The organism is Paraburkholderia sp. IW21 (assembly GCF_041321145.1).
Taxonomy (GTDB): domain Bacteria; phylum Pseudomonadota; class Gammaproteobacteria; order Burkholderiales; family Burkholderiaceae; genus Paraburkholderia.
The window spans coordinates 511,948-555,255 of the sequence record NZ_JBGGWA010000005.1 but is presented as its reverse complement, the minus strand read 5'-3'; the positions used below and the strand labels follow the sequence as shown (position 1 = coordinate 555,255).

The window sequence follows — 43,308 nt, the reverse complement described above, 5'->3', positions numbered from 1 at the left end:
GCTCTGCAGACCGATTTGGACGGCTGGCTTGACCAGTACAACAATGAGCGCGAACATCAGGGGCGATGGTGCTACGGCAAGACGCCTATGCGTACCTTCCTCGATTCACTCGAACTCGCCAGGGAGAAACTGATCCCTCACTGAACCGACTTTGTTACTTCGCTTTCCGACTACCTGTCAGATCAAGTCCAGGCTAATACAGCTGACGACTCCTTTGTCACTTGCAGTTGACGGTACGGGGGCCCGGATTCCACGGGGCCACTGGCCCCTCCAAGCCAGGAGAGCCGCTTAGTATTAGCGGTTTGAGCCGCTTTCTTGGCCTACTTTCTTTGCGGCGGCAAAGAAAGTAGGTGCCGCCCCGCACAGGGGCAACGCTAATAGACCACTAACAAATCAAGAAAAGGCTCAGTAAGTGCCGCCCCGCACAGGGGCAACGCCAATAGACTACTAACAAATCAAGAAAAGGCTCAGTAAGTGCCGCCCCGCACAGTGGCAACGCCAATAGACCACAAACAAATCAAGAAAAGCCGCAAAAGCCAGAACCACAGACAGACAAGCGCCCCGCAGGCAAAAACCCGCTACTCCTCCGCGTCATGCTCAATAACAAACCGCTTCAAATAAGCCAGCACAGCGGCTTCCACAGCTCGATGATCCGCAGTGCTCTTAGACCCGGCATTCTCCTCATCGCCAAACAACGTGGACGGCGCGTTATGCACATCCACTTCCTGGCCTTCGCGAAACACGCGAATCTCGTGAACGTCTTCGGCGTATTCGGCGATCCAGTGCACGCCTTCAATATGCGCGCCTGCGCGAACGGTCGGTATCTTCATGAACGTCTCCCGTCGGGTCAGACCACGGCGCCAACCCTTGCTATTACCATACGCCGTCCCGGTGGCCGGCGCGAGCCTTGTCCGGCAATTTCCTGAAATTTCACCGCACCGAAACCAGCTTCGCTGAAGTCTCTCCGCGCCGCGGCCGGCGTCCTCGCAATCGCTCCCGCGCCGGGCCAAAAACATAAACATCCCCGTCAGACGGCTTCTCCAGGCACACCCGCACTCGCCGCGAACCGCCCCGGCACACGCGTTGCTGCATGACATAAGCCAAGAGCCAACCGGAGGACTGTCATGCCCGAACAGAAAACCATCAAACGCGCCCAAGCCGACAAACGTGCCGGTAAGGCATCGAGCACCCAAGCCGGAGAATTCGTCAAGGACGAGGTCGATAAGGTGCGCGCCGGCAAGCACGGCGTCAGATCGGCGAAGCAGGCGATTGCAATCGGCTTGTCGGAAGCGCGCCGCGCGGGCGTTGCCGTGAAGTCGCCGAAGAAGGGCGCGACGAGCGAGGCGACGCGAAAGAATGCGGAGAAGGACACCGCTGCCGGCCAGCACAAGAGCACGGCAAAGAAGAGTGCGAGCAGCGAGTCGACAGCCAAGCGCTCACGTGCGGCAACCAATGCGTTGAAACGTGAAGGTAGCGCTGGTGCATCGAAAAAGGCCTTGTCGAAGCAGACCAGGTCGGCGGCAGCCAAACGTCCGGCGGCCAGCCGTTCCGCAGCAGCGAAGAAGGCCGCCGCGACGAAGGGTGCCGCAGGCCGTTCGGCCGCAGCGAAGAAGGCTGCGCATACGAGGGCTTCGCGCACACATCACTGACGCTAGCGCCTGAGAAGGCGACGTACATGATCGAAGCGCGACGCACGCTTCGATCGCGCCACGCGCGAAAGGGGCGGCGGCGCTGCCGTCCCTTTCGCTCCAGTGCCAATGCGGCGCGCCCCCCTTGCACGCCGCACCTCTGCAGCCCTTTTACTGCACCGTCGCGAGCACGTCGCCCACAGTCTTGAAGATGTGCGCGATCTGCTCTTCATTGATGATGAGCGGCGGCGAGAACGCGAGGATGTCGCCGGTAAAGCGCACCAGCACGCCGGCCTCGAAGCACTTCACGAACGCTTCATAAGCACGCGCGCCCGGCGCGCCGTCGCGCGGCTCGAGCTCGACGCCCGCGATCATGCCGAGGTTGCGAACGTCCTTCACATGCTTCGTACCGCGCAGCGAATGAGCGGCGGCTTCAAACGTCGGCGCGAGCGAGGCAGCGCGCTCGAACAGGCCTTCGCGGTGATACAGGTCGAGCGTCGCAACCGTAGCTGCGGCCGCTACCGGGTGGGCCGAATACGTGTAGCCGTGGAACAGCTCGATTGCACCCTGTGCGCCGTTGTTGACGATCGTGTCGTGGATCGTGCGGCTCGCGGCCACCGCGCCCATCGGGACCGCGGCGTTGTTGATCGCCTTGGCCATCGTGATCAGGTCCGGCGTCACGCCGAAGTATTCGCTCGCCGTCGCCTTGCCGACGCGGCCGAAACCAGTAATCACTTCGTCGAAAATCAGCAGGATGCCGTGCTTCGTGCAGATCTCGCGCAGCTTCTGCAGATAGCCTTGCGGCGGAATCAGCACGCCCGTCGAGCCGGCCACCGGTTCGACGATCACGGCGGCAATCGTGGATGCATCGTGCAGCGTGACGATGCGCTCGAGTTCGTCGGCGAGATGCGCGCCCCATGCGGGCTGGCCTTTCGAAAACGCGTTGTGCTCGAGGTTATGCGTGTGCGGCAGATGGTCGACCGCCGGCAGCAGCGCGCCCGAGAACGTCTTGCGATTCGGTGCGATACCGCCGACCGAAATGCCGCCGAAGCCCACGCCGTGATAGCCACGCTCGCGGCCGATCAGACGCGTGCGCTGGCCTTCGCCGCGCGAGCGGTGGTACGCCAGTGCGATTTTCAGGGCGGTGTCGACCGATTCCGAGCCGGAGTTCGTGAAGAAGATCCGGTCCAGGCCGTTCGGCATCAGTTCAGCGACTTTCGTAGCCGCTTCGAATGCCAACGGGTGGCCCATCTGGAAGGTCGGTGCGAAATCGAGCGTCGACAGTTGCTGGCTGATCGCGGCGACGATTTCGTCGCGGCCGTGACCGGCGTTCACGCACCAGAGACCCGCGCAGCCGTCGAGCACTTCACGCCCGTCCGTGGTGCGGTAGTACATACCCTTGGCCGATTCCAGCAGGCGCGGCGCGGCCTTGAACTGGCGGTTGGCGGTGAAGGGCATCCAGAAAGACGACAGGTCGTCGATGACGGGGCGCGAAGTCATGGTTTTCTCCTCGAAGTGGTCCCCCAAGGGGACTTCCTTCGGGGCGTAGCCAAAACTGTAGCGTCCGCGGTTTAATGGCGGCATAAACAGTTGCTGTAGTGTGTCGCTAACTGTATTGGTGAAATTGCGATAACTGTGTCGCCTCTCCGTCCTGACCATGATCGAATTACAACTTGAGCGTGACCGACGCGCCGCTCCCACGCTCGTCGAACAGGTCGTGCAAGGCTTTGCGCACGCCATCGAGGCGCAGTCGCTGCGCGCCGGCGCGCTGCTGCCGTCGGTGCGGGCGCTGGCGCAAAGCCACGAACTGAGTACCTTCACCGTCACGGAGGCGTACAACCGTCTTGTTTCGATGGGCCTCGTGGTGGCGCGGCGCGGTTCCGGTTATCGCGTGGCGCCGCGCTCGCAGTCCGTGCGGGTTGCCCCGACCGACTGGCAGCCGCCGAGCCTGACCGCGACGTGGCTGCTGTCCGACGTGTTCGCGGACCATTCGGTGCCGATCAAGGCGGGCGGCGGCTGGCTGCCGAACGAATGGATCAACGAAACCGGCTTGCAGCATGCGCTGCGCGCGATGAGCCGGGTGCCGGCGGCGCGGCTCGGCGACTACGGGCATCCGTACGGTTTCGCGCCGCTGCGCGAGCGGATCGCCGAGCAACTCGACCGGCGCGGCCTGGCGGTCGACGTCTCCAACGTGCTGCTTACGCAGGGCGCGACGCAAGGGCTGGATCTGATCGTCCGCACGCTGCTGCGCGCGGGCGACGCCGTGATCGTCGAAGATCCCGGTTATTGCAATCTGCTGCAGATTCTCAAGCTGGCGGGGCTGGTGGTGCATGGTGTGCCGCGCACGCCGGCCGGCCTCGATACCGACGTGCTCGAAGCGCTGGTTGCGCAACACAAGCCGAAGGCGATTTTCGTCAACACCACGCTGCAGAATCCGACCGGGGCGACCTTTGGCATGTCGGCGGCGTTCCGTCTGTTGCAGATCGCGGAGCGTCAGCGTATGTGGGTGATCGAAGACGATGTCAGCCGCGAGCTGGCGCCGCCCGGCGCGCCTTTGTTTGCCGCCATGGAAGGCTTGCAGCGCGTGCTCTACGTGGGCGGTTTTTCGAAGACGGTGACGCCGGGGCTGCGCTGCGGCTATGTGGTCGCCGAGCGCGCGGTGCTGCGCGAACTGGCGCGCACGAAGATGGCGGTGGGGTTGACCTCGTCGGAAGCGATCGAGCGGATCGTCGACAAGGTGTTGCTTGAAGGGCGCTATGCGCGCCATGTCGAAGCCGTGAACGAGCGGCTCAAGCTCGCGCATGCGACCGTCGAAGAGCGGCTCGACTCGCTCGGTCTCGAACTGTTTCACCGGCCACGTGCCGGCCTGTTCTTGTGGGCGCGCCTGCCGATCGAAGCGGAACGCGCAGTTGAAGTGGCGACCGCGGCGCTCACGCACGGCATCTGGCTCGCGCCCGGCTCCTACTTCCGTCCCGACGACGCCCCCAGCGCGTGGTTTCGTTTCAACGCGCCGTACTCGACCGACGACGCGCTGTGGCGCTTCATCGAGCGAGTCGGGCAGGGGGCGATATAGCCGTGCTCAAGCGGCGTGGCGGAGCAGCTCCAGCGCGATCGGATACAGCGAGAGCACCAGCAGCAGCGCCATCGCCACATTGAAGAGGCGCAATCGCTTCGGGTCCGACAGCACGCGCCGCATCGCGGTGCCGAAGCCGGCCCACAGGCAGATGCACGGAAAACCGATCACGTAGAAGATCAGCGCCATGGCGATGGCATTCGCGCTGGTGCTCGCGCTGAGGTGGATCGTCGTGGCGGCGGTCAGCACCATCATCCACGCTTTCGGATTGACCCACTGGAAGGCGATGGCTTCATGGAACTTCATGGGCCGGCGATCGCCTTTCTTGACCTTCAATTCACCCGACGTGCCGATTTTCCACGCCAGATACAGCAGGTACGCGACGCTTGCGACTTCGAGCACCGTGTACAGCACGGGGAAATGCACGAAGGCTTCGCCGAGGCCAATCCCGACCGACAGCATCAACAGCACGACCCCGGCGCTAATGCCGGAAAGATGCGGCAGCGTGCGGCGAAAGCCGAAGTTGACCCCCGAGGCCAGCAGCATGGTGTTGTTCGGACCGGGCGTGATGGAGGTGACGAGCGCGAACAGAATGCCGGCGGGCAGCGCGCTGAGGCTGAGGTAAGACATGGGGGCTCCAGTGTCGGTCGATGGGACGTTGAAGCATTCTAGCGACACCTGCCGGTACAGTACCTATACGGTTTGTGGGATGGTGTCCGGTACGGGTGGGCTTGGGAGACTCGCCCACGCCTCTAGTCGCGTTGCAGCATCGTTCCGGGCAACCTCGCCAGCGTCGGCTCAGACAACATTTTTTTCGCCTGCATCCGGAAGCGATGAAATCGGTGTGACACTGTCACGGGCGAGGCGCTATTGAAGCTTCTCGAATCGAATCACCGACTCCGCGGAAAGCGGAGCCCTCATCGTTGCACGTTCATCGGATCTCCCCCATACCTGCTTGTCCGGGTCTTCAACCGGGTGCAAGGCAGGCATGGGCTGCACTTTCTCTAACTAACTCCAAAGCCCAATTCATGATCGAAGTCCACCACCTCAACGAATCCCGTTCGCGCCGCATTACCTGGTTGCTGGAAGAACTCAACCTCGACTACAAGCTTGTTCAATATCAGCGGAATCCGGATACCCGTCTTGCGCCGCCGGAACTGACGGCGGTCCATCCGCTTGGCAAGGCTCCCGTGATTCGCGACGGTGACCGGGTAATTTTCGAGTCGGGCGCGATCGTCGATTATCTGATTCGCCGCCATGGCAACGGGCGCTTGTGCCCGGCCTATGGAACCGATGAGTACGACCGTTACGCCCAGTTTCTGCACTATGCGGAAGGCTCCGCCATGCTGCCGCTTATGCTGAAGGTGTACACGGCCCGTCTTGGCGACGGTGCTGCCGCATTGCAACCGAGAATCCAAAGTGAGTTACAGAATCACCTGGGTTTTCTGAATCAGGAATTGACCGGTCGCGAATACTTCGTCGGCGATGAATTGACGGGGGCCGATATTCAGCTCTCGTTCGTCGCCCAGTTGTGCCTGAAGTTTTGCGGACGCGACGCCTTCCCGAATATCACTTCGTTCGTCGATCGCATCGAGGCGCGCCCTGCTTACCAGCGCGCGATGGAAAAGGGCGGCGCGTAAGAGGCTTGACTGTGCTGCATGAGGCACAGGTTCTGACGTTCATGCTGTGGCGCACGGGGCCCTTGCGGTCCGGCGCGGCTGAGATGGCATTCGCTCGCCGGGAAACTCATCACGAGCGTGTGCCCTTTCGGCCCGTTCTCCTTGCGTTCAGGTCCCGGCGGTCCGGCCGCCGGGATCCACGCGTTTACGCCTCCAACCCGGCTTCCCCATCAACCAGTTCGGCGATGTCGTGGACATCCACCGTGCAGCCGAATTTGTTTCTCACACCCGGCCCCCATGCCTGCACATGCACGCCTGGCGTCAGATACTCGACGAGTTCGGCGGCGGCATGCGGCGGCATGCGCAGCGACGTGCCGTCCTCAAGCAACGCACCGCGCAATTCGCCTTTCGGCCCATAAAGCGGCAGCACGACTTCGCCTTGCACGTCCATCGGCTCGCCGTCGTGTTCATGTCCATGCCCGTGTTCGTGCTTCGGACCCTGCTCGTGATGCTGCGGGCCTTCGTCGACGATCTCGACGCCCTGTCTGGTCATGAGCGAGACGGCCGCGACCATGTCCACGCCACGCGGTTTCACACCGCGTACGCGCACCGTGTCGCCTGCCGCGAGGTGCCGTGCGACCTGTTTGCCCAGATGCGGCGGGAAATGAATCTGCTGCTGCGTGCCGTCGGCGTGCTGGAGAATGAAGCCGTCGGCGTCGCCGTGCGGATTGAGCAGGAACAACACGACTTTGCCGCGCGTTTCAGGCAGACAGGCGGGATCGATCCAATGCATGGTAGAGCTCCTTGTTCGTGGGTTACTTTGGCAGGTTGTCGTAAAGAACGGTGAGATTGCCGGGTGTGCCGAATGCGGTTGCCTGCAGCGACTCGCCGTAGCGATTGCGCGTGCCGTAGCCTTGTGCCGCGATCGTTGTGCCCGGCTGCAACAGGCTCGCGAATTGCGCGGCGGCCGGGGGCGTCAGCTTGATGACGGTGCCGTCGGTGAGTAGCACGCCGTCGGGTTCGCCGCGCGGTGCGCTCGTCACGCGAAGCACGCGGCCCGCAGCGGTGAGTTTGACGAGCCCGACACCGGCGAGCGATTTCGGCAGACGCTGGACGTCGGCAGGCGGCGGTTGATCGACGATGCGGCGGCCGTTCTTCACGTCGGCGATCTGGCTCGCCCGCAGGCTTCCGCCTGGCTGCGCGAAGCCGTTCACATTGACGGTATCGCCCGGCGCAAGCGTGGCGGCGACCTGGGCGCCGATATGCGGCGGGAACCGCACGAGTGTGTTGTCGGCCAGCAGCAGTCCGTCGACGTCGCCTTCGGGGTTGATCAGAAAGCGTCGGACCACGCCGCTGACGGTAGTGGGGACACCGCCGCCGCGCGGGCCGCGGGCCATCGGCCGTGGAGGCCGCGTCGGCGCGCCGCCTTGCGGCGACTGTGCCATCGGACCACCGGCGCTCGGCGGAGGCGGCGGCATGGCACCGCCGGCTTGCGGCGGCGGCGGGGGCATCAAGCCGCCCTCCGGCGGAGACGCGGGCTGCGCCGCGCAGGCAGCGGTTGCTGCGATCATGGCGAGCGCAGACGCTGCGCGCACGATCGGGTTGAAACGATTCATCGCTGAACTCCCTTCGACTGCAATGTCGTGCAGGAGTCTTTGCAAGCGTTATGCCATGCCGCAAAGCCCGGTCGCATAAGGCTCTGCGTAGCGCCAGCGGGTTGCCGATGTCTCCTTGCTGGACGATGAGTGTCCGTTGCATGGACATCGGGCGGCCCTCAACCTGGCTTGCATGCGTCGGTCGCCCGGTGGGATCGTCAGCCGAGCTTGTACGCGGCCATCTTCGTATAGAGCGACTGGCGACTGATGCCGAGGCGGCGCGCCGCTTCGGCGCGATTGCCCACGGTCTGCTGCAACGCGCGTTCGATCGCCTGGGGCAGCGGCAGATCGAGCAGCGCAGTGGGAATCTCGCCGGTCGAAGCGCGCGGCGCAGTCAGAAAAACCAGGTCGTCTGCGGTCACGAGCGGGCCGCGCGCGAGTGCCGCGACACGCTCCATCGCGTTCTTCAACTCGCGCACGTTGCCGGGCCACGCATAGGCGAGGAGCCGCCGCCCGGCGTCGCTGCTCAGGTTCCGGGCAGGTCCCCCGATATGAGCGGCGGCAGCAAGAAAATGCATGGCGAGCGTAAGGATGTCGTCGGGACGATCGCGCAATGGCGGCAAGTGGATCGGGATCACGTTGAGCCGGTAGAACAGGTCTTCGCGGAAGGTGCGCGCCACCACTTCCGCCGCGAGGTCGCGGTGTGTCGCGGCCACGAGGCGCACGTCGATCGGCACGTCCGCGTTGCTGCCGACCGGTGTAAGCGCGCGCTCCTGAATGACGCGTAGCAGCTTGGCCTGCATCGGCAACGGCAGATCGCCGATTTCGTCGAGGAACAGCGTACCGCCGTTTGCATCGACGATGCGTCCAGGACGTTGCGCTACCGCGCCGGTGAACGCTCCCTTCGCATGGCCGAATAGTTCGCTCTCCAGAAGTTCGGCGGGAATCGCCGCGCAATTGATTGCCACGAACGGCGCATGCCGCCGCCGCGACGCATCGTGCAGCACGCGAGCGGCCACTTCCTTGCCAGTGCCGGTTTCGCCCGTGATCAGCACGGTCGAATCGGTGGCGGCGGCGCGGCCGATCTGCTTTTGCGCGTCGCGCAGCGCCTCGCTGTTGCCCAACAGGCGAGGGGTGTCGGCGTCGACGGATGCTTCGTTCGACGCAGGCAGCGGCGGACGCGATGCGCCGCGATTCGAAGCTTCGATCCTGGCGAGCAAGGACGCGATCGCGTCGCGCCCGACCGGCTTGGTCAGGTGCTCGAAAGCGCCGAGGCGCATCGCGTGGATGGTGTTGTCGCTGGTGGCGAAAGCGGTCAGCACGACGACCGGCAGCGCCTTGCGCGCCGGCATCGCGCGCAATCGTTCAAGCACCTCGATGCCGCTCAAGTCCGGCATCCTGAAGTCGAGGAACATGCAATCGATGCGCGTGCCGCCGGCCAGCAAAGCGAGCGCGTCGTGGCCGTTGCTCGCTTGCGCGATCGCATGGCCGAGGTCGCCTAACGTCTCGGCAAGGCTTTCGCGGAAGGCATCGTCGTCGTCGACAATCAGGATGTGTGCCATGGGATCTCGATCACAAACCATGCACCGCGCTCGCGCGCTTCATAAAAGGCACGCCCGCCATGGGCAGCGGCGATTTCCCGCACCACGGCGAGACCGAGCCCCGAACCGGACGCGTGGCCGGTCACGAACGGCTCGAAAATATGCTCGCGTTCGGCGCTTGCCACGCCCGGGCCGTCATCGGCGACGTCGATGCGCAGCGTCGCCGCCGGGTGCGCCGCGCGCAGCGTCACGTGACCGCCCGATGGTGTGTGCCGCAGGGCGTTGAGGAGCAGATTGTCGATCGCGCGCGCCAGTTGGTCGGCGTCGAAAGAGGCTTGCTCGGGAAGCCCGTCGGCGACATCGAGTTCCAATGCGATAAGGGCTCGCACCGCTGCATCGCTATGCCATTCAATGCGTTCGGCAAGCCATTCGCGCAACGCGACCGGACGAGCATCGATGCGCACGGGCTGGGTCAACGCGAGTAGTCCTGAGAGTTGTGTTTCCACACGCTGAATCTGCTCGAGGATCGCGCCGAGCGCGCGCCGCTTGCGTTCCTCGTCGCCGTTCAACGCATTCTCCGCCTTGAGCCGCATCGCGCCGATCGGGTTGCGGATTTCATGCGCCATTTGCGCGGAAAAGCGGCCGATCGCCGCGAAGCGTTCCGCCGCTGCGAGTTGCGTATGCAGTTCGCCGGCTTGCTGCTGCAGCGACGTGGCGCGCGCGCCGTACGCGTTGACCGCGCCCACGATCTTGTCGAGGTCCGGCTCGCCGGTCGGGACGATTGGCGTGAATGCCTCGGCGGGTTGGCTGAGGCCGGCTTCGATGCGTGCCAGGTTCGCCCGCCAGCGACGCAGCAGGATGCCGAGCGCGATCGCAATGCCGACGATCGCCGCGAGCAGCACCGCCAGCGCCGTGACGAGCGCTTTGCCGGAAGGACCGAGCGGCGGACGCACGCGCGAGAGCGTCCACGCGAACAGGCCCGCGCGGTGCGGCACTGGACACGCCGTGACGATCACGGCGTCCTGCTGATTTTCGACGAATTCGGACGCCGCCGCGTGCGTCGTAGACGCAGCACGCAGCGTGCGCAGGATAAGTGGCGTTTCGGCTTCGGGGATATCGCGTTTGATGCCGCTGCCCTGGTAGGTCGGAAACGCGTAGGCGTCGAACGAGCCGGGCGGCGTGCCCACGGGCCGCCAGAATCCGCCTTCGACGCCGTCCATCTGCGCCAGCACGATGTCGAGGATGGCGTGCATCAGATCGGTGTTCGGCGCGGCGAGTGCGGTAGGAGAGGGCGTCACCGGCGGTGCCGCTTGCGGGTGGGGTTGCGCATCAGGCTGCGGATTCGGTGTTGAATTCAGCGTTGGATTCGGCTGCGGATTCGGCTGTGACTCCGGCGCGCGGTCGATCGACAAGTCGTAGCGCGAGCCGATCGTCTCGCAACCGGCGAGTCCCTGCTGGCGCGCGAGCCCGATCTGCCGCCCGAGATTGGCTTGCGCCATGAACCAGACGAGGCCGATCAGCAGCGCGCACATGACCGCGACCAGCAGCCAGAAGACCACGAGCTGACTGGCGAACGATAAGCGTCGGGGAGCTGCGGACATGGAGGCGGCGGGAAGGATCGGAGCTAAAGGGTAGCAAAATCCCGGCCCGCCGAAGCATGGCTCGCATAAACGGCCCAGCGGCATCGAGCCGGCACGATGTCGGCCAGGCGGACAACCGCTGTCCACGAACTCGACACCTGCTCCCGCCGCGGCGGGCGGCGCGGCCCCGCCCGGTGCGGCAAGCGCTAATGGCATAGCCATTGCGTAAAGCTGGCCGTCGCCCCGGTACTTTTCGCTTGCGAGGTCATGATGGTTGAGCCGATTTGCCCAAGCTGTTTGCGATGCATCACGCGTGATGACGCCGCATGCCTCCGGTTCCATGACGCACTTCTGACGATCGTGGTACAAGGCTTGCTGAACGCTAACGTTTTAATTGCAAGCTACCACTCATGTCCCGACCATCCTCTACTTACAAAAGGTGGAGCGCCCGGGAGGTCCGGGTTTTGCACGAAGTGCCGCGCGTCCTCGTCGTCGACGACAACGCCGGCGCGGCGGAGGCGCTCGCCATCTATCTCTCGTACGAAGGCGTGGAAGCTCGCACTGCCAACGGCTGCAGCGAGGCGCTGCGCTGCGTGAAGGATTGGGTGCCGGACGTCGTGGTGCTCGACATCATGATGCCGGAGCGCGACGGCTACGAAACCGCCAGCGCGTTGCGCAGCTATCTGCCCACGCAAAGCCTGGGCATCGTCGCGTTCACGTCGCTCGATGAGGATCACGTGAAAGACACCGGCAAAGCGCGTCACAATTTCGACGGCTATTGTCAAAAGGGCACGGCCCCGACCGCGCTGCTCGCGCTCATGCGCAAACTCTGGCATGAATAGAACCCGAGCCGGCCTTTACTTTGTCGTCTGCCAGGCCGGCTGGTTCGTCTGCGTGCTGAGCGCCGCGCGTGGGGCGGGGTGGCTCGGCATGCTGTTCGCGGCCTGCGCCGTTGCGTGGCATCTGGCGCGAGTCGCCGAACCGCTGCGCGAAGCGCGGCTGCTCGTGGTGACGGTGTGGGTCGGCATGATGTGGGAGAGCTTGCTGGTTTATTCAGGATTGCTTTCCTATCCGAGCGGTACCTTCGTCGAAGGTCTCGCGCCGTACTGGTTGAGTGCGCTGTGGGCGCTCTTCGCGATCCAGTTCAACACGGTATTCGCGTGGCTGCGCGCGCGAACCTTGCTGGCCGCGTTGCTCGGCGCGATTGCCGGGCCGATGTCGTTTCGCGCCGGTGCGGCGCTCGGCGCGGTACGTTTTAACAAGCCTGTCGCAGCGTGGATCGTTCTGGCGCTCGGCTGGGCCGTGCTGCTGCCTGCGCTATTACGGCTGGCGCAACGCTGGGACGGCGTGCGCTATTCGAAGACGTAAACAGCGCGCGGCAGTGGGCTTGGTTGGAGCACCCCTGCCGCACGCTATTTCCAGTTCAAACCTGTGAGTGGTTATCCCCTGGTGTGTTCGGTCGAGAGCCAGCCTCCGCTTACGCCGATCTGCGCCACCTGTTTTGCCACCGCATCGGCCAGTCGCTTCGCGTCCGCCGAAACGCCGGCTTGCTTCGTCTCGGAGACGGCGTGCAAGCCGCCGCCCACTGCTGCTGAGGTGGCGATGCTTCCGGCTGCCGCGCCCACACCCGCGGTTTCCACCATGCCGGGTGCGTTGCCGCTGTCGCCGGTGGCATTGAAACTTTGCACCAGCCGCGCTGTGCCGCCCGCCGGCTTGTAAAGAATCTGTACGGCGCTGCTCACCTCGCTCTTGCCTGCGCCGAGGCCAATCAGCACACGGCGGCGACGATTACCCGAATCGATCGCGTCGAAGCTGCCTTGCACGAGCAAGACGTTCTGGTCGGCGGGTGCGGGGATGTCCGAGCGAATCGCACGCAGACCCATCGATTGCAATTGATGCACGATTTCGTTGGCCACCGCCTCGCGCACTTCGATCGCGTCGGCGGATTGCTGTTTCGCAGCGGACGAGCCGTCGATGTGCGATTTCAATTTCTTCAGCATGCCGCCGTTGTCCAGCTTTACTTGGTCCGGATTGCTGTCGAAGGTGTAGACATAAATATTGTCCGGGCGCACATGGGGCTGGGCGCCAGTTTGGCTCGCGTCGTTAATGCTGCCGCTGGCGCAGCCGGTCAGGAGCGCACTGCAGCAAACGATTGCGATGCATACAAAACGAGCGACATTCTTTTTGAGGAAACTAACTGAAGTCAACATGTTCATCCTGTGGTCGGCACGCGGGTGCCGTCATGTTCGAGCGTATCTTCCGATGATTGGGCAACCGTAGGATCGTTAATCATCGGGATCGCATTCGCGCTTGAAGCACCCTTGATCTCATGCGTCTTTTTCGTACGCACCGGCAGCGAAACGAAGTATGGGTAAGGTCCTTTCCAAACTCCATTCAGCAATTATTTCGCGCTATGTCATGGCGAAATCGCGGCGCTGCGTTCGCTGGCGCGAATACGGCGCATATCGAGCGCTAAGGCAGTGGGGATGCAGAGACGGCGCGCGGTGTGCGGTCGGGAGATGGCGCGCGAAGTGCCATGAAAAAAGGCATTAGTTCAAGGCGAGCTTGACGATGCAGCAAAGAACAAAGACGAGCAGCGCGGCGGCGACTGCCATATTCAGCGGATAGCGCATTGTTCACCAGGCTCTAGCGTTGCGGTGCCTTTATCCTAATCCCCTGACGGAAGAAGAAAAGTGGGCACTGACCTGGCTGTGTGCGAAAGCTAACGCAGCGCGTCGAACGGGAGCGCTGCCTGTTGGCGGGAGCGCTTCCAGGCGGGCAGGGTCGGACGAATTGTCGCGTCCCGCTCTACGGGTTGGAATTACCGGCGCGCTCAAAGTGAACGAACGGGCGTGTGGGCAGAAGAAACCAAGAATGTGTGCCGCGCCGTACCACGACGAGCGCGCTATCGGTCTCGAATACACCGCACGGGAAGGTGAAAGCCCGCTGGCGCAATGTGGCCGGATGGCGCATGATTGAACCAATGTGCCGTCCGACCCCAGAACCCGTAAGGCTCTGCGGAACGCGCGGCGCACGCGACGCCACGGGTGCACACAGCGGAGAAGCGGAGAAGCACACCGCGGCGATGCACCGTCGGCGAGTATTCAAACGTTAAGGAGGATTTCGCATGGACCGACCTGACGCCGCCAATCCGTTTGGCGATTTCACCAAAATGCTCGAACAGTTCAAGCTTCCCGGCTTCGACGTACCCGCCATCATGGAAGCGCGACGCAAGGACGTGGAAGCACTGGTTCAGGCGAATCAGACTGCCTTCCAGGGCATGCAGTCGCTCGCGCAGAAACAGACCGAGATGCTGCGTACCACGCTGAGTGAATTGCAGTCGCTCACGGGGCAGTTGTCGGCCGGCGGCGCTGCCCCCTCGGCCAAAACCGCCGAACTGATTCAGCAAAGTTTGCATAAGTCGCTCGCCGATATGCAGCAGTTGGCGCAAGCCGCCTATCAGACGCAGGCTGAGTCGTATGCGGTGATCGCAAAACGCGTAGAAGAAAATGTGCAGGAGCTCAAATCGCTCTTGCAGCAGCAGAAAAAGTAACCGGCGCTGCCGCGTCGAATCGCTCGATTCGAAGACCGCGCGGCTCGCCGAAGTGGTAAATGAAGTGGCAAATGAAGTAGCGAATGCCGCGGACGACAATCACGTTATCCGCGGCATTTTTTTGCGGTTCGAAACACGCTCGACACGTGATTCTCTCTTCACACAAGTGTAGCGCTGCCGCGCGCGCCGCTTCGGCGGCGTTGCCGTTTCGCGCGGTTACGTTCTGTCGCCAGCCGCCGCAATCACCTGATGCACGAAGCGCAGCTTGTCCACCACCGGCGAGGCCAGCGTAAACGGATAACCATCGGGCATGCCGAGACTTCGGTTCAGGCTGTTCAACGCATACGTGAGCGGAAACCACCGCTTCATCAGATTTTCGAAGCTCGCGTCTTCCACCGGCGTGCGGTCGGTCAGCGTCGGCTCGCTCGGGTCGTCCGGTAACAACGCGACGCCGTACGAGGCCGAGGTATCCAGCACGTCGACGATCAGCATGTAGTGCGCCCACGTCTCGGCCCAATCTTCCCACGGATGCATCGTGGCATACGCACTGGTAAAGGACGCCTGCCAGTCTGCCTGCGCGCCGTCGCGATAGTAGGCCGTCAACGCCTCGCCGTAGTCGGCGCGCTCGTCACCGAACAGCTTGCGGTAGGACTCGAGCCAACGCGGGTTGTTCGCCACCAGCTGACTGAAGTAGTAATGGCCCGTCTCGTGGCGGAAGTGGCCGAGCAGGGTGCGGTAGGGCTCGCCCATCGCGGCGCGCACGCTTTCGCGGTAGGCGTCGTCTGCTTCGGCGATGTTCAGCGTGATGAGGCCGTTGTCGTGGCCGGTCATGACACGCGAACCATCGCCGACGTCCTCGAGAAATTCGAATGCCAACCCGTGTTGGGGATCGGCCTGGCGCGACGGAACGTCGAGGCCGAGCGCGGCCAGCGTGTACAAAAGGCGCCGCTTCGCCATCTCCAGCCGGTACCAGTAGAGCCGGTTGTCCGGTGCGCTCAGATTCGGAATCGTGAGTGTGAGTTGACAGGCGCGGCACAGCGCGTCGGGCGACTCGGCAGGGATCATCCAGTTGCAGACATTTTCAATGGCGTAGTTGTGGCACTGCCGGAACAGCGCGCCCTCGGCACGCGGATGCAGACTGCGCCAGCGTCCTTCCCCGGCGGCTTCGAAAGCGCTGATTTCGGCCAGTTCAGGTACATACCCAAGCAATGCCTCGCACCGTTCGCAACGAACGTTTTCATAGAACACAAGATGCGAGCAGCGATTGCAGTGAAAGGTTTTCATTGATCGAGCCTTTATCGAGCCATCCGCGGAACCGTTTCCGTTCGAGTATGCACCCGGCCTCGCGTCGGAACGCGCGCCGTACCGCATCGAGCGCGCGATGACGCCGCGCTTCGCCGAGTTCGGTGACGAATTCGCTTCACCCGCCCCCGCCGTACACCGCGGCGTGCTCTTTTTTTCCCCACTTCGGGGAAAACCCTCTCCCATCATTCCCATTCACCGGGAATCATATTTTTGAAATCCGAGAACGTTCTGGCATTCTGATTCCGTTATTCATTGCGGGTAGTTTCATCGTGAACGCGGAACAGGGTGTGACAGGTGCTGAACGGGTGTTGTTGGTGCTGGCGGCACTCGCCAGTCATGGCAAGGCCATGTCGGTCAAGGACCTGCTCGTCGTTACCGGTCTCGCGCAAAGCACGCTGTACCGGCAGATCGCATTACTCAAACGCTGGGGTTTCGTCGCGGAAAACGCGGGACACTACGCGCCTGGTCCGATCAGCTTGCAGCTCGCGCTCGGCTTCGATGTGAACTCGCTGCTGGTTGAAGCGAGCCGCGCCGAAATGCAACACCTGGCGCGTGCGTCGCAGGAAAGCATCGGCCTCGTAGTCGCGGTTAAAAATCAGGTGATGTGCCTGGAAATGGTGGAAAGCCAGCACTCGTTGCGCTGCTCGTTCGAAAAAGGCCGCGCAATGCCGCTGAAAGCGGGCGCTTCGGCGAAATCGCTGTTGGCGTTCATGGCCGACAAGGCGCGCGCCGAAGTACTCGATAGCGTGTTCGACAACGACCCCGCCGGCCGTGCCGCGATCGAAACCGAACTCGAACAGATTCGAGCCCAGGGCTACGCCGTCAGCGACAGTGAAGTCGACCCAGGGGTGTGGGGCGTGAGCGCCCCGATATTTCATCGCAGTGGACGCGGCGCGGGCAGCAGCGCGTCGATCACGTTGATGGCGCCGTCCACGCGCGCCATCGGCCGCGAAAACCAATTCATCGACGGGACGCTACGTACGGCCCGCGCCATTTCCGAGCATATGCAAACCGATTGATCCGGCGAGGCACTTAAAGCCGGATTAAATACGGATACCACACGATCTAAAAGGAGTCTCGCCATGAAACTGAAACGACTGTTGTCCCTCGCATGTGTCACGTTTGCGGTCACGTTTGCCGGGTTTTCGGGCACCGCCTCGGCGCAAACGTCTGACGTGCTGAACGTTGCCACAGACGCGACTTTCCCGCCGATGGAATTCACCGAGAACGGCGCGCGTACCGGCTTCGACGTCGACATGGTCAATGCGCTCGCTAAAGCAATGGGCAAGCGTGTGCAATGGACCGACATCGACTTCAAAGGACTGATTCCGGGCCTCATCGCGCATCGCTTCGACGCGGCGATCTCCGCGATCTACATCACCGATGAGCGCGCGAAAGTAGTCGACTTCACCGATTCGTACTACGCGGGCGGCCTCGTCGCGCTGGTGAAAAGCGATTCGCCGGTCAAATCGATAGCTGATCTGAACGGCAAGAAAGTCTCGGTCCAGGTGGGCACGAAATCGGTCAACTTCCTGCGCGACAATTTCCCGCAGATCAACCGTGTCGAAGTCGAGAAGAATCAGGAAATGTTCGACCTGGTGGGGATCGGCCGCGCCGACGCCGCCGTGACCGGCAAGCCGGCCGCGTATCAATTGGTGAAGACGCGGGGCGGTTTCCGCGTGCTCGACAAGCCGCTGTCGACCGAAGCCTACGGCATCGCCGTGCGCAAGGACGAACCGCAGTTGAAGACCGCCTTCAACACGGCGCTGGCGAAGATCAAGGCTGATGGCACGTATGCGGCGATCGTCCACAAGTGGTTCGGCGCCACCGCGCAATAACCGTCTGAGCAGAAATAATGGAACTCGATTTTTCACCGGTGATTGCCGGTTTTCCGGACATCATGCATGGCGCATTGGTGACGGTCGAAGTGACCGCCGCCTCGCTCGGGCTGAGCTGCCTGCTGGGCCTGTTGATCGGCATCGGCCGGCTCACGCCGCAGCGGCGCATCGTGTACGGGTTGTGCACTGCGTATTTGACGTTCTTCCGCGGCACGCCGTTGCTCGTGCAACTATTCCTGCTGTTCTTCGGGTTGCCGCAATTCGGCATTCTATTGCCGGCTTTCGTGTGCGGAATGCTGGGGCTCGGCTTGTATTCGGCGGCGTATGTGTCGGAGGTCGTGCGCGGGGCGATTCAGTCGGTGGATCGAGGGCAGATGGAGGCGGCGCGTTCCATCGGCATGTCGTCGGGGCAGGCCATGCGCGCAATCATCCTGCCGCAGGCAATCGTGCGAATGATTCCGCCGCTTGGCAACGAGTTCATCGCATTGATCAAGAACTCGGCGCTGGTGTCGTTGCTGACGATCGACGATCTGATGCATGAAGGCCAGAAGATCATCAGCGTGTCGTACCGTTCGCTCGAAGTGTATCTGGCGATCGCGCTGGTGTATCTGGTATTGACGCAGGTGACCAATTACGCGCTGCATCGTGTGGAGCGTCGCTTGCGTGCAGGGGGGATGGTGCAATGAATACCGTAGCCAACAAAGCGGACGAATCGATCGTCAGCATTCGCGGGCTGAAAAAATCGTTCGGCTCGCATACGGTGCTTAACGGCATCGACTTTGATATTCAACCGCAGCAGGTCGTGGTGGTGATCGGGCCGAGCGGCTCGGGTAAGAGTACGTTCTTGCGTTGCTGCAACGGGCTTGAACAGGCTGAAGCCGGTACGATCGATATCTGCGGGCATCGGCTGGTCGATCAGGGGGCGATGCTCAAGGAGCATTCGCTGAATGCGCTGCGCACCGAAGTAGGCATGGTGTTTCAGTCGTTCAATCTGTTTCCGCATCTGTCGGTGCTGCATAACATCACGGTCGGTCCGCGGATGTTGCGTGGCGCCAGCAAGGCGGAAGCCGAAGCGGCGGCGCTCGCGTTGCTGGAAAAAGTCGGCCTCGGGCACAAGGCGCATGTGATGCCGGCGAGCTTGTCGGGCGGTCAGAAGCAGCGCGTTGCGATTGCACGTGCATTGGCGATGCAACCGCGTGTGATGCTGTTCGACGAGCCGACTTCCGCGCTCGATCCCGAACTGGTCGGCGAGGTGCTGCAGGTGATGAAGCTGCTCGCGAGCGAAGGCATGACGATGGTGGTCGTCACGCACGAGATGGGTTTCGCGAAGGAAGTCGCCGACGTGGTGGTGGTGATGGACGGCGGCGTGATCGTCGAGGCGGGGCCGCCCGCGGAGATTTTCTCGGCACCGTCGCAGCCGCGCACGCGCGCTTTTCTGCAGGCCGTGTTGTCGCGCGCATGAGAGTTCCATTCGATGACACGGTATGGGCCGGGCGTTCCGACGATGGTGAACCCGGCGATACGCGGCGTGTTTTCAACCAGGTGGTGGCGTTTAGCGGCACGGTGCAGCATGAGGATGTTTTTCGTGGCGCGCCGTGCAGTGAAAGCGATGCGCCGGTGCTCGTCGGCTTCGGTTCCGACGAAGGCGTGCGGCGCAATCAGGGGCGCACTGGCGCGGCTCACGCGCCGAAGGAACTGCGTCGCGCGCTGGCGGGCTTGCCGGCGAAGACGTCGATGGCGACGCTCGCCGATGCGGGCGATGTGGTATGCGACGACGGCGACCTCGAAAGCGCCCAGGCGGAACTCGCGAATGTAGTGAGCGACGTGCTTGCGAGCGGCGGCCGGCCGTTGGTGTTTGGCGGCGGCCACGAGGTTGCGTGGGGAACGTATGGCGGCTTTCGCTTGCATCAGGATCGCGTGGCTGGGGCAGCGTGCATAGGTGCCGGAGCCGCGGCCACGTCGGCCACTTCAGCGGCGACGCGCAATCTGTTGATCGTCAACTTCGACGCTCACTTCGATCTGCGTCAGAAGCGACCCGCTAATTCGGGTACGCCGTTCGATCAGATCGCGAACGACTGCGTCGAACGCGGTGTGCCGTTCAACTACGCCTGCTTCGGCATCAGCGATCTGAGCAACACCGCTTCGCTGTTCGCGCATGCAGAGCGACTCGGCGTGCGCTACGTGCTCGACATCGACATGCAGGAGCCGCAATTGCCGCAGCGTCTGGATGATCTCCAGCAGTTGCTGGATTCAGCGGATGACATCTATCTGACCATCGACCTCGACGTGCTCCCAGCCGCTACTGCGCCGGGTGTATCGGCGCCTGCCGCGTTGGGCGTGCCCTTGTCGGTAGTCGAAGCGATGGTGCAGCGCGTGCGTGCGTCGGGCAAGCTGCGCGTGGCGGATATCGCGGAGTACAACCCGTCGCTCGATCAGGACAAGCGCACGGCGCGGGCGGCGGCGCGACTGGCGTATCGGTTGCTTTAGCGCATCGCACTGCACCGCACCGCGCAGGTGGCAAAACAAAACGGCTCACCGGATTACTCTGGCGGGCCGTTCTTCATTTCCACTGCGGCAGCACTGGGTCGCCGCGAGCGCGAGCGTGAGCGCGGCCGGCCCGCAGGCGCTCGATCCGCGTACCATTGCGATTCTGTCGTTGCGTTGTGCGGCCTCGCGAACTTTGCTTCGATCAGCGGTGCTGACGGGCGGCTTTAGTGCCGTCGCGCCGGAACGCCGTGCCGCCGGAACGCCGCGCCGAAGTCGCGCGCCACGGTCTGCGTGTCGTGTTCGCCACGAGGCTCTCGAACCTGATGAGTGCCACGATTGCAGGCATATTCCTAACGCCGGATTGAATCGAGGATCGTTGCATGAACATGGAACAACTGCTGGAACGCGCGGGTGTCGCGCGAGAAAAGGCCTATGCGCCTTATTCGAAATTCAAGGTCGGCGCCGCGCTGCTGACCAGGGATGGCGTCGTATTCGACGGCTGCAACGTCGAGAATGCCTCGTACGGACTGTGCAATTGCGCTGAACGTACAGCGTTTTTCAGCGCCATCGCCGCAGGGTATCAGCGCGACCAGTTCGCCGCGCTCGCCGTGATCGGCGATACGGACGGACCGATCGCACCGTGCGGCGCGTGCCGTCAGGTGATCATCGAACTGGGCGGCCCGGCGTTGCCGATCCGCCTCGGCAATCTGCATGGTGTCACGCACGACACCACCGCACGTGAACAATTGCCGGACGCGTTTTATCGATGAGTAAGCACAAGGTGGTCTACGACCCCGATCCCGGTGTGGACGACGCGGCACCATGTGCGGCACGCTGTAGGCTGATTTGCAAGGCGTGCGCCGCTTGAGCATTCTTATAGGCAGCCCATGATGGAAGGGGCGGCTGGCGGCGCGGCGATTGATCTGACGTAAAAAACAAGGCGGAAAAGGGCGGTCGCAGTGCACTGCAGCAAATCGGCCCCGCATTTGTGGCCGATGCGCATCGTCAATCTTTGCTACATTTCTGCACACACGCACTGCGTACGCGCCGTTGAGGCCTTTGCTCATCGGCGTGGCGCGCGTGACCTAAATCTATCAAGAGGCCAAAGATGCGAATTCTAGTAGTAGGGGCGGGCGCCGTAGGCGGCTACTTCGGCGGACGTCTCGCAGCGGCGGGCCAGGACGTGACCTTCCTGGTGCGCCCCGGCCGTGCGGAAAAGCTCAAGCGTGACGGTCTCGTCATCAACAGTGCCCGCGGCGATCTCACGTTGCGCGACGTCAAAACGATTCTCGCCGGCGTCGGCGCGGAGCCGTTCGACCTGGTTCTGCTGAGCTGCAAAGCCTACAGTCTCGACGACGCGATCGACTCGTTCGCACCGCTGGTCGGCGAGTCGACGCTGATTTTGCCGATGCTCAACGGCATGCGCCATATCGACGTGCTGAAGGAGAAGTTCGGTGCGTCGCGCGTATTGGGCGGCCAATGCATGATCGCGGCGACGCTCAGCCCGGAGCAGCACATCGTGCATCTGAACGAAGTGCAGGCGATCACCTTCGGCGAACTGGAAGGCGGCACGTCGGAGCGCGTCCAGGCGATCGCGGACGCGATGGCCGATGCGAATTTCGACGCGCTGGTCAGCGACAACATCCTGCTGCGCATGTGGGAAAAGTGGGTGTTTCTGGCCGCCCTGGCGGCCGGCACATGCTTGATGCGCGGTTCGGTCGGCGATATTCTGGCCGCGCCGGACGGCAAGCGCATTATCGAAAACCTGCTCGGCGAGTGCCGCGGGGTGGCCGAGCACAACGGCTTTACGATGGGGCTGGACTTCGACGCCCGCGCCACCCAAACGCTCTTTACGCCTTCGCCGCTCACGGCTTCGATGCTGCGCGACGTCGAAAACCACTCGCATACCGAGGCGGATCACATTCTTGGCGATCTGATCTCACGCGGCGGTGATGCGCAGAAGGGCGAGCACGGGTTGTCGCTGCTGCGTATCGCCTACAGTCATCTGAAGACGTATGAAGCGAGGCAGACCCGTACGTCCTGAATGAGCAGACCCGAATGTCCGGGCATGGGGATGGCCGCAGCAGTCTAAAGATCGGAGGTGAAGCATGCCGAGTCCAATCGGATCGGTGCCCGCGCTCAGTGCCGCCTCGGCGACCATCTTCTCGATCGGCATCGTCTTTCTCGGCTACTGGGGCTTGTACGAGCCGACCAAATGGCGATTCGCCGACATCATGGTCTTCGTGTTCGCGATGATCGGCTTCGGCTGCCTCGGTCTCGTGCCGTGGATGGCGACGAGCCCGGTCGAGCCGGAAACCAGCGACGCCCGCATCCGTATCGCGCGGCACATGTTCCTTGCGGGGGTCGTGGCGATCTGGCTCGGGGTGTCGATTTCGGTGATTTTCTGACGCGCTGTGCAAATGGAAACGAAAACGCGCGCCTTGCAGGTGCAGCTGACAAGGCGCGCGCATCATTGATGCAGCGAAGTGCGGCGCTCGTGCCATGTGCCGGCGTGCCGGCACATGCGTCAGCGCTGCTTAACGCTCGATCTGCCGATTCCAGCGCGTATCCCACTGCGCGCGATGCTCATTGATCGTGTCCCAATCCACCACGGTCACCTTCTTCACCAGATCGTCGACGTTGCCGAGGCTTTGCTGCATCGGCGGCGTCATCTTCGCGAGACGGTTGGTTGGAATCTGCTTGCCGGCCTCGGCGGCTTTGGTCTGAGCCGGCGCGGAGAGCAGGAACTGCGCGAGTTTCTGCGCCATTTGCGGATCGGGGCTGTTGTTGACCACGCACAGATCGACCAGCAGCAACACCGGACCTTCCTTCGGATTCACATAGCCAACGGGAATGCCCTTGTCCTGCAGATCGCCCACGCCGGTCGGGGTCAATGGGAACAGGCCCGCTTCGCCGGTCTGGACCATTTCGGAAATCTTCGCCGAGTTCGGCACGTACTCCACCACGTTCGGGCCGACCGTGGTAGCCCATTTCGTGAAGCCCGGTTCGACGTTCTTCTCGCTGCCGCCCATCAAACGGTTGATCGCCAGAAAGCCGTGCAGACCGAAGGTGCTGCTCGACGCGGACTGGAACACCACCTTGCCCTTGTACTTCGGATCGGCAAAGTCCATCCACGAAGTCGGCGGCGCCCAGCCTTTTTCAGCGAACAGTTTCTTGTTGTACGCAATGCCGGTCATGCCGAGTTGCACGCCCGCGCCCATGTCGTCCTTCATGCGGGCGAACGGATAGAGCTCTTTGAGCACCGGCGCATCGTCGAGCTTCTTGCACACGCCCATGCTGACCGCGCGCGCCATCACGCCGTCGTCGAGAAACACCACGTGAATTTGCGGGCTGGCTTTGTTGGCGAGCAGCTTGGCGAGAATATCCGACGAAGTGCCGGGCACCACGACGACTTTCACGTTGTTGGCTTTCTCGAAGTCCGGTAGCACCTGGCTCGTATAGGCCTTTTCCATCGGACCGCCGTTCATGCCGATGTAGATCGTCTTGGTCTCCGACCATGCCGGCGCGGCCGCGCCGAATGCGCACAATGCGGCCAACGCCGCGATCGTCCTGAACAGTTTCATTGATAGGCTCCTGAGTTTTTCAAAATGATGATTAAGCGATGACTAAGCGACAGACGGGGTGGCAACAGCAGCAAAGCGATTGATCGAAAAAGCGTCGAGCGGAGTGGGCGTGGTGCCGTCGATCACGAGATCCGCGAGTACTTCGCCGACACCCGGCGCCAGCAGAAACCCGCCGCCCGAAAAACCGAACGCATGCAACAGACGCGGCACCGTGCGGCTTGCAGCGATGATCGGATTGCTGTCGGGTGTTTCGCCTTCCACGCCGCTCCATGTGCGGATCAGCAGCGCCTCGCGCAAAGCGGGTAGCAGCGCGCACGCATCGCGCATCACGGTGCGGGTGGTTTCCGTGGACGGCTGACCGTATTCGCCGTCGCCATGTCCGCGGCCGCCGCCGATCACGCAATTGCCGCGCGCCACTTGCCGCGCATAGATGCCGCCGCCGTACACGCCAAGGTTGTGCGTGATGAAGAGCGGCAGCGGCTCGGTGACCCACATGTTCGGGTAGATCGGTTTCATCGGCACCGTTTCGCCGAAGTAGCCCGCCACCGTATTCGCCCACGCACCGGCGGAATTGATCAGCCAGTCGGCGCTGATACGTGTGTCACCCGCTCGTAACTGGAAGCGCGTGCCGTCGTGATGGATCCCGGTCAGCTCGGTTTGCTCGCGCACGTCGGCGCCTGCGGCTCGCGCGGCACGCGCAAACGCTGGCGACACGAGACGCGGGTTCGCATGACCATCGCTTGCGCACAAGGAGCCGCCGATTGCCGCTGCGCCCAGCCATGGGTAGCGTTGCCGGAATGCGGCGCCGGTGATCAATTGCGCTTGCAGTCCATAACCGCGTGCCATATCGGCCCATGCTTCGAGCGCGGCGATGTCGGCTTCGCTGCGGGCTAGCCGCAAATGTCCCGATACGGTGAATTCGCCGTCAATACCGATCAGCTCCGGCAAGCGATCCCAGATGCGCCGTGCGCGCATGGCGAGCGGCATCTGTTCGACCGGCCGTCCCTGGCAGCGCACGCCGCCGTAGTTCACGCCGCTTGCCTGCGCGCCGCAATAGCGCCGCTCGAACAGGCCTACACGCAAACCGCGCCGCGCCAGCGCCAACGCCGCTGAGGAGCCGACCAATCCGCCGCCCGCAATCGCGACGTCGTAGTGCAGGGTGTCACTCATCGCGCGCCTCCTCGGGAATCTCGGCGACGTCATCGGCATACATCGAGGGCGACAGCGGAATCGGTTTGACAGGTGGCTGGCTGCGCAAGCGGCCTACCGCTTCGAGCGGCTTGCCGGTCTCTTCGGCGAGCAGGGTCAACGCCGCTTCGCCGCACATGCGTCCCTGACAGCGGCCCATGCCGACGCGTGTGAGCGCTTTCAGGCGGTTGATCTCGTTCGCCTCGCCACCGCGGATGCAGCGCCGCAAGGTGCCCGCATCGATTTCTTCGCAGCGGCATACGGTCATGTCGTCGGGCCATTGCGCGGCGCATTTTGCCGGCGGTGCAAATGCCGCTTCAATGCCCTCGCGAAACACAGCGATACGTTGCAAGCTGCGGTCGAGCGAAGCCGCATCGCGCATGCCCACGCCACGTGGATGCGCGATGCCGAGGTCGTCGAGCAGGGCCAATGCGGCGCGGCGGCCCGCGAGTTCGGCAGCGTCGGCGCCCGCGATGCCCGCACCGTCGCCCGCCAGATAGATGCCGCGTACGGAACTGCGGCCGGCGCCGTCGAGTTCGGGCAGCCAGCAGCGGTTGTGGGCGTCGAAACGGAAGCGGCAACCGGCGAGATCGGCGAGTTGCGTTTCAGGCTTCAGGCCGAAGCTGATGCCGACCGCGTCGCATGCAATGGTTTCGGCTTTGGAGCCGTCGACTGATGAACGCCATTCAATAGCCTTCACGCTGTGCTCGCCGCGGATGCCGATCAAAGCCACATTGCGTTCGATCCGCACGCCACGCAATTTCAGCCAGCCAACGTAATACAGGCCTTTGGCAAAGGTCGACGGCACCCGAGCGAGTTTCGGCGCTGCGGCGATCTGCTGCGACAGCGGGCTCGTATCGAGCACAGCCACGACCTGTGCACCGGCTTTCACGTACTGGTACGCAACGAGATACAACAGCGGACCCGTGCCCGCCAGGACAACGCGCTGACCGATCGCACAGCCTTGCGACTTCAACGCAACCTGCGCCGCGCCGAGCGTGTAGACGCCGGGCAGCGTCCAGCCCGGCACCGGCAGTACGCGATCGGTGGCGCCGCTCGCGATGATCAGATGCGAAAACGGTACGCCGATCTCGCGCCCCGCGTGCAGCGTAGCCAGTCGACCCGGTTCGCACGCCCACGCCAGCGTGTCCGGGCGATAGTCGAGGTGCGGAAGAAGCGCGGCCATCGTCGTATGCAGCGCGTCGGCCTTGTGGGCTTCAAAACCGTAGAGCGCTTTCTTCGAGCGTTTGAAGCCGCCGTCCGCAGGCGGTTGTCTGTAAATCTGTCCGCCCCAGCGCGCATTTTCATCCAGCACGATTGGCCTGACGCCGGCAGCAACGAGCGTTTCAGCGGCGCGCACGCCTGCCGGTCCCGCGCCGACGATGACCACGCGGCGGTCGTTGCTCATTGTGCGTCTCCCTGTACAACCGCCGCGACGGCAGCTTCAGCGAGCCGCGTGACCACGCGCATGCCTTGGGTGGCGAGCGTCGAGCAGGCGCGCAAACGCGTGCCGCCTTCGGTGCGCATCCAGCAGTCCTGGCATGCGCCGATCAGGCAAAAACCGGCACGCGGCGCGCCGCTGAATTCGCTTTCGCGCACGCGGCGTTGTTGCATCAACACGGCGGTCAGCAGCGTATCGCCTTGCAGCGCGGTGACTTCGCGACCGTCGAGGAAGAAGCTGATCGGTTCACGCTGTGTTTCCGCGACGCGAACGAATTGCGCATCACGCTTAGGCACGGCAGCATCGGAAGACGGCAAATTCGACGGCATGAGAGAGAGGGCAGTAGAAGACATCAGTGCTGTCCGATCAGAATCCGGTTGAGCCCGTACACACGGTCGAGCAGCAACATCGCGCCGGCAGTGATGAAGATCACCAGCGCGGAGACCGAAGCCATCATCGGATCGATCGATTCGGTCGCATACATGTACATGCGTACCGGCAGCGTGACGGTTTGCGGCGAGGTGACGAAGATCGACATCGTCAACTCGTCGAAGCTGTTGATGAAAGCGAGCAGCCAGCCGCCGGTAATGCCGGGCAGAATCATCGGGAAGGTGATGCGGCGGAACGTGGTCCATGCATCGGCGCCGAGCGAGTGCGCCGCGTGTTCGACGCTGCGGTCAAGGCCGCTGACCGAGGCCAGTACCAACCGCATCACGAACGGCGTGATGATGATCATGTGCGCGAGCACGAGCCAAGCGAACGAACCAGTCGCGCCGATCAGCGCAAAGAAGCGCAGCAGTGCGATGCCGAGCACGAGGCCGGGAATCACCAGCGGCGACAGCAGGAGTCCGTTGAGAAAGCCGCGGCCGGGAAAGCGCGCGCGTCCTATCGCCAATGCAGCGGGCAAAGCGACGATCAGCGACAACGTCGCCGAGGCAAACGCCAGCTTCAGGCTGTTGAAGAACGCGGAGACGAAGTCCGGGTAATTGAGGATCGCGCGGAACCAGCGCAGCGAAACGCCGTGGGTGGGCAGCGTGAGTGTTTCGTCGGGCGTGAAGGCGACCAGCACGACGATCACGAGCGGCGCGAGTACGAAGGCAATGACGAGCGTGTGGAAAATCAGCGCAACGGGGCCGTTTTTTCTCATGATGTTCTCACTCGGTGATGTGATGAATGAGCCAATGAATTAACCGAGACTTCTGGTGTACTTGCGCTCCAGAATCCGGTAGTAAGTGAGCATCACGATCAGATTCGCGACCAGCAACAGGAGCGCGATGGTCGCGCCGAGCGGCCAGTTCAGCGAGCCGAGGAATTCGTCGTAGACCGCGGTGGCGGCCACTTTCAGACGTCGTCCGCCGAGCAGGCCGGGAATCGCGAAGGCGCTCGCCGACAGGCCGAAGACCATCAGGCTGCCCGACAGAATGCCTGGCGTGAGTTGCGGCAACACGATACGGCGCAAGGTCGTGGCGGGCGACGCCATCAGCGAAAGCGCCGCGTTTTCCGTTTGCGGATCGATTTTCTGCAACGCGGTCCACACCGGAATCACCATGAACGGCAGCATCACGTGTACCAATGCAATGACGATCGCGAAGGTGGTGTATTCGAGCTTGTACGGCCCGAGCCCCACGAGGCGGAACGCCTGATTCACGAGCCCGTCGCTGTTGAGCAGCATGCTCCAGCCGAATGCGCGCACCACGACCGAGACCAGCAGCGGCGCAAGAATCACGAGCAGGAACATCGAACGATACGGGTCGCGCATCCGTGACAGTACGTACGCTTCGGGCGTGCCGATCACAATGCACAGCAGGGTGGTCAGAAAGGCGATGCCGAAGGTGCGCAAGAAGATCGTATGGAAATACGACGAGCCCAGCACCTCCGCGTAATTGCCGAACTGGAACGCCGCGAGCGGACCGCTTGCCGGGTCGAAGCGATAGAAGGTCAGCACCAGCGTCATCACGAGCGGCACCAGCACGAGTGCCGCGAACAACAGGAAAGCCGGCGCGCACATCAGCCATAACGGCAAAAATGCTTGCCACGGTGCACGGCGCGCATTGCCGGCCTTCGTGCCGTTGTTGTTGGTGGCGGGCAGCGTACTAGCCATGATGCGCATCCCGTTGAACGAAGCGGATCGCTTCACTGTTCCAGTCGACACCGACCGCGGCGCCTTCCGGCAGTGGTTCGGTACCCTCGTTCTGGCAGCACACCAGCACTTCGCCAAGGCGGCTATCCACGCGATACAGCCACTGGCTGCCAAGGAAGAAGCGGCTTGTGACGGTGGCCGGCAGACGTCCCGCGTCCGGTGCGCACAGGCGCAGTTTTTCCGGGCGAATGCACAAGGTCACTGCATCGCCGACGTCGATCACGCGCTCGCGCATCGGCAGTTGCGCGGTGTTGCCGGTCTCGGCAAGGTTGTGCCCGAGGTCGATGCGGATCGCGTCGCCGTTGCGTGCCACCACCGTGCCCGCCAGCATGTTGGCCTTGCCGATGAACTGCGAGACGAATCGGTTTTCAGGGCGCTCGTAGGCTTCGTAGGGCGTGTCGATTTGCGTGATGCGGCCGGCTTCCATCACCACCACGCGATCGCTGATCGACAGCGCTTCCGACTGGTCGTGCGTGACCATGATGGTGGTCGTGCCAATCTTGCGTTGAATGGCGCGCAGTTCGAACTGCATGTCTTCGCGCAGTTTGGCGTCGAGGTTCGACATGGGTTCGTCGAGCAGCAGCACGGGTGGCGCGATCACGATTGCGCGTGCAAGCGCTACACGCTGCCGCTGACCGCCGGACAATTCACGCGGGAAGCGATGCGCGAGCGTGTCGAGCCGCACCAGCGCCAGCGCTTCGCGCACGCGCTCCAGGCGCTCGGCCTTGTCGACGTTGCGCATCTCCAGCCCGAAGCCGACGTTGTCCGCGACGCTCATGTGCGGGAACAGCGCGTAGCTTTGGAACACGATGCCGAGGCCGCGCTTGTTCGGCTTCATGTGCGTGATGTCGCGGCCGTCGAGCGTGATGCGCCCGCGCGTCGTTTCGACGAAGCCCGCGATCATCTGCAACGTGGTGGTCTTGCCGCAGCCGGACGGCCCGAGCAACGAAACGAATTCGCCTTTTTCCACCGACAGGTTCACGTCGGCGACTGCCTGCAGATCGCCGAACGATTTCGCTACGTCCGTGAGTGTGAGGAACGACATGATCTTGCCTCTGGATGGTTCGACACCGGTTCAATCGGTTACTGCCTTGATGGAGCCGACTCTATCTAGCCAAATTACGTTGCGTCAATTTCAAATTCCGTTTGCCGGTATAAGATTTAAAAAAATTCCATTAAATGGAATGTTTTTGATAAAACGGGGTTCGACTGTTCCGCTGTGCGTTGTCCGGAAAATCCCTATGAATCAGAGGTAAGCGCGGAAAGGGAGGGCGGGAGCGGAATATTCCATTCAGGGATAAAACCCTCTATAGTGTTCCGGTCAATGAAATAATTTGGAGCGTTGGAGATGAATGCTGCCGCCAAACGAGGTGTCGATGCCGCACGGGCCGAAACGGATAGCGTGCCCGGTCCCGGGATGCTGGAGCGCGCTTTCGCTGTGATTCGCGCGTTGTCCGAAGCACAACCCGACGGCGGCCGCGTTACTCGCCTCGCGAAAGCGGTGGGTCTCACGCAAGGCACTGTGCACCGCATCCTGCATGCGCTGATCGCGGAGGGCATCGTCGAACAGGACGAAAGCTCCAAGCTCTATCGGCTGAGTGTCGATTTCTTCGCGCTCGCCGCGCAGGCCGGCAATCCGAGCGGCATGCGCACGCTGTGCCGCCCCGCCTTGCTACGGCTGTGCGCGAGTCTCGGCGATACGATTTTCCTGCTGGTCAAAAGTAGTTTCGACGCGGTGTGTCTCGACATCTGCGAAGGGCCGTTTCCCATTCGCTCGTTCACCGGCGATATCGGCGGGCGCGTAGCGCTGGGTGTCGGGCAGGGGAGTCTCGCGATTCTCGCGTTCCTGCCGGAAGCAGAGCGTGAGGAGATTATTCGCTTCAACGTGCCGCGCATTCGCGGCTATGGCGTGCTGGACGAAGTGTATTTGCGCACCGAGATCGAACGCGTGCGTCAACTCGGGTACGCGGGGCGCAATAGCGGCGTGCTCGACGGCATGGCGGGCGTGGCGGTGCCGATTCTGGACCGCGCCGGCGTGGCGGTGGCGGCGTTGAGCGTCGGCACCCTGGCGGCGCGTCTCGGCGACGACCGCTTGCCGATGGTGGTCGAATTGCTACGGCGTCAGGCCGAGGCGATCGGTCCGCAAACGAATCCGTTCGATGTCGCGTTGCGCCGGCCGATGCACGGCTTGTCGCGCGCGATGACGACCGAGCGGATCGCGGGATAAGCGGGATTGAAAAAAGGCGCCACGTTGCGGTGAGCAACGTGATGCCTTTCGATTGTCAACCCAGCGAGAACCCGCGCAGCCTAGAACACCTTCACCGGCACATTCACCACCAGCCTGTACTCCATATTGTTGCCGTCGGAGTAGTAGTACGAGCCGTTGTGCCACATCGCGATGAACGTGATTTTCGTATCCTTGAAGCGGCCGCTTTGCAGCGTATAGCTCGGAATGAAGCCGAACTCGTGATGGTGGCCGTGCACCGGTTCGCCGTTCTTCCAGTACAGGTTGTGCAGCGGCGCCGACGCCGACGCATTGTCCGCCGCACCCGCCGAGGCGTCCGCCCCCCAGCCATACTGGCCCCAGAACATGGCCTTGAGCCCAGGCACACCTGCATATTTACCATCGAACGTATAACGCAATTGCAGCGACTGCTCATGCGGCGCATTGTAGTCGACGTCCATCGAGTTGGTCAGGTAGATGCCGTTGGTCTCGTTGACGTAATCGAAAAACTGGTCGCCGAGCACCTGCTGGTAGCCGAGCAGCAGCGCATGCGGGCCATGTTGCGCGGAGACGGACACGCTGTACGCGTTGCTGTTGATATGCCCCTGGCGTGACGCGCCGGTATCGTGCGTCGCATAGATGTTCGCGAGGCCGCTCCACTTGATCGTGGTCGGATCGCCGAACGACTGTGCGACCGAACCGTAGTATTGACGCCAGACGTCATCGGCCTGGTTGGCATACAGCGCCATCTCGCCGTTTTTGGCATAGTGCCACGTGCCGCCCACGTAGGTCAGCCGGTCGATGCGCGTGCCGCCGTAGGAGGTGGTCAGATTGCTCAGGTTCGTGTGGCCGCGCGCGTCGACTTTGGTGAAGCTGCCGCCCTCGAGCGTCGTGTGGACCGGATCGTTGCTGACCATGGAGACGCCGAGGAAGGTCGGCGGCAGCGCACGGTTGTCATGCGGTTCGAGGAACGGGTTGGTGACGATCTGCAAACCGTACTTCACGACCGTTTCCGAAATGCGCCCCTTGATGTCGTACATACCAGGGTAGGCCCACGCCAGCTGTTGCGAGCCGCCGCCGTCTTTGCCTACGTGCACCATGTTGCTCGCGCCGTTGCCGCCGTCGAGCTTGAGCGCGCCGAACAGCGACGCATCGACGCCGAAACCCACCGGCCCTTGCGTGAAGCCGGATTCATAGTTGGCTTGCACGCCTTGAACCCACGCGTGCCGGTAGATCGCGGTGGGCGCCTGGAAATAGTCGGCGTAGTTGCGCAATTGCAGGTTCAGATGGCTATCGGCGATGAAGCCTTTGCTCGCGGCCTGGCTCGACGGGGGCGCGGGCGGCGTGACTATCTGGTTGGCTTCCGCATTGACGACGGCATTGGTGGTGTCGGGTTGATCGTTGCGCACCGAACCACCCTGGTCTGCCCTGCGCTTGCCGGCGGCGTTCGCTTTCGAAGCTTGCGACGGTTGCATGGGAGACGGCAACGTTTGCGCGAGTGTTTGAGTTTTCGCCGTATCGGACGGAGGTTCCGGCACGAGGTCATCGGCATAGGCACTCGCGCCCAAGGTCAGCGCGGGAAGGGTGAAGGCGCAGTAAAAGAAGGTGGTTGCACGGGTCTTCTTCGACCGGTTTTTTGTTTGGCTATGCTTCATGTAGAACGTCTCTGTTTATTGGGGTGAGTCCTTGGCTGGCGGTTAGCCAGTTCACGCTTATCGTTCGTCATGCTGATGACAGGCCGCTGGCACGAGCGCGGCCAGCGCCGTCGCGTAGACAAACGGGTTTCTTCGGTTGAAATCGCAGGAAAGGTCGAGAGAAGAACGCGCTGGCGCAAGGGCGCCCGGTTATCCGCGCTGTTCGGGCCAGGGCGGCCCTTGTTGCTTGTCCGGCACGTAGGATTCCTTATATTGCGTAACGCAGACAATCCCTAGCCGGATCAACCGGAAAAGAGGCCTGCTCTTTAAAACAGTCTCGGTGTTCCCACCCAGACAACCACCGTTTCAATGCGCGCGGTGTTCACCCAGCTATGTGGCACGGTCGATTCGTAATGCGCGCTGTCTCCCGCCCGCAACACGAACGACTTGCCCTCCAGCGTCAATGACACTTCGCCCTCGATCACGTACATAAACTCTTCACCGGCATGCGTGGTGACTTCGGAGCGCTTCTGCCCGGGCGGCATCCTGACGAGGATCGCCTCCAGCTGACGGCCGCCCGTCAGATTGGTCAACCGGGCAAACAGATTGGCCGAGTCCGCAAAACCGAAAAACTTCAACTGATCGCCGCGGCACATCGAGCGTTCTTCGCTTGGTGTGTCGACGAAATACTGCACCGTCACCCCGAGCGCATTGGCAATCCCGGCCAGTGAAGTGATGGACGGTGACGCGAGGCCGCGCTCGATTTGCGACAAAAACGGCTTGGAGATACCCGCCGCCGTTGCCGTGTCATCCAGCGTTCGCTTGAGCCGTTGCCGCAGCGCGCGGATCTTGCTGCCGAGTTCGAGTGACGGATTGTTCTGTTGAATTGTCGTGACCATAGCAGGAGGAAATGAGCCCGTCAAAATTTGTTTGATATAAGTAAATATGGTTTGATAGCGGTCCAGGCCGGGATGCGGGCCATTGAGCGCCCGGTCTTGCAAGGGACCGCATATTTGAGACAACGCGCTATGTTGCCAGAAGTAAAACCGGCCCCAGCCGATTTGCCCGGTTCAATTCAGGCAACGGCACGCGGGTATGGGTAAAGACGACGGTAGACACAACGGCGTCCGTCTTTATGCAAAACGAATCAGGAGAGTTGAAGAGTGACAGTAAGGATGCGTTTTTTAGCCGCAGTGCGACTGCAAAACCAAAGCGCGAGACGCATAATGCCAGGCCCGCGCGCCGCCGCAACCGCACGAACACGAGGTGCAAGATGAATTCATCCAATTTCCCCAGCACGCGCGTTTCGCAGACCCGTTCGTTTTCGACGGTGTTTCTGATCGAGATGTGGGAGCGCTTTGGTTACTACGGGATGGCCGCGCTGCTGGTCCTGTTCATGATCGACAAGCTGAGCTTCACCGACAGCCACGCCACCCTCACGTGGGGCGCATTTACGGCGCTCGTGTACGCGGCGCCGTCGATCGGCGGCTGGATCGGCGACAAGATTCTCGGCGCTCGCCGCACCATGATCTTCGGCGCCGTCGTGCTGGCGGCCGGTTATTTCATGCTGGCGCTGCCCAACGAGCAATTGAGCTACATGTACGCGTCGCTCGGCGTGATCGTGGTGGGCAACGGGCTCTTCAAGGCGAACGCCGCGAACCTCGTGCGCCGCATCTACGAAGGCGACGACGCGCGCATCGACAGCGCGTTCACGATCTACTACATGGCGGTCAACATCGGCTCGACAGTGTCGATGCTCGCGACGCCGTGGATCAAGGATCATTGGGGCTGGCACACGGCGTTCGCGGTCTGCTGCGCGGGGATGCTGCTGTCGTTGCTGAACTATTTCATCATGTTCCGCACGCTCGCGCATATCGGCTCCGCGCCGGACGCCGAACCGATCCGCTGGAAACGCGTCGGCGCGGTGGCCCTGGGCGGCATCGTGCTCGGCACGGCGACGATGTTCGTGCTGCAGCACAAGGCGATCGCAGTGGCCTGCGTGTACACGGCCGGCGTTGCGATTCTGGCGATCTTCGGCTACATGCTCGTGAAGTGCGAGCGCTCGGAGCGTTCGGGCTTGTTTGCCGCGCTGATTCTGACGGCGCAGGTGATCCTGTTCTTCGTGTTCTACGTGCAGATGTCGACGTCGCTTACCTTGTTCGCGCTGCGCAATGTCGATCCGCGCTTCACGCTGTTCGGCGAGACGCTGTTCACATGGAGCGCCGCGCAGTTCCAGGCGCTCAATCCCATCTGGATCATGGTGATGAGCCCGCTGCTCGCGCTGCTCTACACGAAGCTCGCGAAGAGCGGGAAAGACGTGTCGGTGGCCGTGAAGTACGCGTTCGGCTTCGCGGTGGTGGCCGCCGGCTTTTTCGTGTATGCGTGGAGCGGTAACTACGCGGTGAATGGGCGCGTGTCATCGTGGTTCATGGTCGGTGGTTACGGCCTGTATTCGCTCGGCGAGTTGCTGGTGAGCGGGCTGGGTCTCGCGATGATCGCGCGCTATGTGCCGGCGCGTATGAGCGGCTTCATGATGGGCGCTTATTTCGTGGCAACCGGCGTGTCGCAGTATCTGGGCAGCGTGGTCGCGAACTTCGCGCAAATGCCGGCGGGCGATTTGGACCCGCTCGAATCGTTGCCTCTGTATACCAAGCTGTTCACAGGCCTGGGATGGCTCGCGGCAGTGGGCGCGCTGGTCGCCGTGCTGCTGTTGCCGCTGATGCGCAAGCTCTCGCGCGAACATCAGCGTTGTAGCGACGAAGCGCGTGAGAACGCGCGGCAAACCGCTGCGCTGAGCGGCGTGGCGGCAGACTAATCTGCGGTAGCTTCGGAAGCGGCGCGGATGCGCCGCTTGTCCACCCGCATTTACTCCGGCATTTTCCGGAACGAAACCGCAATCCGGTTCCAGCCGTTGATCGCAATGATCAGCAACGTCAGATCGCTGATCTCCTGCTCGGTGAAATGCGGCTTCACCGCCTCCCACACTTCGTCCGGCACGTGCGTTTGCGCGACCAGCGTGACCGCTTCGGTCCATTCGAGCGCAGCCCGCTCGCGCCCGGTGAAGAACGGCGCCTCGCGCCATGCCGCCAACGTCGCCAGACGCCGCGCGGTTTCCCCGTGCTTAAGCGCGTCCGTCACATGCATATCGAGGCAGAACGCGCAGCCGTTCAGCTGCGACGCGCGGATCCGCACCAGTTCCGCGAGCGGCTTGTCGATGCTGCTTTTACCGATGGTTTCTTCGAGCGCGAGCATGGCGCGGGTGCCGCTCGGGCTGGCCTTGTAGAAGTCGAGACGTGATTGCATGCGTGGTTCCTTATCGAGAGTCTCCCGCTCCGATGGCGGCGACAGAGGTAAGCTTACGGTCGGCATTGGTCTTTCGAAATAACCATTTCTCGGATATTTAAGGTAGCCACTCGGATGGAGATCCATATCGCGGTCGAAGGGCGTCACGATCTGTCCGGACAGATCTACCGGCAATTGCGCGCCGGCATACTCGAAGGGCGCCTCGCCGGCGGCACGCGCTTGCCGTCCACGCGCGATCTCGCCACGCAACTCAGTGTTTCGCGCAAAACCACGCTCGACGCATTCGAGCGGCTACTCTCCGAAGGCTATCTGAGCGCGCGCGCCGGTTCGGGCACGTTCGTCGCCGAGGGTTTGGAGCGTCTGCCGGTGGAGCGTTCGCCGCATGCGCTGGCCGCCGAATCGGCGCGCGAGCGGGCGCAGGCCAAACCGAAAACCGCTGCGCGCGCCCAGCCACTATGGGAGCAGATGCCCGAGAGGTTGCCGATGCCGCGCCGCACGGTAGCCACGCCGCACGATTTCATCGGCGGCGCGACCGACAAATCGCTGTTTCCCTTCGACGTCTGGCGCCGCTGCGTGAACCACGCGTTACGAGCGCAGGCCCGGAGCCCAGGCACCTATCGCGACGCGGCCGGCGAACAGGAATTGCGCCTCGCGATTTCGCGCTACCTGGCGTTCAACCGGGCGGTCGCGAGCAACTGGGAAGACGTGATCGTCACGCAAGGTGCGCAGCACGCGCTCGATCTGATGGCGCGCATCACGTTGCGGCCCGGTGAGATCGCAGCGCTCGAAGATCCCGGCTATCCGCCGGCCCATGCCTGCTTCACGGCCACGGGCGCACGCGTGGTGCCGGTGCCGGTGGACAAGGAAGGCCTGGTGGTGAGCAAGCTCCCGGACAAGGCGCGGCTCGTCTACGTGACGCCCTCGCATCAATTCCCGCTCGGCATGCCGATGAGTCTGGAGCGCCGCGTCGAGTTGCTCGAATGGGCGCAGAAACGCGGCGCCGTGATCATCGAGGACGATTACGACTGCGAGTACCGCTTCGAAGGCCGGCCGATGGAGCCGCTGAAAAGTCTCGACCGCGCCGGTCTCGTCGCTTATGTGGGCACATTCTCGAAAACGATTTTTCCGGAGCTACGGGTGGGTTACGTGGTGCCCCCGGCTTCCCTCTATGGTCCGCTCTTCAAGGCCCGGCAGATTGCCGACTGGCATGGCTGCACGCTCACGCAAACCGCGCTCGCGACCTTCATGCTCAACGGCGACTTCGCCAAGCATCTTCGGCGCATGCACAAGACCTATGCGGCGCGCCGCGCGATGCTGCTGGACCATCTGCACGGCGGCCTCGCGCCGTGGTTCGAGCCGATCGTGCCGACCGCCGGTATCCATATGGCAGCGCGGCTAAAAGCGCCATTGACCGAGGCGGCGCTTGTGAGCGCTGCGCGCGAAGCGTCGATCGGTTTGTACGGACTCGCGCCGTTTCATCGGCGCGCAAAGCCGCAGCCCGGCTTGATCTTCGGCTACGGCAGCATCGCGGTCGAACATATCGACGCGGCGCTCACGAAGCTCGCCGGCATACTGCCGCGCCTTGCTCGTTAAAGATCCGAAGCGCGCCCGGATCATCGTGGCGATGTCACATGGGCGCCTCGCAATTCAACCTGCCGGGCGTCGCGCGGCGCCGAAAGTGCCTCTATTCATGCATCGAAACGACTTGTAACGCGCGTTACGTGTTCGTGTTGAAGACCTCGGCCAAACACGCCGACACACGTTTACCCGCTAAAACAAGCATCAAAATGTGTTGCGCAGTCTGCGCCGCGCAACAAACCTTCGCTGTTATACACAAAAGAGTCGCGCAAATCGTATTAGCGCTTGTAGAATCCGGCGGTGAAGCGTGCACATACCGTGTGCGCTTCGCGCAATTCACTGACCACTACAGGTAGGAGAAACATGCCGACTTCCGCAAAAAAGGTGGCCAAGAAGGCTGCTGCCCCGGTACCGACCAAGAAGGTTGCTGCAAAGAAAGTTCCTGCGAAGAAAGCCGTCGCAGCTAAGAAGGTCGCCGTGAAGGCTTCCAGCGCACCGTCGCCGATCAAGGACACCTTCACGAAGGCCTCGCTGGCTGCACACGTTGCTGAACGCGCTGCTGTTGAACCGAAGGCCGCCAAGGCCGTGCTGGCCGCGCTCGAAGACACGATCCTCGGCGCCGTGCACAAGAAGGGCGCTGGCGAATTCACGCTGTCGGGTCTTCTGAAGATCGTCGTGCAAGCTGTGCCGGCGAAGAAGAAGCGCTTCGGCAAAGACCCGTTCTCGGGCGAAGAGCGTTGGTTCCCGGCCAAGCCGGCTAGCGTGCGCATCAAGGCACGTCCGCTGAAGAAGCTGAAAGACGCAGCAGCAGGCTGATCGCGTTCATGCGTGGCCGCGGTTGTTAACTGTGGCTCTCGCTTGAGCCGATAAGCGGTGCACGTTGTCTGAATCCCCGTGGGTGCGAATCCACGGGGATTTTTTATGCACGTTCTTTATGCGCGTTCGCCGCGGTTTGCGAGCCTCGCGCGGCTCGGTGCGAGTCGGGCGCGGATTCCGTGGAATCGCCACCTCGGCACGCTACGGTGCCACGCCTGCACCGTACTAGCGCATGATGGGCCGCCGCAGTACGATGGCAGCGAGGCCATGCCGGTCGGGATGCGCTCTTCTCGTGCATATCTGTTGTGCGCACGCGAAAAGCTCAATGGCATAGCGCTTGCTTGAATGGTTGTCGAACACCGAATGCGCAGCGCATTCGCCTTCTATCCGACAACAAGAGCGGGGCGTGATATGCGATGCTATGACGAGATGCGTCATCATGACGATGCCGTGCGGCCACACTACGCGCGTTTCGAACGGTGGCTGGTAAAGCAGGGCAACGAGGCGATCGCGCGCAAGCGTGCGGAAGCAGACCTGCTGTTTCGCCGGGTCGGCATCACCTTCGCGGTGAACGGCGATTTATCGGGCACCGAGCGGCTGATCCCCTTCGACCTGATTCCGCGCATCATTCCGCGCAGCGAATGGCAGACTTTGGAAGCCGGTTTGCGCCAGCGCGTGCGGGCGCTCAATCTGTTCATCCACGATGTTTATCACGACCGCAATATCGTGCGCGCCGGTATCGTTCCGGCCGAGCAGGTCTATACGAACGCGCAGTACCGGCCGGAAATGCAGGGCGTGAACGTACCGCTCGGTGTTTACGCGCACATTGCCGGCATCGACGTGGTGCGCGCGGGCGACGAGGGCGAGTTCTACGTGCTCGAAGACAACCTGCGGGTGCCGTCGGGCGTGTCCTATATGCTCGAAAACCGCAAGATGATGATGCGGCTTTTCCCCGAACTGTTCGTGCAGAATCGCATTGCGCCGGTCGCGCATTATCCCGATCTGCTGCTCGACACGCTGCGCTCGGTCGCGCCCGAAGGCGTCGACGATCCGGTCGTGGTGGTGCTGACGCCGGGCATGTACAACTCGGCGTATTTCGAACACACCTTCCTCGCGCAGCAGATGGGCGTGGAACTGGTGGAAGGCAAGGATCTGTTCGTCGACGACAACTACGTGTTCATGCGCACCACGCAGGGGCCGAAGCGCGTCGACGTGATCTATCGCCGCGTCGACGACGATTTCCTCGATCCACTCGCATTCCGTAACGATTCGGCGCTGGGCGTGCCGGGTCTGTTGACCGCGTATCGTGCCGGGCGTGTGGCGCTCGCGAACGCCATGGGCACCGGCATCGCCGACGACAAATCGATCTATCCGTACGTGCCGGAAATGATCGGGTTTTATCTCGGTGAGAAGCCAATCCTCAACAACGTGCCCACTTTCCAGTGCCGCAAACCCGACGATCTGGCGTACACGCTTGCGCACCTGTCGGAACTAGTCGTCAAGGAAGTGCACGGGGCGGGCGGCTACGGGATGCTGGTGGGACCGGCGTCGACGAAAGCCGAAATCGAATCGTTCCGCGAGCGGCTGATTGCGCGGCCCGCGGGTTATATCGCGCAGCCAACCCTGGCGCTTTCCGCGTGTCCGACGTTTGTGGAGGCGGGCATCGCGCCGCGCCATATCGACTTGCGGCCGTTCGTGCTGTCCGGCAAGAGCGTGACGATGTGCGCGGGCGGCCTGACGCGCGTCGCGTTGCAGGAAGGCTCGCTGGTCGTCAATTCGTCGCAGGGCGGCGGCACCAAAGATACCTGGATGGTCGACTGACGCGCCTGCCAATGCGGTTGCGCAGGCAGCAACGCACGCCACCGCGTCCGCACCGCAACCAGCCGGCGAGCAGCACCTGCGCCGCCGGCGCACACGGACAACCGGCGCGAGCCTTTTACTTTTGCGAAGGCCTCGCGTCATCAGATACGGAACGCCGTCATGCTAAGCCGCACCGCCGATCACCTCTTCTGGATGGCCCGCTACATGGAGCGCGCGGAGAACACCGCCCGCATGCTCGACATCAACCTGAAGGCGCTGCTATTGCCGCAGACGCCCGAACAGGAGGCGCGCGCGCAACGCTCGGTGCTGCGCATCTCCGAACTCGAAACCGCATTCGCGCAGCGCTACGACGAACCGACCCGCGAACATGTGCTCGATTTCATGGTGGCCGATGCGACCAATCCGTCGAGTATTCATTCGTGTTTGCAGGCCGCGCGTGAAAACGCCCGCGCCGTGCGCGGCACGTTGACGACCGAATGGTGGGAAACCATCAATGACACCTGGCTCGAATTCAACGAGCGTATTCTGTCCGGCCAGGCCGCGAGCAATCCGGGGTCGCTGTTCGAGTGGGTGAAGTTCCGCTCGCACCTCTCGCGCGGCGTGACGATCGGCACCGCGCTGCAGGACGACGCGTTCTTCTTCACGCAGCTCGGCACCTTCCTCGAACGCGCCGACAACACCGCGCGGATTCTCGACGTGCGCTTTGCCGACGTTGAGCCGAATTCACGCGACGCCGCACGCCAGCTCGAAGACTTCTACTACTGGACGTCGATTCTCAGTTCGGTGTCGGCGCTGGAGATTTATCGCAAGGTGTATCGCGATGTCGTCACGCCGGCGCGGGTGGTCGAACTGATGATCCTGAACCAGCAGATGCCGCGTTCGTTGCTGGCGTCGCTTGAAGGCGTTTGCGTGAATCTGGCGATGCTCCGCACGTCAGGCTCGAACCAGTGCGAGCGGTTTGCCGGCAAATTGCGCGCCGAGCTCGTGTACTCCGACATCCGGCAGATTTTCGAAGCCGGCCTGCACGCCTATCTGACCCAGTTCCTCGCTCGCGTGTTCGAGCTCGGCAATCTGATTGCGCGTACCTATCTGATGTTGCCAGTCGCCTGACGGAGCTTTTTTATGTACCTGACGATCCGCCACGACACGTCCTATCGCTACGAAGCGACGGTCCATTATTCGATCCAGCAACTGCGTCTGACGCCGGCAAGCGGCAGCTCGCAGGTGGTGCGGCGCTGGGGCATCGACGCGCCCGGCAAGCTCGACGCCACCTTCGACGCCTATGGCAACGTGCTGCACACGCTCGTCATCAACAAGCCGCATAGCGAGATTCGTCTGCATGTAGCGGGCGAAGTGGACACGATCCCGCTGGTCGACGGCCAGTTGCCCGACGCCGCCGGCCCGATTCCGCTCGAGCATTTCACCTGCGCCACGCGCCTCACCGAAGCCGATGCGGCGATCCGCGAGCTGGCCGGATCGGTGCCGACGCTTGCGACGTCGGCGAATCTGATCGAACTGTCCGAGCAGATCGTGCAACGCGTGCGGTACAACCCGGGCGTTACGGAGGTCACCAGCACGGCAGCCGAGGCGCTCGCGTTCGGCAACGGGGTGTGCCAGGACCATGCGCATCTGATGCTGGCCTGTTGTCGCGCGCGCGGTATTCCGGCGCGCTACGTGAGCGGCTACATCGAACCCGGCGATGTGGAGCACGGCGCGAGCCACGCGTGGGTCGACGTGTGGCTCGACGGCAAGGGCTGGATTTCCATCGACGTGACGCACGCCGCGTTTGCCAGCGAAATTTACTGCCGGCTCGCCGTGGCGCGCGATTACGAAGCCGCCGCACCGGTGCGCGGCAGGCGTATCGGCGGGCGGGAGGAACAGCTGAAGGTGTCCGTCACGGTCAGCGCGCAACTGCCGCATTAGTGGCCAAAAGCCAATGCCCTGACGAGCGCCGGCCTCGCATAGCCGTTCAGTTTGTGCGCACGGCGGCCTGATACGGAGTAAGGTGACAGGCGCGCTGCATTACAATCGCGCCGTTCTGTCGTTTTTTGCGGGTACTTTTTCCTTATGACCTACTGTGTAGCGATGTCCGTCGACGACGGGCTCGTGTTCCTCTCGGACACGCGCACCAATGCGGGCGTCGATCACATCAGCACCGCGCGCAAGATGTCGGTGTTCGAGCAGCCGGGCGAACGCATGCTCGTGCTGCTGGGTGCCGGCAATCTGTCGCTCACGCAAGCGGTGCTGCACGAGTTGTCCGAGCCTACCGATCCCGCGCAGCCCACGCTGTGGAATGCGCCCACCATGGCCGACGCCGCACGCGTGATTGGCCGAGCGGTGCGCTGCGTGCACCAGCGCGAAGCGGCGGCGTTGCAGGACTTCGGCGTCGATTTCAATTGCAGCTTCATTCTCGGCGGTCAGATCGCCGGTAATCGGCCGCGCCTGTTCATGATCTACTCAGCGGGCAATTTCATCGAAGCATCGGCCGTGAACCCGTATTTCCAGATCGGCGAGGCCAAGTACGGCAAGCCGATCATCGATCGCGTGCTGACGCCGTCCACGCCGCTCGACGAAGCCGCCAAGTGCGCGCTGATTTCGATGGACTCCACGCTGCGCTCGAATCTGTCGGTGGGTTTGCCGCTCGATCTGCTGGTCTACGAGAAAGATGCGCTGCACGTCACACGCTTCGTCTCGATCGACCACGACAACGAGTACTTCGAGATGATTCACCGTACGTGGGGCGCGCGGCTGCGTCAGGTGTTCGGCGAGATTCCCGATCCGGACTGGCAGGATTCGCCCAATGTGCCGCTGCTGCAGCGTGAACGTGCGCTGGTCCTGCATCGTGCGCCGGTGGGTGCGGACGGCGTTGAGCACGAACTCGATGCTATGCCGGCGCAGACGCTGGCGCAATCGGACAAGGCTAAAGCGCAACGCTAGGCCGAAGCGGGCGCGTCTGCGCCCGCTTCCTTCGAAAGCATGCGGTACCGTGCATTTGCTTTCCCTCAAAAGCATGCGGCGGCGTGCATTTTCTGCACCCGAAAGTAATCCGCGCCCCGCGTTCGCTTTCCCGAAAAGCCTGCACTGCAATTGATTATCGAAATCGCTGCGTGATCTAAAATTTCTTCTTTACTTCCGATTTTCATATCGACGGTCGGCATAAAAATCGGAATTTTAGATGCTGAATAGTTAAATTCCGCGTTGCGGCAATTGCGATTAAATTGAGCAAAAAATTTAACTGTAAGCAAACAGAAAATTTTTCTTGACGAATTTCCATTCTTCGCACAAAAATACATGCACTGCGGTAACCTGAATATCGAGGCTTTGGCTATTAAGCCTTTAGGAGCTTCCGTATGAACGACG

Annotated in this window: 42 protein-coding genes and 2 pseudogenes (1 of these 44 only partly in view); 25 read left to right on the top strand and 19 right to left on the bottom strand. The window is 62.6% G+C overall.

The genetic code is table 11. The features are described 5' to 3' along the window. A pseudogene (locus tag ACAX43_RS15770) lies at nucleotides 1–144 on the top strand (IS481 family transposase); the annotation flags it as partial. A 434-nt stretch (nucleotides 145–578) separates the two neighbouring features. On the opposite strand, the gene ACAX43_RS15765 reads toward ACAX43_RS15770, so the two are convergent. Further along, entirely contained in the window at nucleotides 579–830 is a 252-nt protein-coding gene (locus ACAX43_RS15765) for a hypothetical protein (RefSeq protein WP_007178046.1), read from the bottom strand. Nucleotides 831–1,124: 294 nt separating this feature from the next. Between ACAX43_RS15765 and ACAX43_RS15760 the strand changes: the two genes are divergently transcribed. After that, a complete protein-coding gene (locus ACAX43_RS15760) occupies nucleotides 1,125–1,649 on the top strand; it encodes a DUF6496 domain-containing protein (protein WP_370709319.1) in 525 nt (174 codons plus the stop codon). 150 nt (nucleotides 1,650–1,799) lie between these two features. Here the strand turns inward: ACAX43_RS15760 and ACAX43_RS15755 are convergent, their stop codons facing one another. Next, nucleotides 1,800–3,128 (bottom strand): aspartate aminotransferase family protein, encoded by a 1,329-nt coding sequence (locus ACAX43_RS15755; RefSeq protein ID WP_370709318.1) that lies wholly within the window; start codon nucleotides 3,126–3,128, stop codon nucleotides 1,800–1,802. A gap of 157 nt (nucleotides 3,129–3,285) precedes the next feature. Between ACAX43_RS15755 and ACAX43_RS15750 the strand changes: the two genes are divergently transcribed. Further along, nucleotides 3,286–4,701, top strand: a complete 1,416-nt coding sequence (locus ACAX43_RS15750) for a PLP-dependent aminotransferase family protein (protein WP_370709317.1) — start codon at nucleotides 3,286–3,288, stop codon at nucleotides 4,699–4,701. A 6-nt stretch (nucleotides 4,702–4,707) separates the two neighbouring features. Here ACAX43_RS15750 and ACAX43_RS15745 read toward each other — a convergent pair whose 3' ends face one another. Next, nucleotides 4,708–5,331, bottom strand: a complete 624-nt coding sequence (locus tag ACAX43_RS15745; RefSeq protein ID WP_370709316.1) for a LysE family translocator — start codon at nucleotides 5,329–5,331, stop codon at nucleotides 4,708–4,710. A 293-nt stretch (nucleotides 5,332–5,624) separates the two neighbouring features. On the opposite strand from ACAX43_RS15745, the gene ACAX43_RS15740 reads away from it, so the two are divergent. Next, nucleotides 5,625–6,341 carry a glutathione S-transferase family protein gene (locus tag ACAX43_RS15740; RefSeq protein ID WP_370709315.1) on the top strand — a complete coding sequence of 239 codons (717 nt, stop codon included), beginning with the start codon at nucleotides 5,625–5,627 and terminating at the stop codon, nucleotides 6,339–6,341. 184 nt (nucleotides 6,342–6,525) lie between these two features. On the opposite strand, the gene ACAX43_RS15735 is transcribed toward ACAX43_RS15740, so the two are convergent. The 4 genes from ACAX43_RS15735 to ACAX43_RS15720 form a co-directional block, all read right to left on the bottom strand. Further along, complete coding sequence (locus ACAX43_RS15735; RefSeq protein ID WP_370709314.1) at nucleotides 6,526–7,113, bottom strand: hypothetical protein; 588 nt, start codon at nucleotides 7,111–7,113, stop codon at nucleotides 6,526–6,528. A 22-nt stretch (nucleotides 7,114–7,135) separates the two neighbouring features. Next, the gene (locus tag ACAX43_RS15730) at nucleotides 7,136–7,936 is read right to left on the bottom strand and encodes a hypothetical protein (RefSeq protein WP_370709313.1); all 801 of its coding nucleotides are present in this window, start codon (nucleotides 7,934–7,936) and stop codon (nucleotides 7,136–7,138) included. Nucleotides 7,937–8,133: 197 nt separating this feature from the next. Beyond that, nucleotides 8,134–9,477, bottom strand: coding sequence for a sigma-54-dependent transcriptional regulator (locus tag ACAX43_RS15725; protein WP_370709312.1), 1,344 nt, complete (start codon nucleotides 9,475–9,477; stop codon nucleotides 8,134–8,136). Further along, nucleotides 9,462–11,057, bottom strand: coding sequence for an ATP-binding protein (locus ACAX43_RS15720; RefSeq protein WP_370709311.1), 1,596 nt, complete (start codon nucleotides 11,055–11,057; stop codon nucleotides 9,462–9,464). The genes ACAX43_RS15725 and ACAX43_RS15720 overlap by 16 nt, the downstream gene beginning before the upstream one ends. A gap of 389 nt (nucleotides 11,058–11,446) precedes the next feature. On the opposite strand from ACAX43_RS15720, the gene ACAX43_RS15715 reads away from it, so the two are divergent. Together ACAX43_RS15715 and ACAX43_RS15710 are read left to right on the top strand one after the other, a co-directional pair. After that, nucleotides 11,447–11,878, top strand: coding sequence for a response regulator (locus ACAX43_RS15715; RefSeq protein WP_370709310.1), 432 nt, complete (start codon nucleotides 11,447–11,449; stop codon nucleotides 11,876–11,878). Continuing rightward, entirely contained in the window at nucleotides 11,871–12,404 is a 534-nt protein-coding gene (locus ACAX43_RS15710) for a DUF2878 domain-containing protein (protein ID WP_370709309.1), read from the top strand. The genes ACAX43_RS15715 and ACAX43_RS15710 overlap by 8 nt, the downstream gene beginning before the upstream one ends. Nucleotides 12,405–12,475: 71 nt before the next feature. On the opposite strand, the gene ACAX43_RS15705 is transcribed toward ACAX43_RS15710, so the two are convergent. Beyond that, nucleotides 12,476–13,246, bottom strand: coding sequence for a DUF4410 domain-containing protein (locus ACAX43_RS15705; RefSeq protein WP_370709308.1), 771 nt, complete (start codon nucleotides 13,244–13,246; stop codon nucleotides 12,476–12,478). A gap of 917 nt (nucleotides 13,247–14,163) precedes the next feature. Between ACAX43_RS15705 and ACAX43_RS15700 the strand changes: the two genes are divergently transcribed. Further along, nucleotides 14,164–14,589 (top strand): phasin family protein, encoded by a 426-nt coding sequence (locus tag ACAX43_RS15700; RefSeq protein ID WP_370709307.1) that lies wholly within the window; start codon nucleotides 14,164–14,166, stop codon nucleotides 14,587–14,589. A gap of 216 nt (nucleotides 14,590–14,805) precedes the next feature. On the opposite strand, the gene ACAX43_RS15695 is transcribed toward ACAX43_RS15700, so the two are convergent. Further along, nucleotides 14,806–15,873 (bottom strand): putative zinc-binding metallopeptidase, encoded by a 1,068-nt coding sequence (locus tag ACAX43_RS15695; protein WP_370709306.1) that lies wholly within the window; start codon nucleotides 15,871–15,873, stop codon nucleotides 14,806–14,808. Nucleotides 15,874–16,163: 290 nt separating this feature from the next. On the opposite strand from ACAX43_RS15695, the gene ACAX43_RS15690 reads away from it, so the two are divergent. The 9 genes and pseudogenes from ACAX43_RS15690 (at nucleotide 16,164) to ACAX43_RS15650 (ending at nucleotide 22,627) form a co-directional block, all read left to right on the top strand. Beyond that, nucleotides 16,164–16,913 (top strand): IclR family transcriptional regulator, encoded by a 750-nt coding sequence (locus ACAX43_RS15690; protein ID WP_370709305.1) that lies wholly within the window; start codon nucleotides 16,164–16,166, stop codon nucleotides 16,911–16,913. Nucleotides 16,914–16,976: 63 nt separating this feature from the next. Then, nucleotides 16,977–17,732 (top strand): transporter substrate-binding domain-containing protein, encoded by a 756-nt coding sequence (locus ACAX43_RS15685; protein ID WP_370709304.1) that lies wholly within the window; start codon nucleotides 16,977–16,979, stop codon nucleotides 17,730–17,732. Nucleotides 17,733–17,749: 17 nt separating this feature from the next. Then, on the top strand, nucleotides 17,750–18,418 hold the full coding sequence (locus ACAX43_RS15680; protein ID WP_370709303.1) for an amino acid ABC transporter permease: 669 nt from the start codon (nucleotides 17,750–17,752) through the stop codon (nucleotides 18,416–18,418). Then, entirely contained in the window at nucleotides 18,415–19,194 is a 780-nt protein-coding gene (locus ACAX43_RS15675; RefSeq protein WP_370709302.1) for an amino acid ABC transporter ATP-binding protein, read from the top strand. Before ACAX43_RS15680 ends, ACAX43_RS15675 begins: the two co-directional genes overlap by 4 nt. Next, complete coding sequence (gene hutG / locus ACAX43_RS15670; RefSeq protein WP_370709301.1) at nucleotides 19,191–20,219, top strand: formimidoylglutamase; 1,029 nt, start codon at nucleotides 19,191–19,193, stop codon at nucleotides 20,217–20,219. The genes ACAX43_RS15675 and hutG overlap by 4 nt, the downstream gene beginning before the upstream one ends. A 106-nt stretch (nucleotides 20,220–20,325) precedes the next feature. Continuing rightward, a pseudogene (locus ACAX43_RS15665) lies at nucleotides 20,326–20,584 on the top strand (nucleoside transporter C-terminal domain-containing protein); the annotation flags it as partial. 15 nt (nucleotides 20,585–20,599) lie between these two features. Continuing rightward, entirely contained in the window at nucleotides 20,600–20,989 is a 390-nt protein-coding gene (locus ACAX43_RS15660) for a cytidine deaminase (RefSeq protein ID WP_370709300.1), read from the top strand. 338 nt (nucleotides 20,990–21,327) lie between these two features. Further along, on the top strand, nucleotides 21,328–22,263 hold the full coding sequence (gene panE, locus ACAX43_RS15655; RefSeq protein WP_370709299.1) for a 2-dehydropantoate 2-reductase: 936 nt from the start codon (nucleotides 21,328–21,330) through the stop codon (nucleotides 22,261–22,263). Nucleotides 22,264–22,327: 64 nt separating this feature from the next. Next, complete coding sequence (locus tag ACAX43_RS15650; protein ID WP_370709298.1) at nucleotides 22,328–22,627, top strand: hypothetical protein; 300 nt, start codon at nucleotides 22,328–22,330, stop codon at nucleotides 22,625–22,627. Between the two features lie 129 nt (nucleotides 22,628–22,756). Here the strand turns inward: ACAX43_RS15650 and ACAX43_RS15645 are convergent, their stop codons facing one another. Genes ACAX43_RS15645 through ACAX43_RS15615 form a run of 7 tightly spaced genes read right to left on the bottom strand, consistent with a single transcriptional unit; the run spans nucleotide 22,757 to nucleotide 29,617 of the window. After that, the gene (locus ACAX43_RS15645; protein ID WP_370709297.1) at nucleotides 22,757–23,803 is read right to left on the bottom strand and encodes an ABC transporter substrate-binding protein; all 1,047 of its coding nucleotides are present in this window, start codon (nucleotides 23,801–23,803) and stop codon (nucleotides 22,757–22,759) included. A gap of 42 nt (nucleotides 23,804–23,845) precedes the next feature. After that, nucleotides 23,846–24,973, bottom strand: coding sequence for an NAD(P)/FAD-dependent oxidoreductase (locus ACAX43_RS15640; RefSeq protein ID WP_370709296.1), 1,128 nt, complete (start codon nucleotides 24,971–24,973; stop codon nucleotides 23,846–23,848). Beyond that, nucleotides 24,966–26,399, bottom strand: a complete 1,434-nt coding sequence (locus ACAX43_RS15635) for an FAD-dependent oxidoreductase (RefSeq protein WP_370709295.1) — start codon at nucleotides 26,397–26,399, stop codon at nucleotides 24,966–24,968. The genes ACAX43_RS15640 and ACAX43_RS15635 overlap by 8 nt, the downstream gene beginning before the upstream one ends. After that, entirely contained in the window at nucleotides 26,396–26,761 is a 366-nt protein-coding gene (locus ACAX43_RS15630) for a (2Fe-2S)-binding protein (protein WP_370709344.1), read from the bottom strand. Before ACAX43_RS15630 ends, ACAX43_RS15635 begins: the two co-directional genes overlap by 4 nt. 23 nt (nucleotides 26,762–26,784) lie before the next feature. Beyond that, nucleotides 26,785–27,579 carry an ABC transporter permease gene (locus tag ACAX43_RS15625; protein ID WP_370709294.1) on the bottom strand — a complete coding sequence of 265 codons (795 nt, stop codon included), beginning with the start codon at nucleotides 27,577–27,579 and terminating at the stop codon, nucleotides 26,785–26,787. Between the two features lie 39 nt (nucleotides 27,580–27,618). After that, nucleotides 27,619–28,533, bottom strand: coding sequence for an ABC transporter permease (locus ACAX43_RS15620; RefSeq protein WP_370709293.1), 915 nt, complete (start codon nucleotides 28,531–28,533; stop codon nucleotides 27,619–27,621). Next, the gene (locus ACAX43_RS15615; protein WP_370709292.1) at nucleotides 28,526–29,617 is read right to left on the bottom strand and encodes an ABC transporter ATP-binding protein; all 1,092 of its coding nucleotides are present in this window, start codon (nucleotides 29,615–29,617) and stop codon (nucleotides 28,526–28,528) included. The genes ACAX43_RS15620 and ACAX43_RS15615 overlap by 8 nt, the downstream gene beginning before the upstream one ends. Before the next feature lie 303 nt (nucleotides 29,618–29,920). Between ACAX43_RS15615 and ACAX43_RS15610 the strand changes: the two genes are divergently transcribed. Continuing rightward, nucleotides 29,921–30,799, top strand: a complete 879-nt coding sequence (locus ACAX43_RS15610) for an IclR family transcriptional regulator (protein WP_370709291.1) — start codon at nucleotides 29,921–29,923, stop codon at nucleotides 30,797–30,799. Between the two features lie 80 nt (nucleotides 30,800–30,879). On the opposite strand, the gene ACAX43_RS15605 is transcribed toward ACAX43_RS15610, so the two are convergent. Further along, complete coding sequence (locus ACAX43_RS15605; protein WP_370709290.1) at nucleotides 30,880–32,451, bottom strand: OprD family outer membrane porin; 1,572 nt, start codon at nucleotides 32,449–32,451, stop codon at nucleotides 30,880–30,882. A gap of 305 nt (nucleotides 32,452–32,756) precedes the next feature. After that, the gene (locus tag ACAX43_RS15600) at nucleotides 32,757–33,329 is read right to left on the bottom strand and encodes a cupin domain-containing protein (RefSeq protein WP_370709343.1); all 573 of its coding nucleotides are present in this window, start codon (nucleotides 33,327–33,329) and stop codon (nucleotides 32,757–32,759) included. Between the two features lie 374 nt (nucleotides 33,330–33,703). On the opposite strand from ACAX43_RS15600, the gene ACAX43_RS15595 reads away from it, so the two are divergent. Further along, nucleotides 33,704–35,245: a peptide MFS transporter gene (locus ACAX43_RS15595; protein WP_370709289.1), complete on the top strand. Its 1,542-nt coding sequence runs from the start codon at nucleotides 33,704–33,706 to the stop codon at nucleotides 35,243–35,245. A gap of 50 nt (nucleotides 35,246–35,295) precedes the next feature. Here the strand turns inward: ACAX43_RS15595 and ACAX43_RS15590 are convergent, their stop codons facing one another. Beyond that, the gene (locus ACAX43_RS15590; protein ID WP_370709288.1) at nucleotides 35,296–35,733 is read right to left on the bottom strand and encodes a carboxymuconolactone decarboxylase family protein; all 438 of its coding nucleotides are present in this window, start codon (nucleotides 35,731–35,733) and stop codon (nucleotides 35,296–35,298) included. Nucleotides 35,734–35,847: 114 nt separating this feature from the next. Here ACAX43_RS15590 and ACAX43_RS15585 point away from each other — a divergent pair, with 114 nt between their 5' ends. The 7 genes from ACAX43_RS15585 to napE form a co-directional block, all read left to right on the top strand. After that, complete coding sequence (locus tag ACAX43_RS15585) at nucleotides 35,848–37,326, top strand: PLP-dependent aminotransferase family protein (protein ID WP_370709287.1); 1,479 nt, start codon at nucleotides 35,848–35,850, stop codon at nucleotides 37,324–37,326. Nucleotides 37,327–37,674: 348 nt separating this feature from the next. Next, entirely contained in the window at nucleotides 37,675–38,127 is a 453-nt protein-coding gene (locus ACAX43_RS15580) for an HU family DNA-binding protein (protein WP_028198339.1), read from the top strand. Nucleotides 38,128–38,538: 411 nt separating this feature from the next. Then, the gene (locus tag ACAX43_RS15575) at nucleotides 38,539–39,948 is read left to right on the top strand and encodes a circularly permuted type 2 ATP-grasp protein (protein ID WP_370709286.1); all 1,410 of its coding nucleotides are present in this window, start codon (nucleotides 38,539–38,541) and stop codon (nucleotides 39,946–39,948) included. A 159-nt stretch (nucleotides 39,949–40,107) separates the two neighbouring features. Then, the gene (locus ACAX43_RS15570; RefSeq protein WP_370709285.1) at nucleotides 40,108–41,058 is read left to right on the top strand and encodes an alpha-E domain-containing protein; all 951 of its coding nucleotides are present in this window, start codon (nucleotides 40,108–40,110) and stop codon (nucleotides 41,056–41,058) included. Nucleotides 41,059–41,070: 12 nt separating this feature from the next. Next, the gene (locus ACAX43_RS15565) at nucleotides 41,071–41,871 is read left to right on the top strand and encodes a transglutaminase domain-containing protein (RefSeq protein ID WP_370709284.1); all 801 of its coding nucleotides are present in this window, start codon (nucleotides 41,071–41,073) and stop codon (nucleotides 41,869–41,871) included. 144 nt (nucleotides 41,872–42,015) lie between these two features. Beyond that, the gene (locus tag ACAX43_RS15560; RefSeq protein WP_370709283.1) at nucleotides 42,016–42,885 is read left to right on the top strand and encodes a peptidase; all 870 of its coding nucleotides are present in this window, start codon (nucleotides 42,016–42,018) and stop codon (nucleotides 42,883–42,885) included. Nucleotides 42,886–43,298: 413 nt separating this feature from the next. Next, nucleotides 43,299–43,308, top strand: the 5' end (the start) of a protein-coding gene (gene napE, locus ACAX43_RS15555; protein ID WP_120344667.1) for a periplasmic nitrate reductase, NapE protein. It continues 140 nt past the right edge of the window; only the first 10 of its 150 coding nucleotides appear in the window; it begins with the start codon at nucleotides 43,299–43,301; its stop codon lies off the right edge, out of view.

Bases quoted from the DNA above. Each gene is read 5' to 3' on its own strand.
- ACAX43_RS15765 (WP_007178046.1), bottom strand. From the start codon at position 830: ATGAAGATACCGACCGTTCGCGCAGGCGCGCATATTGAAGGCGTGCAC.
- ACAX43_RS15760 (WP_370709319.1), top strand. From the start codon at position 1,125: ATGCCCGAACAGAAAACCATCAAACGCGCCCAAGCCGACAAACGTGCC.
- ACAX43_RS15755 (WP_370709318.1), bottom strand. From the start codon at position 3,128: ATGACTTCGCGCCCCGTCATCGACGACCTGTCGTCTTTCTGGATGCCC.
- ACAX43_RS15750 (WP_370709317.1), top strand. From the start codon at position 3,286: ATGATCGAATTACAACTTGAGCGTGACCGACGCGCCGCTCCCACGCTC.
- ACAX43_RS15745 (WP_370709316.1), bottom strand. From the start codon at position 5,331: ATGTCTTACCTCAGCCTCAGCGCGCTGCCCGCCGGCATTCTGTTCGCG.
- ACAX43_RS15735 (WP_370709314.1), bottom strand. From the start codon at position 7,113: ATGCATTGGATCGATCCCGCCTGTCTGCCTGAAACGCGCGGCAAAGTC.
- ACAX43_RS15730 (WP_370709313.1), bottom strand. From the start codon at position 7,936: ATGAATCGTTTCAACCCGATCGTGCGCGCAGCGTCTGCGCTCGCCATG.
- ACAX43_RS15725 (WP_370709312.1), bottom strand. From the start codon at position 9,477: ATGGCACACATCCTGATTGTCGACGACGACGATGCCTTCCGCGAAAGC.
- ACAX43_RS15720 (WP_370709311.1), bottom strand. From the start codon at position 11,057: ATGTCCGCAGCTCCCCGACGCTTATCGTTCGCCAGTCAGCTCGTGGTC.
- ACAX43_RS15715 (WP_370709310.1), top strand. From the start codon at position 11,447: ATGTCCCGACCATCCTCTACTTACAAAAGGTGGAGCGCCCGGGAGGTC.
- ACAX43_RS15710 (WP_370709309.1), top strand. From the start codon at position 11,871: ATGAATAGAACCCGAGCCGGCCTTTACTTTGTCGTCTGCCAGGCCGGC.
- ACAX43_RS15705 (WP_370709308.1), bottom strand. From the start codon at position 13,246: ATGTTGACTTCAGTTAGTTTCCTCAAAAAGAATGTCGCTCGTTTTGTA.
- ACAX43_RS15700 (WP_370709307.1), top strand. From the start codon at position 14,164: ATGGACCGACCTGACGCCGCCAATCCGTTTGGCGATTTCACCAAAATG.
- ACAX43_RS15695 (WP_370709306.1), bottom strand. From the start codon at position 15,873: ATGAAAACCTTTCACTGCAATCGCTGCTCGCATCTTGTGTTCTATGAA.
- ACAX43_RS15685 (WP_370709304.1), top strand. From the start codon at position 16,977: ATGAAACTGAAACGACTGTTGTCCCTCGCATGTGTCACGTTTGCGGTC.
- ACAX43_RS15680 (WP_370709303.1), top strand. From the start codon at position 17,750: ATGGAACTCGATTTTTCACCGGTGATTGCCGGTTTTCCGGACATCATG.
- ACAX43_RS15675 (WP_370709302.1), top strand. From the start codon at position 18,415: ATGAATACCGTAGCCAACAAAGCGGACGAATCGATCGTCAGCATTCGC.
- hutG (WP_370709301.1), top strand. From the start codon at position 19,191: ATGAGAGTTCCATTCGATGACACGGTATGGGCCGGGCGTTCCGACGAT.
- ACAX43_RS15660 (WP_370709300.1), top strand. From the start codon at position 20,600: ATGAACATGGAACAACTGCTGGAACGCGCGGGTGTCGCGCGAGAAAAG.
- panE (WP_370709299.1), top strand. From the start codon at position 21,328: ATGCGAATTCTAGTAGTAGGGGCGGGCGCCGTAGGCGGCTACTTCGGC.
- ACAX43_RS15650 (WP_370709298.1), top strand. From the start codon at position 22,328: ATGCCGAGTCCAATCGGATCGGTGCCCGCGCTCAGTGCCGCCTCGGCG.
- ACAX43_RS15645 (WP_370709297.1), bottom strand. From the start codon at position 23,803: ATGAAACTGTTCAGGACGATCGCGGCGTTGGCCGCATTGTGCGCATTC.
- ACAX43_RS15640 (WP_370709296.1), bottom strand. From the start codon at position 24,973: ATGAGTGACACCCTGCACTACGACGTCGCGATTGCGGGCGGCGGATTG.
- ACAX43_RS15635 (WP_370709295.1), bottom strand. From the start codon at position 26,399: ATGAGCAACGACCGCCGCGTGGTCATCGTCGGCGCGGGACCGGCAGGC.
- ACAX43_RS15630 (WP_370709344.1), bottom strand. From the start codon at position 26,761: ATGCCGTCGAATTTGCCGTCTTCCGATGCTGCCGTGCCTAAGCGTGAT.
- ACAX43_RS15625 (WP_370709294.1), bottom strand. From the start codon at position 27,579: ATGAGAAAAAACGGCCCCGTTGCGCTGATTTTCCACACGCTCGTCATT.
- ACAX43_RS15620 (WP_370709293.1), bottom strand. From the start codon at position 28,533: ATGGCTAGTACGCTGCCCGCCACCAACAACAACGGCACGAAGGCCGGC.
- ACAX43_RS15615 (WP_370709292.1), bottom strand. From the start codon at position 29,617: ATGTCGTTCCTCACACTCACGGACGTAGCGAAATCGTTCGGCGATCTG.
- ACAX43_RS15610 (WP_370709291.1), top strand. From the start codon at position 29,921: ATGAATGCTGCCGCCAAACGAGGTGTCGATGCCGCACGGGCCGAAACG.
- ACAX43_RS15605 (WP_370709290.1), bottom strand. From the start codon at position 32,451: ATGAAGCATAGCCAAACAAAAAACCGGTCGAAGAAGACCCGTGCAACC.
- ACAX43_RS15600 (WP_370709343.1), bottom strand. From the start codon at position 33,329: ATGGTCACGACAATTCAACAGAACAATCCGTCACTCGAACTCGGCAGC.
- ACAX43_RS15595 (WP_370709289.1), top strand. From the start codon at position 33,704: ATGAATTCATCCAATTTCCCCAGCACGCGCGTTTCGCAGACCCGTTCG.
- ACAX43_RS15590 (WP_370709288.1), bottom strand. From the start codon at position 35,733: ATGCAATCACGTCTCGACTTCTACAAGGCCAGCCCGAGCGGCACCCGC.
- ACAX43_RS15585 (WP_370709287.1), top strand. From the start codon at position 35,848: ATGGAGATCCATATCGCGGTCGAAGGGCGTCACGATCTGTCCGGACAG.
- ACAX43_RS15580 (WP_028198339.1), top strand. From the start codon at position 37,675: ATGCCGACTTCCGCAAAAAAGGTGGCCAAGAAGGCTGCTGCCCCGGTA.
- ACAX43_RS15575 (WP_370709286.1), top strand. From the start codon at position 38,539: ATGCGATGCTATGACGAGATGCGTCATCATGACGATGCCGTGCGGCCA.
- ACAX43_RS15570 (WP_370709285.1), top strand. From the start codon at position 40,108: ATGCTAAGCCGCACCGCCGATCACCTCTTCTGGATGGCCCGCTACATG.
- ACAX43_RS15565 (WP_370709284.1), top strand. From the start codon at position 41,071: ATGTACCTGACGATCCGCCACGACACGTCCTATCGCTACGAAGCGACG.
- ACAX43_RS15560 (WP_370709283.1), top strand. From the start codon at position 42,016: ATGACCTACTGTGTAGCGATGTCCGTCGACGACGGGCTCGTGTTCCTC.